Source organism: Pseudomonas sp. CFBP 13719, assembly GCF_014842095.1.
In the GTDB taxonomy this organism is placed as follows: domain Bacteria; phylum Pseudomonadota; class Gammaproteobacteria; order Pseudomonadales; family Pseudomonadaceae; genus Aquipseudomonas.
Genome location: NZ_JACYVB010000003.1, coordinates 343,161 through 399,583 on the forward strand (window position 1 = coordinate 343,161; position 56,423 = coordinate 399,583).

General features: G+C 57.7%; 53 protein-coding genes and 3 pseudogenes (1 of these 56 only partly in view). 32 read left to right on the plus strand and 24 right to left on the minus strand.

The features are described 5' to 3' along the window. A protein-coding gene (locus IFT57_RS11905; RefSeq protein ID WP_192151508.1) for a GlxA family transcriptional regulator crosses the window boundary here: on the minus strand, positions 1–73 show its beginning. It extends 950 nt beyond the left edge of the window; 73 of the gene's 1,023 nt are visible here — the first part of the coding sequence; the start codon lies at positions 71–73; the stop codon falls past the left edge of the window. A 104-nt stretch (positions 74–177) separates the two neighbouring features. Here IFT57_RS11905 and IFT57_RS11910 point away from each other — a divergent pair, with 104 nt between their 5' ends. Together IFT57_RS11910 and IFT57_RS11915 are read left to right on the plus strand one after the other, a co-directional pair. Beyond that, the gene (locus IFT57_RS11910) at positions 178–720 is read left to right on the plus strand and encodes a DUF4946 domain-containing protein (RefSeq protein ID WP_192151509.1); all 543 of its coding nucleotides are present in this window, start codon (positions 178–180) and stop codon (positions 718–720) included. 140 nt (positions 721–860) lie between these two features. Beyond that, positions 861–1,076: a TOBE domain-containing protein gene (locus IFT57_RS11915; RefSeq protein WP_043189662.1), complete on the plus strand. Its 216-nt coding sequence runs from the start codon at positions 861–863 to the stop codon at positions 1,074–1,076. A gap of 134 nt (positions 1,077–1,210) precedes the next feature. Here the strand turns inward: IFT57_RS11915 and copD are convergent, their stop codons facing one another. Both copD and copC read right to left on the minus strand, forming a co-directional pair. Next, positions 1,211–2,062, minus strand: a complete 852-nt coding sequence (gene copD, locus IFT57_RS11920) for a copper homeostasis membrane protein CopD (protein ID WP_192151510.1) — start codon at positions 2,060–2,062, stop codon at positions 1,211–1,213. Positions 2,063–2,064: 2 nt separating this feature from the next. Next, on the minus strand, positions 2,065–2,424 hold the full coding sequence (gene copC, locus IFT57_RS11925) for a copper homeostasis periplasmic binding protein CopC (RefSeq protein ID WP_192151511.1): 360 nt from the start codon (positions 2,422–2,424) through the stop codon (positions 2,065–2,067). A 166-nt stretch (positions 2,425–2,590) separates the two neighbouring features. Here copC and IFT57_RS11930 point away from each other — a divergent pair, with 166 nt between their 5' ends. Beyond that, the gene (locus IFT57_RS11930) at positions 2,591–4,309 is read left to right on the plus strand and encodes a thiamine pyrophosphate-dependent enzyme (RefSeq protein WP_192151512.1); all 1,719 of its coding nucleotides are present in this window, start codon (positions 2,591–2,593) and stop codon (positions 4,307–4,309) included. Positions 4,310–4,547: 238 nt separating this feature from the next. Here the strand turns inward: IFT57_RS11930 and aroQ are convergent, their stop codons facing one another. From aroQ to IFT57_RS11945, 3 genes are all read right to left on the minus strand, one after another. Then, positions 4,548–5,000 carry a type II 3-dehydroquinate dehydratase gene (gene aroQ / locus IFT57_RS11935; RefSeq protein WP_192151513.1) on the minus strand — a complete coding sequence of 151 codons (453 nt, stop codon included), beginning with the start codon at positions 4,998–5,000 and terminating at the stop codon, positions 4,548–4,550. Positions 5,001–5,211: 211 nt separating this feature from the next. Continuing rightward, a complete protein-coding gene (locus tag IFT57_RS11940; RefSeq protein WP_122478087.1) occupies positions 5,212–5,559 on the minus strand; it encodes a hypothetical protein in 348 nt (115 codons plus the stop codon). Positions 5,560–5,818: 259 nt separating this feature from the next. Beyond that, a complete protein-coding gene (locus IFT57_RS11945; protein ID WP_192151514.1) occupies positions 5,819–6,961 on the minus strand; it encodes a cysteine desulfurase family protein in 1,143 nt (380 codons plus the stop codon). Between the two features lie 169 nt (positions 6,962–7,130). Between IFT57_RS11945 and IFT57_RS11950 the strand changes: the two genes are divergently transcribed. Further along, positions 7,131–7,598: an Lrp/AsnC family transcriptional regulator gene (locus tag IFT57_RS11950; protein WP_192151515.1), complete on the plus strand. Its 468-nt coding sequence runs from the start codon at positions 7,131–7,133 to the stop codon at positions 7,596–7,598. A gap of 279 nt (positions 7,599–7,877) precedes the next feature. Here the strand turns inward: IFT57_RS11950 and IFT57_RS11955 are convergent, their stop codons facing one another. Together IFT57_RS11955 and IFT57_RS11960 are read right to left on the minus strand one after the other, a co-directional pair. Further along, the gene (locus IFT57_RS11955; RefSeq protein ID WP_192047051.1) at positions 7,878–8,201 is read right to left on the minus strand and encodes an RcnB family protein; all 324 of its coding nucleotides are present in this window, start codon (positions 8,199–8,201) and stop codon (positions 7,878–7,880) included. A gap of 138 nt (positions 8,202–8,339) precedes the next feature. Continuing rightward, on the minus strand, positions 8,340–9,428 hold the full coding sequence (locus IFT57_RS11960) for a site-specific integrase (RefSeq protein ID WP_244657301.1): 1,089 nt from the start codon (positions 9,426–9,428) through the stop codon (positions 8,340–8,342). Between the two features lie 78 nt (positions 9,429–9,506). On the opposite strand from IFT57_RS11960, the gene IFT57_RS11965 reads away from it, so the two are divergent. The 4 genes from IFT57_RS11965 to IFT57_RS11980 all read left to right on the plus strand — a co-directional run bounded on the left by IFT57_RS11965 (position 9,507) and on the right by IFT57_RS11980 (position 14,254). Continuing rightward, a complete protein-coding gene (locus IFT57_RS11965; RefSeq protein WP_192151517.1) occupies positions 9,507–10,487 on the plus strand; it encodes a DNA-binding protein in 981 nt (326 codons plus the stop codon). A 129-nt stretch (positions 10,488–10,616) separates the two neighbouring features. Next, complete coding sequence (locus IFT57_RS11970) at positions 10,617–12,257, plus strand: AMP-binding protein (RefSeq protein WP_192151518.1); 1,641 nt, start codon at positions 10,617–10,619, stop codon at positions 12,255–12,257. Between the two features lie 15 nt (positions 12,258–12,272). Further along, the gene (locus tag IFT57_RS11975) at positions 12,273–13,034 is read left to right on the plus strand and encodes an SDR family NAD(P)-dependent oxidoreductase (protein WP_192151519.1); all 762 of its coding nucleotides are present in this window, start codon (positions 12,273–12,275) and stop codon (positions 13,032–13,034) included. A 32-nt stretch (positions 13,035–13,066) separates the two neighbouring features. Further along, complete coding sequence (locus tag IFT57_RS11980; protein ID WP_122797616.1) at positions 13,067–14,254, plus strand: acetyl-CoA C-acyltransferase; 1,188 nt, start codon at positions 13,067–13,069, stop codon at positions 14,252–14,254. Positions 14,255–14,293: 39 nt separating this feature from the next. On the opposite strand, the gene IFT57_RS11985 is transcribed toward IFT57_RS11980, so the two are convergent. After that, positions 14,294–15,220 carry a recombinase family protein gene (locus IFT57_RS11985; RefSeq protein WP_192151520.1) on the minus strand — a complete coding sequence of 309 codons (927 nt, stop codon included), beginning with the start codon at positions 15,218–15,220 and terminating at the stop codon, positions 14,294–14,296. 199 nt (positions 15,221–15,419) lie between these two features. Here IFT57_RS11985 and IFT57_RS11990 point away from each other — a divergent pair, with 199 nt between their 5' ends. From IFT57_RS11990 to IFT57_RS12000, 3 genes and pseudogenes are all read left to right on the plus strand, one after another. Further along, positions 15,420–15,659, plus strand: a complete 240-nt coding sequence (locus IFT57_RS11990; RefSeq protein WP_192151521.1) for a ribbon-helix-helix domain-containing protein — start codon at positions 15,420–15,422, stop codon at positions 15,657–15,659. After that, positions 15,659–16,069, plus strand: coding sequence for a putative toxin-antitoxin system toxin component, PIN family (locus tag IFT57_RS11995; protein ID WP_192151522.1), 411 nt, complete (start codon positions 15,659–15,661; stop codon positions 16,067–16,069). The genes IFT57_RS11990 and IFT57_RS11995 overlap by 1 nt, the downstream gene beginning before the upstream one ends. Before the next feature lie 48 nt (positions 16,070–16,117). Next, positions 16,118–17,667, plus strand: a pseudogene (locus IFT57_RS12000) (Tn3 family transposase); the annotation flags it as partial. Between the two features lie 354 nt (positions 17,668–18,021). On the opposite strand, the gene IFT57_RS12005 reads toward IFT57_RS12000, so the two are convergent. After that, a complete protein-coding gene (locus tag IFT57_RS12005; RefSeq protein WP_244657302.1) occupies positions 18,022–18,744 on the minus strand; it encodes a DUF4225 domain-containing protein in 723 nt (240 codons plus the stop codon). Continuing rightward, entirely contained in the window at positions 18,741–19,226 is a 486-nt protein-coding gene (locus IFT57_RS12010; RefSeq protein WP_192151523.1) for an Hcp family type VI secretion system effector, read from the minus strand. The genes IFT57_RS12005 and IFT57_RS12010 overlap by 4 nt, the downstream gene beginning before the upstream one ends. Positions 19,227–19,570: 344 nt before the next feature. Here IFT57_RS12010 and IFT57_RS12015 point away from each other — a divergent pair, with 344 nt between their 5' ends. The 6 genes from IFT57_RS12015 to IFT57_RS12040 all read left to right on the plus strand — a co-directional run bounded on the left by IFT57_RS12015 (position 19,571) and on the right by IFT57_RS12040 (position 25,360). After that, positions 19,571–20,620, plus strand: a complete 1,050-nt coding sequence (locus IFT57_RS12015) for an AraC family transcriptional regulator (RefSeq protein ID WP_342030346.1) — start codon at positions 19,571–19,573, stop codon at positions 20,618–20,620. Between the two features lie 183 nt (positions 20,621–20,803). Continuing rightward, entirely contained in the window at positions 20,804–21,769 is a 966-nt protein-coding gene (locus IFT57_RS12020; protein ID WP_122478073.1) for an amino acid ABC transporter permease, read from the plus strand. Positions 21,770–21,787: 18 nt separating this feature from the next. Further along, positions 21,788–22,558, plus strand: a complete 771-nt coding sequence (locus tag IFT57_RS12025) for an amino acid ABC transporter ATP-binding protein (protein WP_192151524.1) — start codon at positions 21,788–21,790, stop codon at positions 22,556–22,558. A gap of 96 nt (positions 22,559–22,654) precedes the next feature. Further along, a complete protein-coding gene (locus IFT57_RS12030; RefSeq protein ID WP_192151525.1) occupies positions 22,655–23,494 on the plus strand; it encodes a transporter substrate-binding domain-containing protein in 840 nt (279 codons plus the stop codon). A gap of 69 nt (positions 23,495–23,563) precedes the next feature. Next, on the plus strand, positions 23,564–24,862 hold the full coding sequence (locus IFT57_RS12035) for an NAD(P)/FAD-dependent oxidoreductase (RefSeq protein WP_192151526.1): 1,299 nt from the start codon (positions 23,564–23,566) through the stop codon (positions 24,860–24,862). Between the two features lie 27 nt (positions 24,863–24,889). Further along, complete coding sequence (locus tag IFT57_RS12040) at positions 24,890–25,360, plus strand: Lrp/AsnC family transcriptional regulator (protein WP_192151527.1); 471 nt, start codon at positions 24,890–24,892, stop codon at positions 25,358–25,360. A 103-nt stretch (positions 25,361–25,463) separates the two neighbouring features. Here IFT57_RS12040 and IFT57_RS12045 read toward each other — a convergent pair whose 3' ends face one another. From IFT57_RS12045 to IFT57_RS12055, 4 genes and pseudogenes are all read right to left on the minus strand, one after another. Continuing rightward, positions 25,464–25,856 (minus strand): hypothetical protein, encoded by a 393-nt coding sequence (locus IFT57_RS12045; protein WP_192151528.1) that lies wholly within the window; start codon positions 25,854–25,856, stop codon positions 25,464–25,466. Positions 25,857–26,982: 1,126 nt separating this feature from the next. Further along, positions 26,983–27,468: a methyl-accepting chemotaxis protein gene (locus tag IFT57_RS27270; RefSeq protein ID WP_446731197.1), complete on the minus strand. Its 486-nt coding sequence runs from the start codon at positions 27,466–27,468 to the stop codon at positions 26,983–26,985. An 84-nt stretch (positions 27,469–27,552) separates the two neighbouring features. Beyond that, positions 27,553–28,329 (minus strand): annotated as a pseudogene (locus tag IFT57_RS27275) (PAS domain-containing protein); the annotation flags it as partial. A 760-nt stretch (positions 28,330–29,089) separates the two neighbouring features. Then, positions 29,090–29,590 carry a hypothetical protein gene (locus IFT57_RS12055; RefSeq protein ID WP_192151529.1) on the minus strand — a complete coding sequence of 167 codons (501 nt, stop codon included), beginning with the start codon at positions 29,588–29,590 and terminating at the stop codon, positions 29,090–29,092. Positions 29,591–30,178: 588 nt separating this feature from the next. Between IFT57_RS12055 and IFT57_RS12060 the strand changes: the two genes are divergently transcribed. After that, positions 30,179–31,039 carry a hypothetical protein gene (locus IFT57_RS12060; RefSeq protein ID WP_192151530.1) on the plus strand — a complete coding sequence of 287 codons (861 nt, stop codon included), beginning with the start codon at positions 30,179–30,181 and terminating at the stop codon, positions 31,037–31,039. A 375-nt stretch (positions 31,040–31,414) separates the two neighbouring features. On the opposite strand, the gene IFT57_RS12065 is transcribed toward IFT57_RS12060, so the two are convergent. Then, positions 31,415–32,338, minus strand: coding sequence for a LysR family transcriptional regulator (locus IFT57_RS12065; protein WP_192151851.1), 924 nt, complete (start codon positions 32,336–32,338; stop codon positions 31,415–31,417). A 796-nt stretch (positions 32,339–33,134) separates the two neighbouring features. Here IFT57_RS12065 and IFT57_RS12070 point away from each other — a divergent pair. Next, positions 33,135–34,028, plus strand: a complete 894-nt coding sequence (locus IFT57_RS12070; protein ID WP_122800858.1) for a LysR family transcriptional regulator — start codon at positions 33,135–33,137, stop codon at positions 34,026–34,028. Between the two features lie 183 nt (positions 34,029–34,211). Here the strand turns inward: IFT57_RS12070 and IFT57_RS12075 are convergent, their stop codons facing one another. From IFT57_RS12075 to IFT57_RS12085, 3 genes are all read right to left on the minus strand, one after another. Then, positions 34,212–35,180, minus strand: a complete 969-nt coding sequence (locus tag IFT57_RS12075; protein ID WP_192151531.1) for an XdhC family protein — start codon at positions 35,178–35,180, stop codon at positions 34,212–34,214. A gap of 22 nt (positions 35,181–35,202) precedes the next feature. Continuing rightward, positions 35,203–35,478 carry a hypothetical protein gene (locus tag IFT57_RS12080; RefSeq protein ID WP_122800860.1) on the minus strand — a complete coding sequence of 92 codons (276 nt, stop codon included), beginning with the start codon at positions 35,476–35,478 and terminating at the stop codon, positions 35,203–35,205. A gap of 202 nt (positions 35,479–35,680) precedes the next feature. Continuing rightward, positions 35,681–35,992 carry an antibiotic biosynthesis monooxygenase family protein gene (locus IFT57_RS12085; protein WP_122800861.1) on the minus strand — a complete coding sequence of 104 codons (312 nt, stop codon included), beginning with the start codon at positions 35,990–35,992 and terminating at the stop codon, positions 35,681–35,683. 565 nt (positions 35,993–36,557) lie between these two features. Here IFT57_RS12085 and IFT57_RS12090 point away from each other — a divergent pair. The 5 genes and pseudogenes from IFT57_RS12090 to IFT57_RS12110 form a co-directional block, all read left to right on the plus strand. Beyond that, positions 36,558–37,538 carry an aldo/keto reductase gene (locus IFT57_RS12090; RefSeq protein ID WP_192151532.1) on the plus strand — a complete coding sequence of 327 codons (981 nt, stop codon included), beginning with the start codon at positions 36,558–36,560 and terminating at the stop codon, positions 37,536–37,538. 284 nt (positions 37,539–37,822) lie between these two features. Further along, complete coding sequence (gene paoA, locus IFT57_RS12095; RefSeq protein WP_244657329.1) at positions 37,823–38,446, plus strand: aldehyde dehydrogenase iron-sulfur subunit PaoA; 624 nt, start codon at positions 37,823–37,825, stop codon at positions 38,444–38,446. Continuing rightward, positions 38,443–39,399, plus strand: coding sequence for an FAD binding domain-containing protein (locus tag IFT57_RS12100; RefSeq protein ID WP_122800864.1), 957 nt, complete (start codon positions 38,443–38,445; stop codon positions 39,397–39,399). Before paoA (IFT57_RS12095) ends, IFT57_RS12100 begins: the two co-directional genes overlap by 4 nt. Next, positions 39,396–41,594, plus strand: a complete 2,199-nt coding sequence (paoC, locus tag IFT57_RS12105) for an aldehyde oxidoreductase molybdenum-binding subunit PaoC (protein ID WP_192151533.1) — start codon at positions 39,396–39,398, stop codon at positions 41,592–41,594. The genes IFT57_RS12100 and paoC (IFT57_RS12105) overlap by 4 nt, the downstream gene beginning before the upstream one ends. A gap of 98 nt (positions 41,595–41,692) precedes the next feature. Further along, positions 41,693–41,848: pseudogene (locus IFT57_RS12110) on the plus strand (twin-arginine translocase TatA/TatE family subunit); the annotation flags it as partial. 54 nt (positions 41,849–41,902) lie between these two features. Here IFT57_RS12110 and IFT57_RS12115 read toward each other — a convergent pair. From IFT57_RS12115 to IFT57_RS12135, 5 genes are all read right to left on the minus strand, one after another. Further along, complete coding sequence (locus tag IFT57_RS12115) at positions 41,903–42,685, minus strand: isochorismatase family protein (protein WP_192151534.1); 783 nt, start codon at positions 42,683–42,685, stop codon at positions 41,903–41,905. Between the two features lie 114 nt (positions 42,686–42,799). Next, entirely contained in the window at positions 42,800–45,181 is a 2,382-nt protein-coding gene (locus tag IFT57_RS12120; protein ID WP_192151535.1) for a membrane-bound PQQ-dependent dehydrogenase, glucose/quinate/shikimate family, read from the minus strand. Positions 45,182–45,330: 149 nt separating this feature from the next. Then, complete coding sequence (locus IFT57_RS12125; RefSeq protein ID WP_192151536.1) at positions 45,331–45,528, minus strand: SDR family NAD(P)-dependent oxidoreductase; 198 nt, start codon at positions 45,526–45,528, stop codon at positions 45,331–45,333. Positions 45,529–45,543: 15 nt separating this feature from the next. After that, positions 45,544–46,791 carry a multidrug effflux MFS transporter gene (locus tag IFT57_RS12130; protein ID WP_342030347.1) on the minus strand — a complete coding sequence of 416 codons (1,248 nt, stop codon included), beginning with the start codon at positions 46,789–46,791 and terminating at the stop codon, positions 45,544–45,546. Beyond that, a complete protein-coding gene (locus IFT57_RS12135; protein ID WP_342030348.1) occupies positions 46,788–47,285 on the minus strand; it encodes a DUF2255 family protein in 498 nt (165 codons plus the stop codon). The genes IFT57_RS12130 and IFT57_RS12135 overlap by 4 nt, the downstream gene beginning before the upstream one ends. 295 nt (positions 47,286–47,580) lie before the next feature. On the opposite strand from IFT57_RS12135, the gene IFT57_RS12140 reads away from it, so the two are divergent. The 8 genes from IFT57_RS12140 (at position 47,581) to IFT57_RS12175 (ending at position 56,395) form a co-directional block, all read left to right on the plus strand. Next, a complete protein-coding gene (locus IFT57_RS12140; RefSeq protein WP_192151537.1) occupies positions 47,581–48,072 on the plus strand; it encodes a (R)-mandelonitrile lyase in 492 nt (163 codons plus the stop codon). Next, positions 48,069–48,857 carry a carboxymuconolactone decarboxylase family protein gene (locus tag IFT57_RS12145; protein WP_192151538.1) on the plus strand — a complete coding sequence of 263 codons (789 nt, stop codon included), beginning with the start codon at positions 48,069–48,071 and terminating at the stop codon, positions 48,855–48,857. The genes IFT57_RS12140 and IFT57_RS12145 overlap by 4 nt, the downstream gene beginning before the upstream one ends. A gap of 226 nt (positions 48,858–49,083) precedes the next feature. Then, positions 49,084–49,752: an aldehyde dehydrogenase iron-sulfur subunit PaoA gene (gene paoA / locus IFT57_RS12150; RefSeq protein ID WP_192151539.1), complete on the plus strand. Its 669-nt coding sequence runs from the start codon at positions 49,084–49,086 to the stop codon at positions 49,750–49,752. Further along, positions 49,749–50,729 carry an FAD binding domain-containing protein gene (locus IFT57_RS12155; RefSeq protein ID WP_192151540.1) on the plus strand — a complete coding sequence of 327 codons (981 nt, stop codon included), beginning with the start codon at positions 49,749–49,751 and terminating at the stop codon, positions 50,727–50,729. The genes paoA (IFT57_RS12150) and IFT57_RS12155 overlap by 4 nt, the downstream gene beginning before the upstream one ends. 15 nt (positions 50,730–50,744) lie before the next feature. Beyond that, entirely contained in the window at positions 50,745–52,955 is a 2,211-nt protein-coding gene (paoC, locus tag IFT57_RS12160) for an aldehyde oxidoreductase molybdenum-binding subunit PaoC (protein ID WP_192151541.1), read from the plus strand. 28 nt (positions 52,956–52,983) lie between these two features. After that, on the plus strand, positions 52,984–53,898 hold the full coding sequence (locus IFT57_RS12165) for a LysR family transcriptional regulator (protein ID WP_192151542.1): 915 nt from the start codon (positions 52,984–52,986) through the stop codon (positions 53,896–53,898). A gap of 355 nt (positions 53,899–54,253) precedes the next feature. Beyond that, positions 54,254–55,414: an acyltransferase family protein gene (locus IFT57_RS12170; protein ID WP_192151543.1), complete on the plus strand. Its 1,161-nt coding sequence runs from the start codon at positions 54,254–54,256 to the stop codon at positions 55,412–55,414. Positions 55,415–55,495: 81 nt separating this feature from the next. Continuing rightward, the gene (locus IFT57_RS12175) at positions 55,496–56,395 is read left to right on the plus strand and encodes a LysR family transcriptional regulator (protein ID WP_122715405.1); all 900 of its coding nucleotides are present in this window, start codon (positions 55,496–55,498) and stop codon (positions 56,393–56,395) included. Positions 56,396–56,423 lie beyond the last annotated feature (28 nt).

A 56,423-nucleotide genomic window follows, 5' to 3' on the forward strand; every position in this document is an offset into this window, starting at 1 on the left:
AGCGCCTGTTGGCCGAGGCAAGGTACAGCAGGTTCTTGCTTTGCCCGGCGCCGCTGAAAATCCGTTGCGTCATTGCTGCCTGCTCCCTGGATTGCCGCTGATCGCAGCGGATATTAGCGTAGTGCTGCGGCCATGGGTCTGCGAGACTAACGGCCCTTTTGCTGTGGAGGACTTCCCATGCCTTACCTGCGCCACGCCCACTGCCTGCTGCTGTGCTGGCTGATCGGCACATCGGCGTGGGCCGACGACAGCGTGATCGTCTGGCCTGCCGACTGGGACGTGCAGATCCTGCCCGACTCGGCCGATGCGCAGGGCCAGCCCAGTGGCAGCCGTCAGCGTGCCACCAAGACCGATGCCAATGGCGATCCGTTGATGATCGTCGAGATGACCCGTGGCGCGCTGGCCCAGGACCACGCGGTCAACCTGGAGGCGGTGTTGCTGGAGATGCGCAAGGCCATCCAGATCAACTTTTCCCGCTCCGGCTATCAGAGCGTGTGCACCAAGGTCAAAGCGACCCAGCTGGGCAACCTGCCAGCGGCGCAGACCACCTGCAAGGTCACCCGCAACGGAACCCTCGCCATTACCCAAACGCTGGTTGCAGCCGTGCAGCCCGGCATGGCCTACGGGTTCAGCTATGCAGGTTCTGCCGTGGGCTATCCGCAACTGGAAGCCGAGGTCATGGGCATACGGCAGGCGCTGCGCTTCGCGGACCCGCAATAGGTACGCACGTCAGGGGCAGCGTTGCTTATTTCCTTGAGGCATATAAAAAGCATTATTTATTCTTTTTAAATATTCGATTGCGGGTGCAATCTCTACCTCACGCACTGCGGTGCGACCGAATGTCTAACGAGGATGACTGCATGACCATCAAAGCGATCAACGTACGCAACCAGTTCAAAGGCACCGTCAAGGAAATCATCGAAGGGCCGGTGGTGTCTGAAATCGACGTGCAGACTCCCGCCGGTATCGTCACCTCGGTGATCACCACGCGCTCGGTGCACGAGCTGGAATTGCAGATCGGCAGCGAAGTCATCGCTTTCGTGAAATCCACTGAGGTTTCCATCGCCAAACTGTAACAAACACGTCGCATACTGATTACGCATCCACATTGGATACCGTGGTGTCTTGTCAAGTTTGAAGCCGGAAAGATCTTGAGGGTCGTGCTCTTGCAGGGGAGCACGGCCCTTTTTTTATCTGCGCCAGGGAGGGATCAAGTCAGCGGCGTGGGCGCCAGGGTGCCGAGCAGGGCCACTGCGGCCACGGCGCCCAGCCCGCACGCCCATTCGAGCGTGACGGTACGCTTGAACGACTGGATGTCCAGCGGGCCTCGGGCCAATTGACGCCGGTGCCACAGGGCCAGGCCGAGCATGGCCAGCACCAGCGCCAGCTTGATCGCCAGTACTGTGGCGAACCCGGACTGGCCAGGCAGCGGGAGGAAGGTCCCGGTCAGCGCCCGGGTGTTGATGAGTCCGGTTATCAGCATCCCGGCCACCAGCACACACCCCACGCCACTGAAGCGACCGAGCACCACACGCAAGTCCTGGTCACCGGGTCGAGCCAGTACGAACATCAGCAACATCAACCCGCCCAGCCAGGCACCGACGCACAGCAGGTGGATCAGTTGATTGATCACCAGCCAGGTGCCAGCGGCGCCTTCGAACATGGCGGCGTGACCTACCGGCGCGAGCGTTGCCAGCGCCAGTGCACTCAAGGGCCTGGCCACTACTTGCAGTTTCGGATGGGGAAGGCGCAGACACACCAGGACCGCCACGCAGGCAAACAGATGCAGCGTCCAGACCTTGCCGAAAAAGGTTTCCGCCAGTACCCGTCGAACCAGCGCCATGTCCAGCGAGCCGCCCAGCTCATAAGCCACGGCGAACAGCCAGGCCACGCCGCTGATCAGGGCCAGTGCAGCCAGCAGGCACACCAAAGGGTCGATCAGGTTGCGCAAACGGCCCATCTGGCTGGGGTGCACGAGCAGCAACGGGCGAAACATGCAGGCACCGAACACCAGCATCAGGCTGGTGAAATGCAGGAAACGCAGAGCGATCAATACACTCATGGTCACGGACTCACGGTGAAGCTGTATTCACCCGCACTTTTGTGGGTATCCACCGACACGACCTGCCAGTGCACCCTGTACTGACCCGCTGCCAGGGGCGCGGCAGGTTTGATCACAAGGGTCTTGCGATCCTCCGCGGCACTGGCCAAGGGCTGCAAGGCTACCGCGTCGCCGTCCGCCGCAGTCATGCTCACCTGGCTGAAACCCAGTTCGATGGCTTCGGAAAAACCCAGGCTCAATTGCGCCGGGGCAACGACGGTGGTGTCCGCAGCGGGCACTGGGTGGGTCAGATGGGCGTGGGCCATGGCCAGGGGCGATACGAGAACGAGCAGGGCGGTGCTGAGCAACGTGCGGGCAGACATGGCAATGGCCTTGAACACTGAAAAAGGCCGCCAATAAAGCATGATCCTGCTCGCCGGGCAACGTCCTCAACCGGTCATGCCGTTGCGGCTCGGCGGCACCAGCCGGGCTGAACTCCCCGCGCGGGCTCAAGCCTAAGCAGCATGACTCTCTGACCAGGAGGCCTTCATGGCCAGCAAGAAAGTAGCCGACATCGTGATCCAGACCCTGCAGCAGGGAGGGGTTCGCAACTGCTACGGCATCGTCGGCGACACGCTCAACCACGTCACCGATGCGATCAAGCGCAGCGAGATCGAATGGGTTCACGTGCGCCATGAAGAAGCTGCGGCATTCGCCGCAGGCGCCGAGTCGTTCATCAGCGGTCGACTGACGGCCTGCGCCGGTTCCTGCGGCCCCGGTGGCCTGCATTTCATCAACGGTATCTTCGAAGCCCAGCGCAACAAGGCGCCCATGGTGCTGATCGCCAGCCAGATCGTCACCAGCGAGCTGGGCATGGACTTTCCCCAGGAAGTGGACTTCAAGGCCATCTACGGCAGTTGCACGGTGTTCTGCGAGCAGGTGTACACGCCGGAGCAGGCGCGCCGAGTGACCACCCTGGCCGCGCAAACCGCCTTGAACGAAGGGGGAGTGGCGGTGATCATCCTGCCATCGGACATCAGTGCTGCCGAGGTCAAGAATGACCGCCCGTTCAGCGTTCACCAGCCTCGTCCGGTACTGCAACCCAGCCCCGACGAACTGGCTGGGATCGCCGCCATTCTTGCCGAAGGCAAGAAGATCGCGATCTACGCCGGGGTCGGCTGTGAAGGTGCCCACGACGAGCTGATCGAACTGGCTCACCGACTCAAGGCGCCAATTGCCCACACCTCACGGGCCAAGGACTTCGTCGAATACGACAACCCATACAACATGGGCATGACCGGCGTGTTCGGTGTGGAATCCGGCTACCACGCGATGATGGAGTGCGACACCCTGCTGCTGCTGGGCGCCGACTTCGCCTGGGGCCAGTTCTACCCGCAGAATGCACGGATCGTTCAGGTCGACCGCAAAGGCGCTCACCTGGGCCGCCGCCACCCCATCGAACTGGGGGTGGTGGGCGACGTGCTGCCAACCTTGCAGGCGCTTTTGCCACTGCTGGCCGAGCGTAGCGAACACAGCTTCCTGGAAGACTGCTTGAAGGTGCGGCAGAAAACCTTGAAGACCCTGGCCCATGACCAGCGTCATACCGACGGGCATCTGATTCACCCGCAGTACCTGACCCACCTGTTGGACAAACACGCCAGCGAAGACGCGCTGTTCACCGCCGATGGTGGCTCACCCATGGTCTGGGTGCTGCGGCACATCAACACCAACGGTCAGCGTCGCACGCTCACCAGCCTGCGCCACGGCACCATGGCCAACGCCATGCCCCAGGCACTGGGCCTGCAGAAAGCCTACCCGCAACGCCAGGTCATCTCGCTGTCGGGCGACGGCGGACTGGCCATGCTGCTGGGCGATCTGCTCACAGCCGTGCAGGAAAAGCTGCCGATCAAGGTGGTGGTGTTCAACAACAGTTCGCTGAACTTCGTGCAGATCGAGCAGAAGGTCGAAGGCTTGCTGGACAACTTTACCGACCTGCACAACCCGGACTTCGCCAAGTTGGCTGAAGTCATGGGCTTCTACGGCGAGCAGGTGTCCGATGGCGCCAGCCTCGAAGCGGCGGTGCAGCGCTTCCTGAACCATCCTGGCCCGGCGCTGCTGGATGTAAAGGTCAACCCCGAAGAGCTGGTGATGCCGCCGAAGATCGAGTTCTCGCAGGTGTCCAACATGGCCCTGTACTCGGCCAAGGCCATGCTCAGCGGTCGCGCCGACGATGTGGCGCACATGCTGGTCGACAACTTCATCAAATAGGCGCTCGCCTAGCGAGTGTGAACAGGCCGCCCAGTCACACTCGGCGGCCTATTTGTTCTCCTTGCTCTCTTTATGGATCAGGTACATGACGTAACCGAACGAACCCAGGGTCGCGGTTATGATGGTCAACATGATCACACCGTCCATGACACACCTCCAGAAAATGAAATTTCGTTCAGGTGACTATGAGCGTTGAAGGCAAGTAAAAACAGATTCAGAAAGCGCTAAAAAAACCGGATCAGATGCCCGTCTTGCTGCCGAGCAGTTTGCCGAAATGGGCAATGGCCAGCTTGTAACCGTGGGTACCGAAACCGGCAATGACGCCCACCGCTACCTTCGATACGAATGATTGATGGCGGAATTCCTCGCGCCGATGCACGTTGGAAATATGCACTTCCAGCACCGGCACTTCACAGGCAATCAAAGCGTCATGAATCGCGATCGAGGTGTGGGTCCACGCGCCGGGGTTGATGACGATACCGGCTACCCGCTGACGCGCCTGGTGGATCCAGTCGATCATCTGTCCTTCGTGATTGGTTTGTCGGCATTCGACCGCAAAGCCCAGTTCCTCCCCGCTCTGCACGGCCATGGCTTCGACATCGGCCAGGGTTTCATGGCCGTAGACGCCAGGTTCGCGCAAACCCAGCATGTTGAGATTAGGGCCGTTGAGTACGAGGATGATCTGGGACATGAGGCTTCCTGGTCAGATGTGATCGAGCCGTGCGGGCAGGGCGCCGCGCTGGGGCGATGGACCGGAAGAATACCGAAAAAGACGCTGCATGTGAGGCATGTGAAAACGGGTGGCATGTCGTGATGCGGTTGTACGCACCTTCTGACATCCACCCGCTTTCATTTTCGGTAACGCTGTCGGCAGGGGCAGCTCATGCCCGGCTGCCTCAGGATCAGTTACCGCTGGTGCCGCCTGCGCCGCTGCCTGCACCTTTGCCCGAGCTTGCGCCGTTACCGGAACCCGAACCCATCGAGCCACTGTTGGCGCCGCTGCTGTTGCCGGTGCCGTTGCTGAAAGTGCCCTGACCGTTCGGAGTGCCCGACGTGGTGCTGCCGCTGCTGCTGTTGGCATCGTTTGCGCGGCCGTTGCCCATCTGGTTGCCAGTACGGGTGTCGGTGCTGGTGCTTGGAGTCGAAGGGGTAGGTTCCTTGCCTGGAGGCACCGAACCGGCCAACGCATACATACTGGTGGCAGACAGCAGGCCAACAAGGGCAAAGCGAGTGATCGTACGAGTGACCATGGTATTTCTCCGTTATAGGAATCGGTACGAAGATTTGGGCAGCGGATTGCCATCGTCGGTGCCGTGAAGCCGACGAACGGTAGTTTGGAGACTTTCTGGCGCTCCCCGGGCGGGTTCATGGTTACGAACCCGTCATCGTGAGAAGGCAGTCACTGCGCGGCGCCCTTTTCGCGGCCACGGACCGCTCCTACGGGACACTCATGCCGTAGGAGCGGTCTGTGGCCGCGAAAGGGGCGCCGCCGTTAACGCGGCTTCGATTTCACCAGAATGGCGCGGGGGCACGCATGGCGTCGGCTATCACGGCAATGGCCTGGTCGACATCTTCCCGGGTGCTGTAGCGGCCCAGACTCACGCGCAAGCTGTTCAAAGCCTGAGCCTGGCTCAAGCCCAGCGCCAGCAACACGTGGGATGCCGTAGCACTTGCCGAATTGCACGCCGAAGTCGACGACACCGCAATACGGCCAGCAATGGCCTGCATGGAAAAGGACGGGCTGGCGATGCAAACGTTCAGGGTGTGAGGGATCCGTTGCTGGGCGCAGCCATTGAGCGTCACACCGGCCAACGCCAGCAACCCTTCACGCAAGGCCATGGCCAGTTGCGTGATGTGCTCATTATCGGCCTGCATCTGCGCCGAGGCCTGGGCAAATGCCGCACCCATGCCAACGATCTGGTGGGTAGGCAAGGTGCCCGAGCGCAGGCCCTGCTCATGGCCGCCGCCATGCATCTGCGCGCGCAATAGCGGTCGCGCCCGTGGACCGACGTACAAGGCACCGATGCCTTTCGGGCCATAGAGCTTGTGAGCGGACAGGGACAGCAGGTCTATGCCCCCGCTGGACAAGTCGATGGCGACCTTGCCGGCCGCCTGGGCAGCGTCCACATGCAGCAGGGCGCCGTGGTCTTTTACCAACTGCGCGACTCGGGCGATATCGGTCAGGGTTCCCAGCTCGTTGTTGACCCACATCAGCGACACCACCCGGGTGTTGGCTCGCAACGCCTGGCTCACGGCCTCGGGTTGGATCAGTCCCTGGGCGTCCGGGGTGAGCCAGGTAACGTCGCAGCCGGCGGCCTGCTGCTCGCGTACGGTGTCGATGACCGCCTTGTGCTCCAGCACGCTGGTGACGATATGGTCGCCCGAACGGGTGCAGCCCTTGAGCGCCAGGTTGTTGGATTCGGTCGCGCCTGAAGTCCAGACGATGTCTTCGGCGGGAGCATTGAGCAGTTCAGCCACTTGCCGCCTGGCCAGTTCGACCGCCTGGCGCGCCTGGTGGCCATAGGCGTGGGCACTCGACGCAGGATTGCCGAACAATGCTTCGCGCCCCATGCAGGCGAGCATCGCCTTGGTGACGTGATCGTCGATGGGCGTGGTGGCGGCGTAATCCAGGTATACGGGGAGGGTAGGCATAGCGTCTCGACCAGAGCTGATTCGGTGCTGTCTATGCTAACGACGGATAGGAGGAAAAAATTTGACTTCTACGCTAAATTTGCGGCAATAGGAGCAAAGATTTTGCATTCTTTATCGCTTAAAGAGAATATTATTGCAATCTCCGTTTTCCAGGCAGGCCTCAAGCACCATGGACAAGTTCGATATGGCAATCCTGGAGATACTTCAGACCGATTGCACCCGCCCGCTGGCTGACATTGCCGAGCAGATTGGTTTGGGTGGTACCGCTTGCTGGCGCCGCATCCAGAAGATGGAACAGCAGGGCGTGATCACCCGGCGGGTCGCGCTGCTCGATGCGAGCGAGTTGAATGTGGCCGTGACAGTGTTCGCCGAACTGCGCACGCAGCGCCACAATGCCCAGTGGCTGGCTGACTTCCACACCGTTATCGGCGAACTGCCCGAGGTCGTGGAGTGCTATCGAATGGCAGGGGATACGGACTACATGCTGCGCATCGTGGTACCGGATATCGCGGGCTACGATGCCGTTTATAAGCGCTTGATCCAGGTGGAGGGCATCAGCGACATCAGCTCGACCTTCGCCATGGAGCGCATCAAGTCGACCACGCTGCTGCCGTTGCATTATGCCAGGCGCACCTAGCGCGTAAAGCCTGACAGACCGCGTCGCCAGTTTCGCGGCCGATGACCGCTCCTACAGGTGCAGTAGGACCTCCTGTAGGAGCGGTCATCGGCCGCGAAAAGAACACCGCATAATGTCTCATGGACCGCGGCGCCTAGTTCGCAGCCACAGACCGCTCTCACAGGGGCAGCAAAACCCATTGTGGGGACGGTCATTTGTGGGAGCGGTCATTGGCCGCGAATGGGCAACGCGGTATTCCTGACCCACATCGGCAGGAAAACCGAAATTAAAACCCGAATATCACTTCTTGACCGAAGACTTGTCGATCATCTCCACGATGGTACCGTTCGGGATGTTCACCCGCACGTACTTGTCCTTGATCTCGACCCACTGCTCATTCTCTTCAGGCTGCATCAAGCCATGCTTTGCCGGGTCAATCGCCAGCTCTTTGCGCTTGTAGGAATCGGGGACTTTGTCGCCTTCCTTGATTTCATGCATGCCATTGCCCGGACGATCCAGGGTCACGCTCTCTTCCTTGGTGTCGGTCTGGGCTGCGAAGGCAGGCACACTCAGCGCGCACAGGGCAGCAAGAGCGAGGCGAGGCAACAGCTTGGAGGTGGTCATGATAATTGTCCTTGATGGTCGAATAAGGCTCTTGATCAGCCAGAATGTCAGCGTTGACATGCTATTGACCGGCGCCGAAGCCGATGTTTCCACAGAAGTTTCAACATCCGGCTGCAACATCCTTGTCGTGGCCTGGAGCTAGTCGTCAGCTTTGATCAGTTCCGCAGCCTTGCTCCCCAGTAGCGACCCGGCCTGGAAGTAACCCATCACCGTCGCCACGCTGCGGTGCTCGGTCATCGCCATCACTTCCCCCAGCGGCACACCCTGGCGACCGGCCTCGGTGACGAATCCCGAGCGCAGGCTGTGCGCGGCCCAATCCCCCTCCAGGCCCGCGAGCTGGGCCCGACGCTTGACGATCCGCGCCACCTGGTCGCCGCCAAGCCCCTGGCTGGCCACTTTGTTGCCGCGGTACAGACGTCGGAATAGCGGGCCTGCAGTCGCCGGCGCGGCGGCCAGCCATGCGGCCAGCGCATGGGCGGCAGGACCGCGCAAGGGTTTCTCGCGCCGTGCGCCGGCTGTATCGGTCTTGGTCGCGCCCAGGCCATAGACCCAGGTGTCTGCATCCAGCCGACGCACGTCGCCCACCTGCAGCGCGACCACTTCGGAGCGGCGTCTGCCACCGCCACTCCAGGCCAGCAGGAGCAGCGCGCGGTCACGCGTACCGCGCAGGCCGTCCGTGCACGTGGCCAGCATGGCCTGCAGCGGCTCCAGGGCCATGGCGGTTTTCTTGCGCACGCTCACGCCTTGCCGCACCTGGGCCTTCTGTGCGCTGCGCAACAGGGTTTTCAGCGCAGGCGTATCGGTCGGGCTGTCCCAGCCATTGACCCGGTGCCACTTGCCCAGCACCGCCAGCCGATGCTGAACAGTGCTGTAGGCCAGCGGGCCCAGGCGCGACTTGGCCCGGCCGTCGACCAAAGCCCTGTCGATGGCGACCGGAAGCAGGTGGTTCCAGCTGCCGTCGTCGAGCGGGCGTGCCAGATGATCGAGGACGAACTGAATCGCCACCGCCGCAGGCAGCGGGGCATCCCCCAGCACCTGCCCATAGCGCAACTTCAACCATCCCGACCAGTAGCCCAGCGCGCTGCGATAGCTACGTACCGTGTTGGCAGCCGTTCCTGCCGCGATGAACGCTTGAGCGGCAAGGGCGGTGTTTTCGGCCAGAACGTGCTGATCCAAAGGGCTGTTATCGGTCGGCACAAGATCGAATGTATTATTCATTACGTTCAACGTATTATATTCTAGGATTTATAAATTAAGAGTCGGATAATCTTTCTTTATCATACCTAATCCAGCGGAGTGTGTGGCATGGCAGTGGGCGTACCGGAAACCGATGTATTTGCGGCAGCGGACGCCGTGCTGGCCCGCGGCGAGCGGCCGACCGTCGAGCGCGTGCGCCTCGAGCTGGGCCGGGGGAGCCCAGCGCGAGTAGGCGCCTTGCTCGATCAGTGGTGGGAGCAACTGTCGCAACGACTGCGGGGCGAAACCCGCCTGCCGGGGCTGCCTGCCGAGGTGGCGCAGGCATTCGTGGCCGTCTGGCAACAGGCAAACGTGCTCGCCCAAGGGGTGGTCGAACACTCCGTCGCGGCCCAGCGCGATGAGTTGGCGGCCGAATACGAGCGGGTTGCGAGCGTGGAAGAACAAGCTCGTAAGGACATCGCGCTGGCCAGGCGGCAGGTGGCCGAAGCGGAAACGGCACGGGAAAACGCCGAAACCCGGCTGGCCGACCTGGACAAGCTGCTGGCGCAGCGTCAGGTGCAGATCGAAGACCTGCAGCAGCAGCGCATCGAGCTGCAAGGCGCGCGCAGTGAGTTGCAGGCCGATGTCGCGTCCTTGCAACAAGCGCTGCGCGATCAGCAACAGCAAGCCGAGCACAATCGCCTGGCTCAGGAGGCCTATGTGCGCAGCGTCGAGGAGCGCTCGCACCGTGAGGTCGACCGCGCCCGTGAAGACCTGAAAACGCGCAACCTCGAAGCTCGCGAGCAACAGAAACAGCTTGAAGCCTTGCAAAAGCGTCTGGAGGAAACCCGCAGCGCGCTCGGTGACGCGCAACTTCACGCAGCCGCCAGGGAAGCACGGTCGGCGCTGGCCGCCGAGCAGGGGCAACACGCGCTGCAACAGCTCGAAACCCAGCTGCGAAGTGCGCGGGAGGCGCAGGAGGCGGCGTTGCAGGCCGCCGCTGCCCAGCAGGCGCGAGCCGACACCCTGGAACGACAGCTGATCCAGCAGCACGCGCTCAAGCCAAGGCGCAGCAGGGCCAAAAAACCTGATCCGGCCCCTGGTGGCTAAACCGCTCAGTCAGCCTGAGCGCTGACAACATTGTCGCCAAGCCGTCTGCGTATCACTATCGAACGGTGCCCTTCAGGCCGCTTTGAGCCCAGATCAACAAGATCCCATAACAACAAGCAGGGACATGTGATGCGCGATTATTCCAGTACCGCCCAGGCCTTCGATTACCTGGACACCGCCGCGCAGGATCTGCACGGCACCCTCGAGCAGTTCAACGCTTGCGTCGAATGCTGCGACCGCCACCTTGGCCAGCAGGCCGTGGCCCTGTATTGCGAGTCGCAGCACGGCGTTGCCACCCAGTACACCTTCGAACAACTGCAGGCCCATGCAGCGCAGTTCGGCAATTTTCTGCGCAGCCAGGGCGTCAAGCCCGGTGATCGCATTGCCGGGTTGATGCCTCGCACCGTCGAACTGCTGATTGCCATACTGGGCACCTGGCGCATTGGCGCCGTCTATCAGCCCTTGTTCACGGCCTTCGGCCCCAAGGCCATCGAACAGCGCCTGCAGTGCTCGCACGCGCGCTGGGTCGTCACCGACCTGCACAATCGCCCCAAGCTCGATGAGGTCGAATGCCGACCCAGTGTGTTGACCGTCGGCTGCGCTTCGCCAACTGCGGATGAACAGGACTTCTGGACCGCCCTCCGGCAGCAGAGCGACGAGTGCCCGCCAGTGCTGCTCGACGGCAACGCACCGTTCATGCTGATGTGCACCTCGGGTACCACGGGCCCCGCCAAACCCCTGGAAGTGCCGCTGCGGGCGCTGCTGGCCTTCAAGGGTTACCTGCGCGACGCCGTGCACCTGCGCGCCGAGGATCGCTTCTGGAACCTGGCCGACCCGGGCTGGGCCTACGGGCTTTACTATGCGGTCACCGGTCCGCTGGCCTTGGGGCACGCCACGCTGTTCTACGATGGCGGCTTCACTGTGGACAGTACCTGCCGGGTGATCGACAAGTACGCGATCACCAACCTCGCCGGGTCGCCCACCGCCTACCGCATGCTGATCGCTGCCGGTGAACGATTCGCTGCCGGTGTGCGCGGGCGTCTGCGCATCGCCAGCAGTGCCGGCGAGCCGCTCAATCCGCAGGTGATCCGCTGGTTCGCCGAGCAGTTGGGTGTGGTGGTCCACGACCACTACGGCCAGACCGAGCTGGGCATGGTTCTGTGCAACCATCACGGGCTCGAGCATCCGGTACGCGAGGGCTCCGCCGGCTTTGCCGTACCCGGCCACCGCATCGTGGTGCTCGACGCTCAGTTGCAGGAGCTGACGGCCGGACAACCGGGCGTGCTCGCCGTGGATCGCGAGCGTTCGCCGCTGTGCTGGTTCGGCGGCTACCTGGGCATGCCGACCAAGGCGTTCAAAGGCAAGTATTACCTGAGCGGTGACACGGTTGAGCTCAATGCGGACGGCAGCATCAGCTTCGTCGGCCGCAATGACGATGTCATTACCACTTCAGGCTATCGGGTGGGGCCTTTCGACGTGGAAAGCGCGCTGATCGAACACCCTGCCGTGGTCGAGGCTGCAGTGGTCGGCAAACCAGATGCCGAGCGTACCGAAGTGATCAAGGCGTTCGTGGTGTTGCAGGCGGGTTTCGAAGCCGGCGCCGAGTTGGCCGAGACCCTGCGCCTGCACGTCCGCCAGCGGCTGGCAGCCCATGCCTATCCGCGGGAAATCGAATTCGTCGAGCAGCTGCCGAAAACGCCGAGTGGCAAATTGCAGCGCTTCATCCTGCGCAACCAGGAAATCGCCAAGCAGCAGGCGCCCAGCGCCTGAGAGGGAGACAGCTTCATGCACATTCAAGACAAGGTATTCATGGTCAGTGGCGCGGCGTCCGGGCTTGGTGCTGCTACCGCGCGGATGCTTGCCCGGGCAGGCGCCCGTTTGCTGCTGGTGGACCTCAACGCCGAGGCGCTGCAGGCACAGGCGAGCGAACTGGAGGCGGCGTTCGCAGTGGCCGACATCACCCAGGCCGACGCCGCCCAGGCGGCAGTGGACATGGCCCTGCACAGCTTTGGCGAGCTGCACGGGCTGGTCAATTGCGCCGGCGTGGTCGCTGGCGAGAAGATCCTCGGCAAGCAGGGTGCTCATTCGCTGGAGAGCTTCAGCCGCATCATCAATATCAACCTGATCGGTACCTTCAACCTGCTGCGCCTGGCGGCCGAGGCCATCGCCAGGAGCACTCCGAACGCCGAGGGTGAGCGGGGCGTGATCATCAATACCGCCTCGGTGGCCGCCTTCGATGGCCAGGTCGGGCAGGCGGCCTACGCCGCTTCCAAGGGCGCAGTGGCCAGCATGACCTTGCCGGCAGCGCGCGAGCTGGCCCGTTACGGCATTCGTGTGATGACCATCGCGCCAGGCATTTTCGAGACGCCGATGATGGCCGGCATGAGCGACGACGTGCGCGCCGCGCTGAGCGCCGACGTGCCGTTTCCGCCGCGCCTGGGCAAGCCGGACGAATACGCGGCACTGGTGTGCCACATCATTGAAAACAGCATGCTCAATGGCGAGGTGATCCGTCTCGACGGTGCCCTGCGCATGGCGGCCAAGTGAGCCGGGGCAGGGCAGATCAAGGGAGAACACCCATGCATGAAGATCCGATCGTTATCGTCAGTGCCGTACGCACGCCCATGGGCGGGTTCCAAGGCGATTTGCGCAGCCTGACCGCACCGCAATTGGGCGCCGCCGCCATTGCCGCCGCCGTGGAGCGCGCCGGTGTCGATGCCCATGCCGTCGACCAGGTGCTGTTCGGCTGCGTGCTGCCGGCCGGGCTCGGCCAGGCACCGGCACGGCAGGCGGCACTCGGTGCCGGGCTGTCCCACGCAACCACCTGCACCACCTTGAACAAGATGTGCGGGTCAGGCATGCAGGCCATGATCATGGGGCATGACGCATTGTTGGCGGGCAGTGCCTGCGTGGTCGTGGCCGGTGGCATGGAAAGCATGTCCAATGCGCCGTATCTGTTGGACCGCGCGCGCGACGGCTATCGCATGGGGCATGGCCGGGTACTCGACCACATGTTCCTCGATGGCCTGGAAGACGCCTACGAACCCGGACGACTGATGGGCACCTTCGCTGAAGACTGCGCCCAGGCCCACGGTTTCAGTCGCCAGGCGCAGGATGAATTCGCCTTGGCGTCGTTGACGCGCGCGCGCCAGGCCATCGCCGACGGCAGCTTCGCTGCGCAGATCGTGCCGGTGCAGGTGATGCGCAACAAACAGCCGCTGCTGATCAGCGACGACGAGCAACCGCCCAAGGCCAATCCGGAGAAGATCGCCTCGCTCAGGCCTGCGTTTCGCGAGGGCGGAACGGTAACGGCAGCCAATTCCAGTTCCATTTCCGACGGCGCCGCCGCGCTGGTGTTGATGCGTCGCAGCGAGGCGCAGGCACGGGGCCTCGAACCGCTGGCGATCATCCACGGGCACGCGGCGTTCGCCGATGCCCCGCACCTGTTTCCGGTCGCGCCCATCGGCGCCATCCGCAAGCTGGTGGAAAGCACCGGGTGGGCGTTGGAAGAGGTCGATCTGTTCGAAATCAACGAGGCCTTCGCCGTGGTCACCCTGGCCGCCATGCAGGCCCTGGAACTGCCGGCGCACAAGGTCAACGTCAATGGCGGCGCCTGCGCACTCGGTCACCCCATCGGTGCGTCGGGTGCCCGTATCGTCGTCACGCTGCTGGCGGCACTGCGCCAACGCAACCTGCGCCGCGGCATCGCCGCGATCTGTATTGGCGGCGGTGAAGCGACGGCCATTGCCGTCGAATGCGTCTACTAGGGGTTTGGGGAGCAACGGAACAGAAAGTGCACTTAAGCCCTACCAGCGTCGTTCAGTACCTTCCTCCCAGGCATCCGCCTCGATAAAGCAGTTGCGCATCTCGGCTTCCTGGCTGATCTCGCCGAGCAAGTCATGCACCGCCTTATCCAATTCCTCGTCGCTCTGATAGGGAACTGTCAGTTCATAGTTTCCAGACTCCAGGCGCTTCACTCCCAATGGCTCTAGGCAATAGCGCTCAATGTTCTCCTTGGCCCTCTTTCGACCGCGCACGAACTTGCTGTTGTTCTCCACCGCCAAACGCAACGTAATGGTGGCAACCCGTTCAATGGCCGACTCTGCCGGTGACGCGACATTGCGCTGCTGACCCCGCGTTTGTTCGCTCTTCTGATATGTCCCGATATCGACACCACGATGACGCAGGTAGCTGTACAGCGTGCTCTTGGATATGTGCAGCCGCTCACCGATAGCGCTGACGCTCAGGCGTCTTTTGCGGTATAGGATTTCGGCTGCCATGGCTGTGGCCTCGGCCTTGGCAGGCAACCCTTTGGGACGGCCACCGACTCGGCCTCGTGCCCGTGCGGCAGAAAGACCGGCTTGGGTGCGCTCACGGATCAGTTCGCGCTCGAATTCGGCCAGTGAGGCGAACAGGTTGAACACCAGGCGACCCTGAGCGTGAGTGGTATCGATGGGGTAATTCAGGCTCTGCAAGCCGACCTTGCGCGCAGCTAGTTCACCGACCGGTTCGACCAGGTGCTTGAGCGAGCGCCCGAGGCGATCCAGCTTCCAGATCACCAGGGCATCGCCCGCTCGTGCGTTGGCCAGTAACTTGTCGAGTTCCGGTCGAGCACTTTTCGCTCCGCTGGCGATGTCTTGATAGATTCGTTCGCATCCGGCCTTCTGCAGAGCATCGACCTGAAGGTCGGCTTTCTGATCCCGAGTGCTTACCCGCGCGGAACCGATCTTCATGAAAAGTACCGTTTACTCGACTGTGTTAGTAATAGTCGAACATTGATTAAGCATACCAGTTACTTGAACTGTAACGAGGCTGGATTAACGCGCTGAGTCATGTCGCGTTAAAGTTCGACAAACGAGGGTTTTTCCGAACTCTTTCAGAGCGGCATATGGTGGGCGTATCAACACACAAACACCTATCAACGAGGAAATCATGAACACCACTCGCTGGAACGTCGCTGTCTTCACTGACACCGACCAATCGCTTCGCATGTTTCTGGCCAGCCAAGGCGGTGGCCGTAAGGGCGACCTGTCACGCTTCATCGAAGAAGCGGTACGGGCACACATCCTGGAACTGAGCGCCGAACAGGCCAAAGCTTCCAATGCCCATCTGAGTGAGTCAGAACTGACCGAAGCGGTTGAAGAAGCACTCGACTGGGCACGTAAGCGCTGATGCGGGTTGTATTGGATACCAACATTCTGTTCAGTGCGTTGATCTCACCGCGCGGGGCTCCTGATGCGATCTACCGGGCTTGGCGGGCGGCTCGTTTCGAGGTGGTGACTTCACGGGCACAGCTCGATGAGATTCGTCGCGCTAGTCGTTACCCCAAGCTTCAGGCCATCCTTCAGCCTGCCAAAGTGGGGGCCATGAGCAATAACCTGCAACGGGCGATGGTGCTGGAACGCTTGACTATCGAGATTGAAGCCGATGATCCGGATTACTCCTTTCTGCTGACCATGGCTTTGGCGGGTAATGCGGACTACCTGGTCACCGGTGATCGCCGTGCCGGTCTCTTGCAACGCGGGCACATCGAACGCACGCGGATTGTCACCCCCTCCATGTTCTGCGCCGAAGTACTGTGATCGATGCCGGTTGGTTTTCTGACTCAGGAGCAACGCGACGGCTTTGGTCGCTATGCCGACCCGCGTATCGGCCTGCTCGATGGTGCTGAATGGCTGACGGCACGACCGATCATCTGCCGCTCACTAGGCCTGACCATCGATGCCAAAACCACCCTGGACGCCTTGTCTGTCGAGCTGGATGCAACGTGGCAGGCTGTCGCCGCCCGCTTGCCCGAGAACCCTGCCATCCAACTGAGCGAGAGCGCTGATGGCAAAACTGAGCTGTCCCTCGGAGCGCTGGACAAGCTGGAGGAACCTCACTCGCTGCTGCAACTGCGTGCGGCCGTGGCCGACTTGATGCCGCGTGTCGATCTGCCAGAAATCCTATTGGAAATCGCCGCCCGTACCGGGTTCGCGGAGGCCTTCATCCATGTATCCGAACGCAATGCGCGGGCCGATAATCTGGTGACCAGCCTGTGCGCCGTGCTGCTGGGAGTCGCCTGTAACACCGGTCTGGAGCCCTGGATCCGCAATGACAACCAAGCACTGCGTCGTGATCGGTTGTCCTGTGTCACCCAGAACTATCTTCGTGACGACACCTTGTCCGCAGCTAAAGCCATTCTGGTGGCTGCACAAAGTCAGCTGGAACTGGCTCAAGGCTGGGGCGGCGGCGAAGTGGCCTCCGCCGATGGAATGCGTTTTGTTGTGCCCGTGCGCACGGTGCATGCTGCCCCCAACCCGAAGTATTTCGGTACCGGCCGGGGCGTCACCTGGTACAACCTGATCTCCGACCAGTCCTCCGGCCTGAATGCCATCATGGTGCCCGGCACCTTGCGCGACAGCCTGGTACTGCTAGCGGTTGTGCTGGAACAACAGATCGAATTACAGCCAACACAAATCATGACCGATACCGGTGCCTACAGCGATGTGGTATTCGGGTTGTTCCGCCTGCTCGGTTATCACTTCTGCCCGCGCCTGGCCGATGTTGGCGGTACCCGCTTCTGGCGCACGCGCCCAGACGCGGATTACGGCAAACTCAACGGACTGGCTCGTCAGTCGGTCAAACTCGACCTGATCGCCGAGCACTGGGATGACCTGCTGCGTCTGGCAGGTTCACTCAAACTCGGTCGAGTACCTGCTACCGGTATTATGCCCACCTGCAAACGGGTGATCGTCCGACCCGCTTGGCCCAAGCGATGGCAGAGTTTGGGCGGATAGAGAAAACCTTGCACACGCTGACCTACATCGATGACGAATCCAAGCGTCGTGCCACCCTGACCCAGCTGAATCGCGGTGAAGGCCGGCACAGCCTGGCCCGAGCTGTGTTCCATGGCAAACGCGGTGAACTTCGCCAGCGCTACCGCGAAGGCCAGGCGGATCAACTCGGTGCCTTGGGCCTGGTGGTGAACATCATCGTGCTGTGGAACACCCTCTAAATGAGCGCAGCCGTGGAACGGCTAAAGCAGCACGGCTACACAGTGCTGGAAGAGGATCTGGCTCGGCTGTCGCCGCTGATCTTCGAGCACATCAACATGTTAGGACGGTACTCCTTCGCGGTACCGGAAGAGGTCGCCCGGGGTGAGCTGCGGCCACTGCGCAATCCAGACGATGACCTGTGAGGATAACCAGGACGCGTCTTTGAAATACCCTTCTGGATGGGTATTGATTTGGTGTGAGTTTACTTTCGTAAAAACCAGCGTTTTCGTTCCCAATTAGCGGGAAGGGTACACACATGGGCAAATATCATAACAAGGGATAGCCAACCCATTACGGAGTTATCTACGTACCCCATAAACGGTAACATGCTATCTCGCAAAAAAAAACCGTGAATAGAAGCGCACAGTACGTTATAGATCCCAATCCCCCAAAACTTCAAAGCGGAAAAGCGACGACCTGAAAATGCGAAGTATGCCCAATAGGAAGGACAGTACAGAAGTACCGTTATCAACACGAAGACGGGATAATAAATAAAGTTACTCATTAGAAGGGTGGCACACGTCATACATGGTTTTTGCAGTCATACCGTCCATAAATCTATCGAAGAAAAATCCCCCTTGCGTAGCTTGTTGATACCCTCTAACATAGTCCGTATTCACATATCTAAACAAGCGCCAAGCATCGGGTTTTAATACCATTCTACCTATGCCGTAGGCTGATGAACTCAAGTCAACCATTCCATAGGCCACATCGGCTTCACAATTACCTTTTCCCAGCATTCCAGAAACGGCGCGATAACCCGTTCTTAGTGGTCCTACGGTATCGGAACGATTCTCGAAAAGATTGCGCCCGCTTTCATAGGTGTTATTAGCACCGTTGAGCATCATGGGCGCACCCGCGAAAAGGCAAAGTGTGCCCACGGAGGCGTAGCATATCCCAGCGCCCGCAGCAAACTGAAGCGCTCCCGAGATAACGCTTGCTCCTCGCAAGGCAATGTCTCGTGCCTGGCTGAGGAGACTGTTTTGCTCATCCTTTAGTTCTTTTAATCCTTGTTCAGCGCTTTTATTACCCTGAGAAACGTCATTAACGATGCCTCTGGCGTAATAAGAAACCTCTCTGTTGAATTGCAGACGCAGCGCTCCATCATTAATATATCTAGCGCCTAGTGTGCTGGCTTGACTACCCAATTTTGCGGCGGCTTGGCTAACCATCCAATAATCACAGCTACCAGGCATGCAACTTTTGACTGTTGGTTTCATTCGTTATTTCCCCATGTGCTATATCCGCTGGTGCCAGCAGCGTGGTGAGTCCACGTGATATCTCGGTAACGAATAGCAATATGCTCTTGAGGTTCTGCGTCGCTTTGCAAAATGGCATGAGGCATTTCAAGTGTCAGATCAGCAATAATTCCGCCATTGATTGAGACTGAATAAAACTTTTCCTGCATACCAAAAGAAGACACTCGATAAAAGCTTATTGTGCAGTTTATTTCTTCTCTAGTTGAGAGTGCTTGGGCGAGTAGCGGCGAGGCTTTGTCAACGTTTTTGGTGATAATGATTGGGCTATGTGTTGGCTTATTAATATTTCCGATGTTGACCATATTGTGGGTGTAAGACAGCACCATGATTTCGTCGGTATGCCCGGCCTGGCACTTATTGCCAATAGAGTCTTGGGTTGAACAACCCGCTGAAATCAGTCCTTGAGCCTTGCCGGTGATGGTCATATAATCGTGGTTAGCCATTCGTGACACTCCTTTTAGTCAGCCGAACATCCTATTACAAGGGTTTCAGGTGTGCTGTAGGACATTTCTGAAAAGCCATGCGAAATATTTCGAACCCGGACCACCGTCGGCTCCGTGAAAAATCTGGTCTGGTAAGTCTGTGGGTAGGTTGTGAAACCACGGGTATCCGAGCTTAAGTGCACTTTCTGTTCCGTTGCTCCCCAAACCCCTACTAGGCAGGTCTTTGGTCAGGACGCTTGCTCGGCGCCAACGGATGGATTAGAACTGACGACCGCAAGGGTAGGGCAATGAGTGCCCTACAGGCCGTTCGGTCCGTTTCGCCCAGAAGCGGTTAGCGAGGATGAGTGAACCTGACCCGAAACCCGCTCGACGCTCCATCGCTGCGCGATACGATCTCGATCCACCTGGTGCGCGAAGCCGTGCGTGACTGTCATCTGCCCCTGCAGCCCTTGTTGCAGTCGGCGGGCATCGAGCCCACGCTGCTGGGCAATGATCAGGCTCGGATCCCGGTGCACAGCTACGCTCGGCTCTGGCGACAACTGGCCAGGGCGCTCGACGACGAATTCTTCGGCATGGACGCGCGGCCCCTGCGGCGCGGCAGCTTCGCGTTCCTGTGCCGGGCCTGCATGCACCAGCCCACGGTAGGCGCTGCACTGCAGCGCGCCCTGGAGTTCGTCGCACTGATGCTGGCCGACTACGACGGTCGCCTGGCGACCCAGCAATCGCTGGCCGAAATCGTCATTCATGAGCGCAGCACCGAACCCAAACGGGCGTTTTCCTGCTTCACCTATTGGATGATCGTGCATGGCATCGCCTGCTGGCTGGCGGGACGGCGCATTCCGATTCTGGCCATGGAACTGCGCGGCCCGGCGCCTCGCTACGTAGGCGATTATCAGGTGATGTTCTCGCCCAACCTGCGCTTCGAGCGACCCCGCACCCGGCTGATCTTCGCCGCCGAGCACCTAGACATTCCGGTGCGGCGCAGCGCGACCGAGCTGCGGCGTTTTCTCGCCCGCGCGCCGGCCAACATCCTGGTGCGCTACCGCGATCCGCACAGCTTGGGCTGGCGCATCCGCCAGAGGCTGCGCAATCTGCCGGCGGCAGAGTTTCCAGCCATCGAAAGCATGGCCAGCCAGTGCGGCGCTTCGGTGGCCACGCTGCGTCGGCGCCTGGCCGAGGAGGGCGCCGGCTACCAGGCGCTCAAGGACAGCGTGCGCCGGGAGCGCGCGGTGCTCTGGCTGGCCGAGCCACAAGCGACCTTCGAAGACATCGCCGAGCGCCTGGGCTTCGCCGACGCCAGTTCCTTCTACAAGGCCTTTCGCAAGTGGACCGGCGCAAGCCCCGGCCACTATCGCAGCCTCATCCTCGATGGAGTTGGCCCGAACGGCGCCTGACCAGGCCGCCCAAGTGACAGGGAAAACGCCACCGTAGCGGCGAATCGTCCGCGCTTTCCTGCGTTTGTCAGGGGCTGCCCGCCAAATCTGGCGGATTCACTATCGAATCAATGCAAAGCGCAGGGTGCTCGCCAGCGTTTTGCGCGCCCATAATGAAAACACAACAACAAAGGTGTCCATGCCATGTTCAAGGACCACATCGTCAAACCCCGAGCCACCGACAACCTGACGTTCATGGGTACCGTGGCTGCCGTCACCTTTGCCGTCACCCTGTTCGCAGGCCTCGGTGAGAGTGGCCTGGGCCGCCTGATGGCGCCGATCCTGCTGGACCTGCACGCACCGCTGGCCCGTGACGTGGCCGTGGCAGTCACCTTCACCCTGACCCTGGTGCTGAACCTGTTCGTGTTGGGACGGTTCCCCTTGCGGGCGCAGATCATCACGGTGTGGTGCGAACTGTTACTGATGTTCCTGCTGTTCTTCGACACCTTCGACCTTTCCTACGCGTTCATCGCCACCAAAGTCGGTTTCATGATTACCCAAGGGGTGTTCACGACGGTGTACGTGTCGGCGATCTCCATTGCCATCGCGTTCGTACTCGCCTTGCTGGGCGCCACCGCGCGCCTGTCGTCCAACGGTTTCGCCATCGCGATCGCCAGCTTCTACACCTCGTTCTTCCGTGGTGTGCCGCTGCTGATCCAGATCTACCTCATCTACCTGGGCATCCCGCAGCTGGGCTATGTGGTCGGTGCCGTGCCGGCCGGCATCCTGGCACTGTCGCTGTGCTACGGCGCGTACATGACCGAAATCTTCCGCGCCGGCATCAGCAGCATTCCGCGCGGGCAATGGGAAGCGTCGCGGGCCATCGGCCTGTCGCCACTTCAAACCATGTTGCGGGTAATTCTGCCGCAGTCCATGCGACTGATCATCCCGCCGACCGGCAATCAGTTCATCTCCATGCTCAAAGACAGTTCGCTGGTGTCGGTGATCGGCGTCTGGGAGTTGATGTTCCTGGCACGCACCCAGGGCCGCGCGGAGTTTCGCCATCTGGAGATGCTGATCACCGCCGCGGTGCTGTACTGGTTGCTGTCGATCGTTCTGGAAACGGTCCAGGCCCGCCTGGAAAAACACTTCAACCGCGCGCACCGCTGAGCCGTCCAGGAGCTTGAGATGAATCGATCGACCGTTGCCCACGATCTCCCCCAGCAGGCCGGTGTTCGCGTACGCAAGCTGAACAAATGGTATGGCGAGTTCCACGTGCTCAAGGACATCGACCTGCACATCGCCAGCGGCGAGATCGTGGTCATCTGCGGGCCCTCGGGCTCGGGCAAGTCGACGCTGATCCGCTGCCTGAACCTGCTGGAAGACTTTCAGCAGGGCGAGGTGATCATCGGCGACACCCCGCTCACCCGCAGTGCCGCCTGCGTGGCCGGCATACGCCGCCAGGTCGGCATGGTCTTTCAGCAATTCAACCTGTTTCCGCATCTGACCGTGCTCGACAACCTGATGCTGGGGCCGCGGCTGGTCAGCCGGTTGAGCGACGCCGACGCCCGTGCCCTGGCCCATGAATACCTGGAACGCGTGCGCATCGGCAACCAGGCCGACAAATACCCGGGCCAGTTGTCCGGTGGCCAGCAACAGCGCGTGGCCATTGCCCGGGCGCTGTGCATGCGCCCGCGCATCATGCTCTTCGACGAACCCACCTCGGCGCTCGATCCGGAGATGGTCAAGGAGGTGCTTGACGTAATGGGCGAGCTGGCTCAGGACGGCATCACCATGCTTTGCGTGACCCATGAAATGGGCTTCGCCCGCCGCGTGGCAGACCGGATCATCTTCATGGACCAGGGCTGCATCATCGAAGAGGCCAAACCGCAGGATTTCTTCGATAACCCAAGGCATGAACGTGCGCGCGAGTTCCTTTCGCAGATTCTCAGCCACTGAGTGCCTGAGCCTCAAACCGACATCAATCACGAATTCACCATGCTGCACACGCCACAAGAACGATAACCGCGTACCGCTGCTCTCTGGAGGTTCACCATGACGTTGCTGACCCGCTTGTTCACCGCCGCCGCACTGGCCGGCGTCTTCACGGCCGGAGCCGGGGTTGCCTGGGCAGGCACCACCCTGGACCGCATCAACTCGACCAAGGTCATGAAAGTGGCCACGGCGGCCAACTGGCCACCGCAATCGTTCCTGGGGCCGGACAATGCCCTGCAGGGCTTCGACATCGACGTGGCCACCGAGATCGGCAAGCGCCTGGGCAGCAAGGTGGCGTTCGTCACGCCCGAGTACGGCATCATCACCGCCGGGCGCTGGTCGAACCGCTGGGACATTTCGGTCGGTTCGATGACGCCGACCCGTGAACGGGGCAGGGTGCTCGACTTCCCGGCGGTCTACTACTACACGCCGTACGTGTTCGCCGTGCACAAGGCCGCCGCCGGCACCAAGACCGCCGACCTCAACGGCAAGATCATCGGCGTCGAGGCCGGCACCACGTCCGAGGATTACATCAACCGCCGGCTGACCATCGATGCGGCCGACGTGCCGTCGTTCACCTACGACGTCGAGCCGGGCGAGGTGAAAACCTACGGCGACAGCATGGGCCCGCTGGACGACCTGCGCATGGGCAACGGGGTGCGCCTCAACGCTACCTTGTCCGCACTGCCGACCATCAGTGCCGCTATCAAAAATGGCTACCCGATCGTCCAGGTCGAGGGCAAGCCGGCCTATTACGAACCCTTGGCCATCGCCGTCGACAAGGGCGACGACGCCTTCAACGGTGCGCTGACCAAGATCGTCGATGAGATGAAAGCCGACGGCACTCTCAAGCAGCTTTCCGAAAAATGGTACGGCGCCGACCTCACCAAAGTGCAGTGACCTGCCGGCGTCCCGTGTGCTCGATTGCGCACACGGGACGCACCCGCCCGATGAAGGATGACGGACCTCATGTTCAGCTATATCGACAACTATTACACCGCGACCATGCGCGAGGCACCCGTGCGGCCGCCCCTCGCCGGCAAGGTCTGCGTCGACGTGTGCGTCGTGGGCGGTGGCCTGGCGGGGCTGAGCACCGCCTGGGAACTGGTTTCGCGGGGCAAATCGGTGGTGGTGCTGGAGGCGGCGCGGGTGGCCTGGGGCGCTTCCGGGCGCAACGGCGGGTTCGTCCTGCAAGGCTGGTCCGAGGGCCTCTCGGCCATCGAGCAGCGCTGCGGCAAGGACACCGCCGCAGCCTTGTTCAAGCTGTCACTGGAAGGCGTGGACAGCGTGCGCGAGACCATAGAGCGGCATTCACTGCCGGGTTGCGCACCCAGCCGGGGCAAGCTGAGTGTCAGCCGCTTCGACAACGCCGACAGCCTCAAGCGGTTCAGCGAGCGCATGGACCGTGATTTCGGTTTCAACTTGGAGTACCTCGACCGCGACACTCTGCGCACCCTGCTCGACACCGAGCGTTACCACCAGGGGCTGCGTGACACCCACGGTTTCCATTTCCACCCATTGAACTATTGCCTGGGCCTGGCCGACCTGATCGAGCAAAAAGGGGGCGTGATCCATGAGCAGTGCGCCATGCTCCAGGTCGACAGCCGAGCCGGCCGTTCCCAGGTGTCAACGGCTCACGGCAGCGTCGATTGTGTCGATGTGGTGTACTGCTGCGGCGGCTATGGCGGTCCGGAATTCGGTAAATTGCACCGTGCCTTTCTGCCCATCGCCACCTACGTGGTGCTCACCGAGCCGTTGGGTGCGCGCCTGCAACAGGCCGTCCGCACCTCTGAAGCCGTCGGCGATTCCCGGCGGGCCTCGGACTATTACCGTATCGTGGATGGCGATCGGCTGCTGTGGGGCGGCCACATCACCACCCACAATCTGCAGGACGAGCAACGTCTGGCGCAACTGCTCAGCGCCGATATCCTCGATGTCTACCCACAGCTGCAAGGCCTGAAAATCGACAAGGCCTGGTCTGGACTGATGGGCTACGCGCGGCACAAAATGCCCCACATCGGCCCGCTGGGCCCTGGGCTGTGGTCCTGCGCATCGTTCGGCGGGCATGGCATGAACACCGCGCCGGCCGGGGGGAGGGTGATTGCCGAGGCCATCTGCGGCGAATCGGACCGCTACCGTTTGTTCGACCGCTACGGGCTGCAGTGGAACGGGGGCCCATTCGGCCCTCCGGCGGCGCAATTGGTGTATACCGGGTTGAAGATGATGGACAGGTTCCAGGAACGACACGCCGGCGTAGGGCCGCGTTAACTCTTTTACAGGCAAGGTCTACACGGCATGGATGCGCACCTACCCGGCACATTGTTCAACCTCACCGAGAACGATCGGCAATTGCTGGCGTTGCTGCAGGCCAACGCCCGCGAGCCGACCGCGTCACTGGCGCGCAAGCTTGGAGTGTCGCGCTCTTCGGTACAGGAGCGCATCCAGCGGCTGGAGAAAGCCGGCGTCATCACCGGCTACAGCGTGCGTATCGACCACGACCGGATACAGCCCACCATCAACTGCTTCACCATGACCTCTTGCACCAACAAGAGCTACACCGACGTCATGACCACCTTGCGCAAGATCGAGGCAGTGCAGGCCGTATACGCCGTGTCCGGGGAGTCGGACTTCATCATTCACCTGGCCACCGGGACGCTGGGCGAACTCAACGCCGAGCTGACCCGCATCAACATGATCAAGGGCGTGGCGCACACGGCGTCGCATATCGTGATGGAGACCAAGTTCAGTCGTAAATTGAGCGTGTAGGAGGGCAGATGCCCGGTGGCAGGACGCACCAGGCAGGATGGATAACGTAAGCGCCCATTCGCACTTGGCCTTTTTTCACACAGCTAGCTAGTTTTCGGCATTATCAGTGAGCAAAACGATTATTCGTTGTCCCTTTGACACTGTCGACAAACCAAAACCATCGTTCATCAGCTTTGACAATGTTGCATTCCTCGCCATACGCCGAATAGGTCACGCAAATCACATCGCCCGTGATCTTCCAACTCCCTTTAGCTTCAGGCATTCCAGTTATATTGATTTTGGCTGCTCCATCGGCTGTAAGAATCTCGGAAAAAGATCGCCCACTTGACGTTACGCTTTGATGTGAGCGTCCTACGAATTGGCTTGCAACGTCGTCACCGCTGAGTTTTGCAGCGCCGGGCGGCGCCGGCGAGTGCGCGTCCATTGCGGGATTGCTTCCGCTGGTGGCGCAGCCCAGCAATAAAGCAGTGAATGCAGCGGTGCAGATTGTTTTCATGAGTCATTCCTCTCTTCGAAAAAGGTATGAGCCATTTGCAGTGGAGACAACATTATCAACAACGCACTACTGATATGCTCAGAGAATCGGCTGAGCGGATACCCAAACAACTGACTCGCGTTGAGTCTAGCACCCCATGTCGCACCTGCATTTTGGAGGTAGGAGCAGACCAAGAGGCCGTTGGGTAAATCCAACCAGGCCGCATAACTATACTAAATGCTTATTTAGTATAGTTATCGTATTTTAGGCGACGTTCGCGAATAAGTAGGGCTGCTTTCGGTATTAGGGTTACGCTGCCTACGACTATAGATCTTGTAGCTTGCAGACAAGCACTCAAGGGAGTTTTCCAGCCAAACAGTGCCCATCGGGACCCATCGCGGACCTGACAATCAGATGAAGAACGGCACACGCTTACTCGTGCGCGATGCATTTCTACAGCGCGGTCTTCATTCGGCAACTGCCGAGTCACGCCATACAGGCTAACGCAGCTCCGTTGATCGCCAACAGGCACGCTTGTCACCCCAACAAGGCTGATTTTGTGGATGACTACGCGATCATGCCGGTCTGGTGTGGTGGAACGTCGAGCTCTGGATGACGGATCGCGATGCGGTTTGGTTTGGTTTGGTTTGGTTTGGTTTGGTAGTGATCGAGCCAATCATGCTAATGAACGTCGTAGACGTGAACACTAGCGTTTCGGACATTCAGGTCTTCGTCGAGGAATTCGAGCCGAGCACCAGTGAGGAGGAAAAGCTGACGCGGCGCGAGTCCAAGTGCTGAGGTGGCAAGGTTCTGATGTACCTAGCCGAAGGATTACCAGTCCAAGGCTGAATCCCCAGCTCGCAGCACCAACCCTGGCACCCGACTCGCGAAACAGGACGTTACGCATAATGTATATTATGTTAAATTGCGTATTTCTCCTAAGCTGCACTCACCTGTCCAACGTCAAATCGGCGAACTTCGCCTGATCCTGGTGTAGCGCCAACCGCCAGCTGTTGCCAACCGGCAGCAGCTTTGGCGTACAAATCGTAAGCAGACATCGAAGCGAGAGCTCCACTTTCTACGCGAATGCGCTTAGGGACTAACGGTATCGCTGTCCGCTGCGTAATCGACACTGACCTTTAATCAGCTACTTTTTCCCGTGCCTTGAAATAAAGTCAGCCTCATCCATGCGGTTGGCAAACATGCTGACCGCTTCCACGGCATCACTTGCACCGTCTCGGATCTGGACAATCACTTGCCCAGCTTGATCAGCTAGGGTAACGCCTCGGTTGGCACCTTCTTGAGTGGCGTTCATGCTAGCAACTGCCTCGCGCGTCTCCGCGAGAATCTTGCCAATCATCTCCGCGATTTCCTTGGTGGAGCCGCTAGTACGTCCGGCGAGTTGCCTTACCTCATCGGCCACGACTGCAAATCCCCGCCCTTGATCGCCCGCCCGAGCCGCTTCTATAGCCGCATTTAGCGCCAGAAGGTTAGTCTGATCAGCAATACCGCGAATAGTATTAACGATCGCCGTGATCTGCTCCGACCGATCCCCCAGTTGCCCTACTAATTTAGCGGAAGAGCCAATTTTTTCCGCAATCTGGCGCATCTCTCGCGCAGTTTCCTGGATCACAAGCGTGCCCTGCTCAGCGACTTTTTCGGTCTCGGCTGAAATGTGATAGGCTTTTGAAGCTCCGTGCGCGTCCGCTTCTTGCGTCTCTACCTTTGACGTAATGTCGCTCGCGAATTTGACAACTTTGTAGACTTTGCCATCCGTATCGAAAACAGGGTTGTAAGTCGCTTCTAACCAAACGACGTGGCCATTTTTGCCAATTCTTTTGAACTGACCGCCCACAAATTCCCCTCGGTTTAGCTTACGCCAAAACTCAGCGTATTCGGCACTGTTGACCAGAGATGGTTCGCAGAAAGTCCTATGATGTTTGCCGCTAATATCTGCCAACGAATAATTCATGACTTGCAGAAAATTACCATTGGCTACCAACACCTGCCCGGATGGGTCAAATTCACAAATCGCCATGGCGCGATCCACTGCGTTGAGCTTGCTGCGGGTTTCATTTTCCAGAAGGACTTTTTGAGTGACATCCAAAGCGTATTTGACTACTTTGACAACACGGCCTTGGGCGTCGGTCACAGGATTGTAACTTGCCTCCAGCCATACGCTTCTGCCCGACTTGTCAATTCGCACAAAAGTGCCGGATATAAATTTACCTGCACGCAGAGACGCCCAGAGGTCTGCGTACTCAGTGCTACTTAGCATTTCCGAATCGCAGAAATCACGATGCTTTTTACCCGTCAGTTCCTCTGCGTGGTACCCCATAATGGTGAGAAATTTATCGTTAGCGCGGATGATCTTTCCGTCTGGCTCCAGCTCGACAACAGCCATCGATTTTTCCAACGCGCCCATCAATCCTTTGAGTCCCGCTACTTCGGCCTTCATGGCTGCCAGTTCAGTTCTATCTTTACGTCCGAACATAACGTGCCTCTTTTTGGTTCATAGGAAACTCGTTGTTGTGAAGGTATCGGCTTAACACAATAAAGCTGGAGCGACTACTCGCCTGGTCAGACGAACGGTGCGCTATAAGCCGGTAGTAATATTTATCGATTGGCTACGAAGCCGCGACAGATCTTGCGAAATGGATAGCCTAGCCACACCTTGTGGCGATATGAAATCTATCTCGAATCGACAACGTGCTAGTGTTTGGCACCTCGCTCATCATATATTAGATATCCAGCTGCAGTGCACTACGCTCTTGAACACTTAACGTGACTGGAACTGCTTTATTCCATCGGACGTCACGAATCCCATAGCGACTTGCGATGTGTTCAAGAGAGGTCAGATCTACGACTACGCCGACATGTACGCCATGCCGTACCAAAACACTCAGCCATGCCCTTTCCGACCACATCGAATCCCGACTGACTATCAATAGCTTCTTGGTTTCAAAGAACATGTAGTGCACTTCGTAGACTGCGTCCAATCGAGCTGGCTCCTCTTGAGTACCTACTCCAAACAACATGCGTGATGCCATATCTTCCAGCTTTCAGCTCATCCGATAGCATTTTCTCATCGTGCTCGCTGTTTATCAGAACTCTACGCCCGAATTAAACGCTGCCACCGCAAAGCGCGCTCTTCATCCATCACATCGCATTGGACGAGAATTACTGTCTCGCGGGCATCGAAATTAATAGCCAGCCAATATAATCTTAATCTCTGCAGTTACCGAAAATACTCACTACAGCGTTAATTTTGACTTGAACATCAATACATTTGCTTTAGCTTTCGGCACCTTTATTGAGCTGCAATGAACGCCCTCTGCAAAGAGATTAATCTTTATACCCTTGAAGATACGTCTATATTTCTCTAATTCAAGCTTCGCAGCGGTCTCTTGAAAATCACTCTCCTCACCCGCTCTATTGAGCAAAACGCTGAGCATCGTCTCGGTGGATACAGCTATGCAGATCAGACCATTTATGAATTCTAGAAGTTTACACCTAAGTAAAACTAAGTTTTCTATGTTGAGGTCTACGAGGACGGAATAGGAGGCACTGTCTGTTCGGTAAATATCCGCGGGTATTTTGTGCACAGGGGCCGGCCTACCTATATTCTGCTTAAGAGCCCCGGCGAGATCATGAGTAGCCGCATCCAAAATGAGGTTGTATCGAGCGGCAATTGCTTGTAACGATTCTAGATCCTCAACACACTGTTTTAGCATTGGGGTGCTTAGCTTTCCCATGGAGTCTCCGCTTTTGAGATGCCTACTCGGGATTGGGTTCTTACCAGAACGTGACCCTATCTGTTAACAGACTGCAACCCGAAGGAGCAGCCTCTACACTGAATGATCCAACATTGGATCAATCGGCCAGCCAAGTCTCGACTTCACGGCGAAACTCGCTTTTCCATATCTTGAGCAGCTATGGTTTCCACCCTTTTTTGACAACCTCATCAGATGCGGGATGCCTGTGACCCTTGGTTTTCCTAGGCTTACGCGTTTTTCCGAAGTTGCACCGGAAAAGTCGCGGTTAGGTTATTAAACTAGCCATCCGCGGATAACTAGGCACACGTTTGCAATATTAGCCATTGCGCTATAGACGCCAACGTCACAGCTACCGGTATTGAATACGCTTGCCCACTTGCTGTGTCCGATTGACTAATCAGCACAACCATTGGCGATAGCGGGTACTTTGCCCGACAAGCGCTAGATGATGCAAGGAACCAAAAGAAACATTTTTGGGTCAAATTTCAAAGCCGCCTAATCGGCTCTATACTGTATGCTAGCCCACAATCAAATATTAATTCTGACCCCAAACGATTTCTCAAGACCATGAATAAAAATGACGTGATGAGTTACGTGGATGATGTCAGGTGTAAAATTGTGAGCGGCGACATTAATAAAGCCATCCTTATGCATTTCGACCTAATGATGACCACCTATCAGCAAAAACCCTTGTTTTATAAGCACATCTTAAAACACGATAGATTTATGGTTGCCGTGACTTTGCTAAGCTTTAGCTTCAAGAACCCGAAGATGCCGCTTTCAAGGGTCAAAGAATTCTGCCGAGATCGTGATTACATGTCGGGCAACAGTCTAGACTCTTTGTTCTCACTGTTTGAGATTACCGGCTTCATGGACGTTATTGCAGACGAGGAAGATGGACGACAGCGACTGTATAAACCTACAGCAGCAGCGTTAAGCACAGCGAAGAATTTAATCAACGCTTATACGAAGCCGTCCGAGGGGATGATACCCAACGAAGATAGACTCAATCGAGTAACGTTACCGCATGACCTCGTACCGCATTATTACAAAGGTTTTGCTAAAGTACTTGATGCCAATATAATGCTCGGTCAGCAGCGAACTGACGAGATATGGATTATGAACAAGGACGGCGGCCATTTGCCAATGCTCGCCCTATATGTCGACAACCTAAGGAATTCCTGTTCAAAAGCAGATCAGAAAGTTTCAACTTACAGCGATCTGTCTTCTCGACTTGGCGTATCACACACCCACATTATAAGAATAATAAAGGAAGGCGAATCGCGTGGATATTTCAAATGCAACAAACACCAAGTCCAGCTGCAACCTGAGTTTACAGAATTAGTGCACAGAGTGATGGCGAGCCATTTCGCGATCGCAAGGGTCAGCCTAGAATTAGGCATAGCGTGCTCGGATAGCTCAACCTAATATACTGCGGACCATCGAGCACTTTGAGGTGACTTGGGTCGGCTACCTGCCCACCACTGGCGGTGGCATCGTTTGCTAATTGGCCCAGTGCGCTAATAAGCACGCGATCAGCACGCAAGCAGCGGTTGCCGGCACTGAACCAGTGGCACAGTATCCAAGGCTCTCAAGATCCAACCAAAACGCCCAACGTGCGCCAGATGATCATGGGATATCAAGGGGGCTGATGAGTTATGTGGGCTGGAAGAACAGGAAGTCTGCTCCTTGGTACGGAGACGCCACTACGTCTTTTGGAGGGATAGCGTTACGTGATGCCCTAGCTCAGGGGAGCGGCTGACCAGCAGGGTTTGCATCCTTGAGGGGTACCCTGCCAATCATTCAGCTCGGGCTGGGTTGGTTGCATTCTAGGTCGCGGGCCCACTCACGTACTGCCTCGGCGAACATTCGCAGTGCCATCGGCGGGTGCCGGTTTGCAGGGTAATACAGGCAGGCTCCTGGATAGCACGGCCCCCAATCTGGCAAAAGATGCACCAAACTACCTGCTTGCAGATGCTCCCCAACTTGATGCTCGGGCAGCCAAGCGATGCCAATGCCTGCTAGTGCAGCCTCAGTCATCAGGTTGATGTTATCCATCGTCATTGGCCCATTGACATCAATGCTGGCCGTTCTGCCCAGATGACCTAGATCCCAGCGAAACAAGGTGCCGCTTGTAAACCGAAAACGGATGCAGCGATGATCCTTAAGGTCATGCGGCGCAAGGGGCGCAGGGTGACGGCTTAGATATTCAGGCGATGCTACAGCGGCAAAGCGAACGTCCGGGCCAAAGCGGATAGCTATCATGTCGCGAGGAACATCATCGAACAGCCGGATACCAGCATCGAACCCATCAGCGACGATATCGACCAGCCTGCTATCGACAATGCATTCGATGTGGATCTGTGGGTTATCACGCAAAAAACCAGGCATTACGTGGCGTATCAAAAGCCTGAACGAGGACTCCGTAGCGCTAATTCGTATCAACCCTGAAGGGGTGTTTCGTTCTGAGGTCACGTCGTTTACGGCGCATTCTAGATCACCCAAAAGAGGTTGAACACGATTAAATAATTGCTTTCCCGCCTCAGTCAGGGCTACCGAACGGGTCGTGCGGTTGAACAATCGCAGCTCCAACCGGGACTCAAGGCCTCGCATGGAGTGACTAAGCGCCGAAGCCGACACACCAAGAATCTTGGCGGCACCGCTGAAGCTGCGTCGTTCAGCGATGGCTACAAAGGCAGTCAGCTCAGGAAGTGCAGCCCGAATCATTTGTGAATCCCCTTCAAGTGCGCATGAAACAATGTGACAATTGTTGAGATAGGTACAAGAATCCGTAGTGTATCTATCAGTCACTCGCTTGCGAAGAAGAAGAAACATGCAGAAACTCCATTTAGGCAAAAGACCGTTTGAAAGTCTGGGGCTGGGGCCCGGGCTGCACGTGCATGAGCTTTGGCTAAAGCCTAGCTTCAAACTCCGAGAGGATGATAAAGCAGATACGCGCAATGCATGATCAACGCACCACTCTGTTTTGCCCCGGCAGAAGCATAAGGCCCATTCGTAAATGAAAAATTGCTAGGTTCCGCATTGGCACCGATCAGAGGCAAGGTCGTCATCGCCACCAGATTCGGCTTCAAAATCGACCTGGTTACGGAAAAACGACGCGGTGGTACTAACAATCGTCCCGCGCATATCAGGGCTATCGTGCAGGTTGATTGATCGTCTCAGGCGGCCAGGGAAATGGCCGGGCATTACCGCGATTTAGGACGCTGTTCTCATGATTCACCTGCACGCCTGCACACGTATAACTGCTACGTTTCACGCCACCCCATGCGTCGGTATAGGCTTAGGTGGTCGAGGTGCAATTTAATCACTCATACCGAACCGACACTTGTTTCTTGACGCCAACGGTAGGTAGGTGAACTCGCTGCAAAGTTTCAGTGCGATGCCCTGCTGTGGTAAACATCTGCGCCCCGGGCAGCAAAGGTAGCCCAGCTATGACTGTGATCTTACTAATAAAGCTGATTAGTGGGTATAATCCAAACCACCTCATGAACTGGACTCACCAATGCTTCGGGAAAATGCCAACGACCTGATTGCCTTTCTTGCGGTAGCCCGAGAACGTAGTTTCACCAAGGCGGCCGCTAAATTAGGCGTCTCACAATCTGCCCTAAGTCACACAGTCAGGGCGTTGGAGGCACGATTAGGATTGCGCCTGTTGATACGCACCACCCGCAGTGTATCGCCCACCGAAGCAGGCGAACGCTTGCTAAATAGAGTCGGCCCTCATTTCGAAGGAATCGAGCAAGAATTGGTGCTGCTCAGCGATCTGAGAGATACCCCCACTGGCAAAATCCGTATCAATGCCATGGAGTTTTCACTGGATTTGATACTGCGCCCCGCACTTAAGAAATTCTTATCTGAGTATCCGAATATCTCGGTCGAGGTTTGCTGCGACTACAACTTCGTAGACATCGCAGCGCAGGGATTTGATGCAGGCATCAGGCTCGGCGAAGACGTCGCTGAGGGTATGATTGCCACTCGGATTGGCCCGGATATCAGCATATCGGTAGTAGGGTCTCCTACCTATTTCACCAATCGTGAGTTACCGCATACGCCTCGCGATCTTGTACAGCATCAGTGTAATAATCTGCGCTTACCCACAAATGGTGGCCTGTACGCTTGGGAATTCGAAAAAGACGACGAGGTTCTCAATGTTCGTGTTTCAGGACAAATCACCTACAATAGTGTTTATCATTTACTGGACGCGGCACTGGACGGCTTTGGGCTGAGTTACGTGCCAACTGACCTCGTGGCCACTCACATTGCGAACGGTCGATTGATTAGCGTGCTCGATGACTGGAGCCGCAAATTTTCGGGTTTTCACCTTTACTATCCAAACCGACGCCAGCCATCTTCGGCATTTGCGCTCTTGGTAGACGCATTGCGCTACCGCGGCTAGTGATGTGCGTTATCGCTTTGTGATCGGGCATCATTGCCAGCCCCCCCCAGCCAGACTGACCCAAGCTCAGACCGCCGCGGCGGCCACCATTCTGGCGTTTTACGTGGGTTGGCCGAAAGTGATCGTTGCTATCCCTGTACCTAAGGAAGTCTTTGCTTCACCTAAGCACCGCTGATACGCCTGCTAGAGCGCGTGACGCTGTATACCGTTGGAGACTCGGAGGATATCAGCCATGACTGCCAAGGCGATTTCCGCTGGGGTCTTGCTACCTAATTGCAAGCCGATGGGCGCGTGGATCCTTTGCATACTGGCTTCATCAATGCCGCCAATCCTCGCCAGACGTTCAAATCGCTTGTTGCTGGTGCGCTGCGACCCCATGGCGCCGATGTAGAACGCCTGAGTGCGTACCGCTTCAAGCAGCGTGAGGTCGTCAAGGCGCGGATCATGTGTCAGCGCCACGACCGCGGTTGATGCATGGCAACCACCGTTGGCGATGTAGACCGCTGGCAGCACCTCATGGACCGCAACGCCCTGAAGGGTAAATGCACCCAATATTTCTTCCCTGGGCTCGCACAGGATCACCTCGTAACCCAATGCCAAGGCAAAGCTGGCGCAGTACTCTGCGACAGGCGAAAGCCCAGCCAGCAGCAAGCGCTGCACTGCGCCAATACGGATCGTGACCTGTTCTACTCCAACGTTGACTCTTGCTGTATCCATGCGACCAGAGTCAATGTCGCGGCGCTCAGTACCCAACAGCACTCGACGCGTGATCAGCCCTGCCCCGGCGAACGCCGCCTCGACGGCGGCAAGATGCGTGTCAGTTTCATCGTCCGGCGAAAAGTATTCGACAAGCACATCCAGAATGCCGCCGCATGGCAAGGCCAGGGTGGGCGCCAACCCTCCTTCGCCATAACGAACAACCTGGCTCACTGGGTTGAAGAAGTCGCCGCTGACGCGGTCGAGAAAATCATCCTCAACACAACCGCCAGACAGCGACCCGCGATGTTCACCGGAGCTCAGACAGACAAGCATCGCCCCAGGCCCACGCGGAGCCGAGCCGTAAGTAGCCAGCACAGTGCTAAGCCACACTGGCTTGCCCTGTGCGACCCATGCTCGGGCCTGCTGGATGACCTGCAGATCAAGCTGTTTCATGGCATCTATCCTTAACCGTCATCTACTTTTCCTTAGTGATCGGCAAGCTGCGAATGCGTTTCCCTGTGGCGTGGTGAACCGCATTCGCAATCGCTGCTGCCAGACCGATTTCACCGATATCCTGCTGACCGCATTGCACCATCCAGCCCGCACCAATCTCCGCGATGCGCAAAGGCTCGGCCGCTGCACTACCACCAGAGCCACCTCCGGCTCCAAAATCCAGGCCTGGGACAGCTGCAAAGGCAGTCATTGCGACCAAGGGGGTGCGTCTTGTCATCGCCATGTGGATCTTATCCACTTTAATGAATGCTCATGCTCGCAGATCAAACTCTGCGAACAAGAGGATATTCGTAAATGCCTTGATGAGCGGATTTCACAAACGCGCTAGTTCGCAGCGGTGGCGTCTGTCACCGCGATTCGCATCTGGTCACCCGAACTAAGTCCGTCGGGTCAACAAGGTCAGCCAACGGTTTAGATCTATGCCGTGTAGCAACTGCCCATTAATCGCTAAGAACGACGACCGACTGAGATGCAAGGCTTGCAAAGCAAAGGCTTGCGCCAGCCCCGATGAGATAATTAATCATCTGCAGCATAGGTGGACTTTTAAACGAGTCAGTCATCTGAGATTCACTTTCCCAATAGCCGGTGAGCCACCAAAGGTCGGACTCTTGCGTGCTTCGGGTCAGCGTGTAATCACGACACCCTGAAGCGTCTTGAAGACCTGCGACGTAAATCTGAGCGGTTTCTGCGAAACTCGAATTAGGTGCTTCGATGAGACGTATTTCCATGGTATTGATACATTCGATAGCCATTGGCTGATCCTGCTTGGTTGGCTCCACGCGAATCTAACGTCGACCCGACAACGCGACTATATCGCTAAGCCAACATATGCATATGAGCCGAACTCATGAATAGGACTAAGCTCTTAGAGTACGGGCCATTGGCGCTAGAGTCCCTGGTGTACGGATACAATTTGAAATCATTGCCAGCCGCCTGTCGTTGCTCGGTGAGCAGCCTTTAATGCCTTGCCACTTGATGCTGCCAACGTCTTAGTAAAAGTGAAATCCTGTGAGCGGTAGACACCAGGTTTGCGTCGCTCGAATCCAGACTGGGAGCGGATTCATGAGCAGAAGAGATAAGTGTTATGCCACATAAACACTTCTAAGGCCCGACCAGTTTGATTAGAATGATTTCTATTGATTTGTCTGTGCACAGTCTTACCAAGATTGCGCATCATTACTGAGCCCTGTTTAGTATTTCATGCTGGATGACCTGGTCACTCCCTAGAGCGCTAGGTATGAGTAGGAATATGAACGTCCTGGGGTAAAAACAATCCCGGCAAAGATGAATTCATTTAATCCATATAAGGAGACGCAAGTGGAAATCCGAAGAATTGGAAGTAGTGGGCTGGAAGTGTCGGCAATCGGCCTTGGCTGCATGGGACTGACTTTTGGGTACGGCCAAACCACTAATAAATCAGATGCAGTAAAGCTCATCCGCGCAGCTGTCGAGCAGGGCGTGACGCTATTCGACTCTGCCGAAGCCTATGGCCAAGCAAATGAGGAGATCGTTGGCGAAGCACTTCAGCCTTTTCGTGACCGTGTCGTTATCGCAACCAAATTTGGCTTCAAAGACGGAGTTGCTGGAGGTGGGTTGGACAGCAGACCTGAGCGCATTCGTTTAGTGGCAGAGAAGTCGCTCAAGCAATTGAAAACTGACCGCATTGACCTTTTCTATCAACATCGCGTGGATCCTAACGTACCAATTGAAGAGGTAGCCGGTGCCGTTCGTGACCTCATAAAAGAAGGCAAAGTCAAGTATTTTGGCATGTGCGAGGCCGGTGTGGATGCCATACGCCGCGCTCATGCTGTGCAACCGCTGTCTGCGCTTCAAAGCGAATACTCGATGTTTACCCGCGATCCGGAGGACGCGATCCTGCCCTTACTAGAGGAACTGGGCATCGGGTTCATCCCTTTCAGCCCGCTAGGCAAAGGATTTTTAACTGGGAAAATTGATGCTGGCACCACGTTTGGTGAAGGCGACGTACGCAGGAAGCTCCCGCGTTTTGCTGACGGCGCACGAGAAGCCAATCACAATTTGGTAAGTTTGATTGGTGAAATCGCCAAGCGAAAAGAGGCTACCCCGTCACAGGTTGCGTTGGCTTGGTTGCTCGCACAAAAGCCTTGGATAGCACCTATTCCAGGAACAACGAAATTGCATCGACTAGAAGAGAATATCGGCGGTGCCTCTTTAATCCTAAATCGAGCTGACATGGATGAACTCAATTCGGTTCTGGCCAACGTTCCGGTTCAGGGCGAACGCTACAACGTAGAAATGATGAAGTCCATTAATCGCTGAGCTTCAACTAGCGGCTGCGCGCCCTCCTCCCAAGCTAGCTGGAGAAAATCCTGGCGCGGGGCAAGATTCATTTGGTTTGAAGCAGATCAACAGGCTTCAGAACTCGTGCCCCGCGGCGATTCATGAATACCACACACAAGGCCATGTCGTTATTTGGCCAAGTCAAAGACGTCTGAAGTGGGTCATCCTAGAGATCGTGATTTCAAGCACCGTAGACGCCACTCACCTCTGCAGAGTGGCCTTTCCAATAGCGCAGGATGAGCTCAATGACCGACCATGACCTGATGTCGATCACACGACGCAAGTTTCTAATCATCGGCAGCGTAACCGCTGCCGCAATCGCCCTCCCCCCCTTCATTTCGCTCAAGGCCTTCGCGGCCAATAATAACCGTACCGTAACTGCTGACGTATCGTTGTTAGTCAACGGTACCCAGCATCAGCTGAACATGGATACTCGCACTTCTCTGCTCGACGCGCTGAGGGAACACCTCATGCTGACGGGCACCAAGAAGGGGTGTGACCATGGCCAATGCGGTGCCTGCACTGTTCTCGTAGACGGCCGACGCGTCAATTCATGCCTGAGCTTGGCGGTCATGCATGAGGGCTCCAAAGTCACCACCGTAGAGGGTCTCGGTTCACCAGAAAGTCTTCACCCTATGCAGGCGGCTTTTATCAAACATGACGGTTACCAATGCGGGTATTGCACCCCAGGCCAGATTTGCTCTGCGGTCGCTGTCCTCGATGAAATCCGTAGCGGCGTACCGAGCCACGTGACAGCGAACCTGATGGAAACGCCACAACTGATCGCGCGTGAGTTCCAGGAGCGCATGAGCGGCAACATCTGCCGCTGCGGTGCCTATTCCAACATCATCGAAGCCATGACAGAAGTTGCGGAGATGCCTGCATGATGCCTTTCAATTATGTACGCGCGCAGTCGCCAGCTCACGCTGCTGCCCAAGCTGCCAATACAAGTGGCGCCATGTTCATTGCAGGAGGCACTAACCTGCTAGATCTGATGAAGTTGGAGATTGAGACGCCATTTAGTCTTATTGATCTCAGTGGGCTGAGCCTGGATCGAATCGAGCCCACGCCAGAGGGCGGATTAAAGATTGGAGCGTTGGTTAGAAACACCGAATTAGCCACCGATCCACGAGTTCGAAAGGACTACGGCGTGCTGTCGAGAGCTTTGCTGGCCGGCGCTTCGGGGCAGCTTCGCAACATGGCAACGACCGCTGGCAACCTGCTCCAACGTACACGCTGCCCCTATTTCTACGACACCAATCAAGCCTGCAACAAACGAAAGCCTGGCAGCGGTTGTTCCGCTATTGGCGGGGTGACGCGTCAGTTGGGCATCATCGGCGTCAGCCAGGCCTGTATTGCTACTCACCCTAGCGATATGGCCGTAGCGATGCGTTTGCTGGACGCCAAAGTGGAGACCGTTCGCCCTGACGGTACGACCCGAACCATCGCTATTGCAGACCTCCATCGCCTTCCCGGAAACACACCGAATATCGAAACGACTCTTTCCCCCGGTGAGCTTATTACCGCGGTCACACTGCCAACACCGCTGGGAGGCAGCCATATTTATCAGAAGGTGCGTGACCGAGCGTCCTACGCCTTCGCATTGGTTTCGGTTGCTGCGGTGATACAAAAAGACGGTAGCGGACGAGTCGCTCTTGGCGGCGTAGCTCATAAACCTTGGCGTTTAGAAAGCGCAGAATCGCTTATGGCCAAGGGCGCAAGCGCGGTGACTGAAGTACTACTGTCCGGCGCTACACCGACTCACGAAAACGCATTCAAAATCACGCTGGTCGAGCGCACGCTGGCCTCGGTGATGGCACAGGCGAGGGAACAAGCATGAAGTTTGATACCCCAGCAGGCACCAACCCGATCGACCAACTGAAGGTCATTGGCAAGCCAACTGACAGGATTGACGGCCCCCTCAAGACAACCGGTCGTGCGCCCTACGCGTACGAATATCATCAGGCTGTACCCAATCAGGCCTATGGCGTCGTGGTTGGATCCGCAATCGCCAAGGGCCGGATCTCGTCCATGTCTGTGGGTGACGCAGAATCCGCGCCGGGGGTTATTTGCGTAGTCACTGCAGCTAATGCCGGGAAGCTCGGCAAAGGGCAATACAATACGGCAGTCCTGCTTGGCGGCCCGGACATTCAGCACTATCACCAAGCCGTTGCGTTGGTGGTTGCCGAAACGTTCGAGCAAGCCCGCGCAGCGGCCCAGTTGGTGAGGATTGATTACGCTCGTACCAACGGCGTGTTCGACCTCGCTGGCTCATACCGCTCAGGGGTGGAAGAGAAAGAACAGATGCCAGATGTGGTACATGGCGATTTCGAAGGCGCATTTGCCGCGGCAGCCGTTCAGCTGGACGAGACCTATACAACCCCGGATCAATCCCACGCTATGATGGAGCCATTCTCCTCCATGGCATCGTGGAAAGGCGACGAGCTCACCATTTGGACGTCCAATCAAATGATTGATTGGGCTGTCAGCGACGTGGCGACAACGCTCGGTGTTCCAAAGAATAAAGTACGTTTGATTTCGCCGTATGTAGGCGGAGGTTTTGGCGGCAAGCTTTTTGTAAGATCAGATGCAGTGCTTGCAGCGCTTGGCTCACTTATAGCTGGCAGACCGGTAAAGGTCGCCCTGCAAAGACCGTTGATCATCAACAACACTACGCATCGCCCAGCCACGATCCAACGTATACGCATCGGTGCTGGCCGCGACGGAAGGATTTCGGCAATTGCTCACGAAGGCTGGTCAGGTAATCTGCCTGACGGTAGGGTCGAGCGCGCTGCGCAGCCAAGCAAACTTCTATATGCAAGTGAAAACCGACTTGTATCGATGCGCTTGTCCACTCTCGACCTTCCTGAAGGCAACGCCATGCGTGCCCCAGGTGAAGCGCCTGGTCTTATGGCTCTGGAAATCGCAATGGACGAAATGGCGGAAAAACTGGCCATGGATCCCGTGGAGTTTCGTATCGCCAACGACACACAAGTTGATCCCACTGACCCTCGGCGGCCGTTTTCCCAACGTCACTTGGTCGAATGCCTGCGCACCGGAGCCGAGCGCTTTGGCTGGAACAAACGTCATTCAACGCCGGGCTCCCTGCGTGAGGGCCGTTGGCTGATCGGTATGGGGGTGGGCGTCGCATTCCGAAACAACAACCTGGTGAAGTCCGGGGCCAGGGTCAGACTTAATGGTCAGGGCATCGTCACAGTTGAAACGGACATGACGGACATTGGCACTGGAAGCTATACGATCATTGGTCAAACCGCCGCAGAGATGCTTGGCATTTCTTTGGACAAAGTTGTTGTGCGGCTGGGGGATTCCGCCTTTCCCGTATCAGCGGGCTCAGGCGGTCAGTTCGGTGCCAACTGCTCTACGGCAGGTGTGTACGCGGCGTGTATGAAATTACGTGAGGCGGTTGCTCAACGGTTGGGGTTGAGCAACGAGGATGCCGTTTTCAGCGATGGCTCAGTCCACTCGAACGGAAAAAGCATTCCATTGCGCGATGCCGCTCGTGGCGGAGAATTGGTGGCGGAGGACACTATCGAGTTTGCTGAGCTGAGCAAAAAGTATCAGCAGTCCACTTTTGGGGCTCACTTCGTTGAGGTAGCAGTTGATATTGCAACCGGTGAAACGCGCGTGCGTCGTATGCTCGCTGTCTGCGCTGCCGGGAGGATACTCAATCCAAAGTCAGCGCGCAGCCAAGTAATCGGCGCAATGACCATGGGTGTTGGGGCGGCCCTAATGGAAGAGCTCGCTGTAGACAAGCGGCTGGGCTTTTTTGTGAACCACGACCTTGCTGGGTACGAAGTCCCTGTTCATGCCGACATTCCTCACCAAGAGGTGATCTTCCTGGATGAGACCGATCCGGTCTCATCACCGATGAAAGCTAAAGGCGTTGGGGAGTTAGGTCTATGCGGCGTCAGCGCGGCGATAGCCAACGCGATCTACAACGCTAGCGGCGTAAGGCTGCGCGACTACCCAATGACTCTCGACAAAATAGTGGGCTCATTACCAAAAATGGCGTAGGTCGCCTACGAAAAGGCCCGCTCCCGACGGGGGCGGCAGAGATGTGAAACTTGTCTTCAGCAACAGACCTGCAGCAGCGAGCTCCTGAGGATTACGTAATGGGTGTTTTTGATTGGAAACATTGGATTGTAATACTGATCGTTGTGGTACTGGTGTTTGGCACCAAAAAACTTAAAGGCTTAGGCTCTGACGTGGGCGAATCGATCAAGGGATTCCGCGAAGCCATGAGTGATGACGAGACCGACTCTAAAACGCGTACTAAACATCGATGCCGACGCGTTCGGAAGGCTCGAAACTGGCCTTCCGATTTAATTAGTGTTTTGAATTTCTGAAAAGGCAGCCAGCACCGACGCCCCGGGCTCCTCAGAAAAGTTGGGCGACCACTTCGCGGCCAGGCTGATGATCGATGTGGTTACAGCACCCGCCAGCTCCATCTGGCGCAATACAGCAGACTCCGTGCGCGAGGAGGCGCTGCTAATGACGTCCACCGGGATATGCACTGTGTATCCCCCATCAATAGCCCCCAATGCTGACTCCAACACAGCGACCTCGCTCGCAAATCCGCAAATGATGAGCGTACTGCGCTTATTGTTGGCCAAGTTCGCAACCATCGCCTTGTCGGTGAAGCTTGGAGCTAGCAGGCGTTGGGAAGTGTTATGCGCATTGGAGTAGGCCCGCAGCTCCGGTATGAGTTCGCCGGGCTTCCCTTTAACGGGAACAAGCGAAAAAGTCATCGGAATGTGCAGCAGCTGTGCGATTTTTGCCAGGACGCCCGCGTTGGTTCGCAGGGCTGTTGGCGCGACTGACCGGCTTCCTTGCGTCAGTGCGTCTTGTAGATCAACAAATAGAATTTGCACCTCCTCAATCCGAGCCTCAAACCGGCTCATTGATGGACTAGTTTGACCAGTCGCCCCCAATGCGCCGGTGTTCTTAAGGTTATTGGGCTGGGCCATTGCGCGACTTGAGAAACCCGGTATCAAGGAAGCACCGAGCAATGCAGCGGTTATCTTGAGCAGCGATCGCCTTTCGCTGAGCTGGCCACCGAGGGCCTCTTTAGATCGATCAACATTGTTGCCGTGTGCATCACTCATCTACCAGACTCCGCACTGCCGGCTGCAACTTCAGCCGGGGTTTAGGTAAGTATTTGCCTGCGCTGCCAACTGAGCGTGTGGCTCACTCAGTTCATGTAGCGCAGGGTTCGCGCATCATCGAGGCAGTGCGTAGGCCACCACGTAATCCCCCTTTGAAGTCGTGGCAGAGTTTCCGCCCGCGCTGATAACCAGAAATTGCCTGCCGCTTTTCGGAGAGATGTAAGTCATCGGCGTTGCTTCCGCGCCAACAGGCAGGCGCCCTTTCCACAACTCCTTGCCGGTGCGCACGTCAAACGCGCGGATATAAAAGTCTTGCGACGCTGCAATGAACACCAGACCTGTAGAGGTTGTTATCGGCCCTCCACGTGTGGGCATGCCGATAGGCATGGGCAAGTGTGTGGCGATCCCCAGAGGACCAGTGTCTTCAGTTGTTCCTAGCGGCGTTGACCAAGCGACTTTGCGCGTTGCCAAATCGATAGCGCTGATTGTCCCATAGGGTGGCTCCTGGCAAGGAATGCCCAAGGGCGACAGGAAACGCCCCATCTCGATACCCCAGGGCGTGCCTGCCTGTGGAGCGTTACCCTCGTGGCCACCATTTTTTACGCTTGCTTCGTCGTAGGCTTTGCGGGGGATCATGCGATTCCAGATGGCAACCCGAGTGTCATTCACAATCAGATAGCCGAGGTTCTCAGCGATTGAAACCGAACCCCAATTCATACCACCCAGCCAGCTCGGGTATTGAATCGTCAGGCGCTCACTGGGCGGCGTGAACTCGCCCTCATAGCGTGCTTTACGAAACTCGATTCGGCAGATGAGTTGATCTATCGGCGTAAGGCCCCACATGCGCTTTTCACTGAGCGGCTCAGTGCCGATTGCTGGCATGCCTACTGAATAGGGCTGGGTCGGTGAACTGCGATCATCCGGTACACCCCCCTGAGGAACAGGGCGCTCCTCAACGCTGGCTATCGGAGTACCGGTGCGCCGGTCAAGCATGAAGATCTGCCCGCGCTTGGTCGTCTGGATCAACGCCGGCACCATAGCTCCATGGCCGTCCGGAACATCATAAAGGGCTGGCTGGGAGGGCACGTCATAGTCCCATAGATCGTGATGCACGGTCTGAAAGTGCCAGCGCTCACGGCCTGTAGCGATGTCAAGTGCGACGATGGACGACGAATACTGGTCATCGGCGGGAGATCTATGGCCGCCCCAGAAATCAGGCGTCGCGTTCCCCGTTGGCAGATAGATCAACCCCAACTCATCGTCAAACGCTGGTATCGACCACACGTTCGGAGTACCTGCCGTATAGCTCTGCCCTTCTGGAGGCTCGCGGGTAATTGCGGGGTTACCCAAGTCCCATGCCCAGACCAACGCACCGGATCGAACATCGAAAGCACGCACGACACCGGACGGCTCGCCCGTTTTCTGGTTGTCCCACACAAGCCCACCGACTACGACCAGGTCTCGGACAACGGTGGGTGCTGCGGTCGGAAAATAGAGCTCCTTGTCCGGGCTCCCCATGCCAATCCGCAAGCTGACGCTGCCATTGTCACCAAAACCTTTACAGGCTTCACCCGTTTGAGAGTCCACCGCGATTAAGCGGGCATCCACCGTGGTGGCGATGATCCGACGCGCGCAAGCTGCCACAGGCACTTGGGTGTCCGTCGCTGCTGCATCAGCGGTGTCCTCGTGATAACCCACACCACGACAGCGTGGGTACACGTTGTTGGCCTCAACCTTGGGATCATGGCGCCAGATCTCCTTCCCCGTCTCATCATCGAGGGCGAATAACTGGCTGGACTGAGTGCAGCCGTACAGCATGCCGTTGACGTGCAATGGCGTCACGACATGGGCCTCTTTAGCCCCCTTAGGAATCTCGCCCGTTCGGTATGTCCAGGCAACCTTGAGGTCAGCGACGTTCAGCGGGTTGAGCGTATCCAAAACAGCGTGCCGGGTGCCGGAAGGTGTACGCCCAAAGTGCCGCCAGTCGGCGGCAGGTTCGACGGTGCCAACCGCTTTACCGGGGACTGGACTCGGTGCAGCGTCAGCAGTCTGAATAGGCTGCGGCTGCAGTGCTGCATAGAATGTTCCCGCGAGCGCGACAGCAACAACAAACGCGCCAGCGTATGAAAGCCTGTCCACAAAAGGCGTGCCACCAGAAAGTAGCTTCGGTGTGCCTAGCAGTATCAGGAAAGCCAAGGCAGCTAGCGCCATCAACCTTGAAAACAGCGGCCAAAATGCGAAACCTACGTCCCATACCGACCATGCTATAGACGCAACGAACACGGCAAGATAAAGAGACGCTCCTGACAGACGCCCACGTAAAAGAAGTCCCCCGGATGCGGTCATTCCCAAGCCTGCCACGGCAAAGTACCAGGAGCCTCCCAACGTAATCAGATAGATGCCAGCAATGAGCATGAACACCCCTGGGAGCAAGGTAATTACGCCCAGTGCGATAAGCAGTGCACGGGGTGTCCTGGACAGCTTCATTTCTGGCATAGATCATTTCCTTGATACTGGGGAGAGCGTTGGCACTCGTGGCATTGAATTGCTACAAGTGGGCGTGGCGAAGCTCGGAGGTCAACGCATGATGAAACCGCCGTCCACAGAAATGGATTGCCCGTTCACATAGCTTGAGGAAACGCTGCTCAACCATCGCAGCAGAGGCCAATAGCCTTATGGCCGGCGGCAACAAGCGCTTCAGCTTTGGCCTGTGCGGCTTCGCCATTGACGTCTACAACGGCAACAGCCGCTCCCGCCTCAGCGAACGCGTTGGCAGTTGCCCAACCAATTCCAGAGGCAGCACCTGTGACCAGTGCAACTTGGTTTTCAAATGAAAAACTCATCGAAGATCCTCAACTTTAAAGGTGATCAGATACAGGACGTGCCCACAGCACGCAGGCTGCGGCGAGCAGACAGCCAAAGCCACACATGCCCACGACCGAGCCCATGGGCCAGGGAGTGCCATCGGCAAACCGTGCCACCAGTGCTGAGCCCAAAATGCCGGCTCCGTACTGCATAGCGCCGGCGAGTGCTGATGCAGTGCCAGAAAACTGGGGAAGGCAGTTCAGTGCCCCCGTAATGGCGTTGGCGAGAACAAAGCCTGTGGCGGTGACGAACACGAAACAGCCACAGATGAGCAGCGGCAGTCCGCCCCAATCGGCCCAGGTGGTGAATGCGATCAAGGCTCCGGAACTGGCCGAGATGATCCCGCCCACAAACAGCACTGCGTCGGCGTCATAGCGATTGAGCAATCGAGCATTGAGTTGATTGGTGACCATAAGCCCAACGATGCCGGCGCCGAACAGCGCGCCGTACCACTGCGGATCAACATGGTGGTAAGCGATGTACGCAAAGGGCGAGCCCGCGATGTAGGCGAAAGTACCCGCGTAGAAAAACCCGCCAGTGGCAACGTAGGCCAGAAACCTGGGCGTGCGCAGCAGCAATCCATAGCGCTGGATGATGGTTTGTAGCGAAGTGTGGCTGCGCCGGGTGGCGGGTAAGGTTTCGGGTAAAAGTACCAGGCTAGCTAGCGTGGCCACCCCCAGCACTACCAGTGTCCAGAAGATGGCTTGCCAGGAAAACAGCTGCAAAATCTGCCCGCCGACCGTAGGGCCCGCCAGTGGCGCGACCGCCATGATGGTCATCAAAGTGGACATTTTCTGGCCGGCTTGGCGGCCTTCATAAAGGTCACGCACCATGGCGCGGGCAAGAACCACGTTGGCGCAAGCTCCCAATGCCTGCACCACACGCCAGACGACCAGGGTGGTGCCATCACCGGCCAGCGCACAGCCGGCGGATCCGGCGATGAAGAGCAAGCAGCCAAGCGCTACAGGCAGCCTTCGGCCATAGCGGTCACTGAACGGCCCCCAGAACAGTTGCCCTGCGCTGAACCCAGCCAGGTAGCCGCTCACGGTCAGCGCCATCGTGCCGCCGTCTGTGTGTAAAGAGGTCGCCATAATTGGCATTGCTGGCAAATAGAGGTCGGTAGAAATCGACGCGAAGGCCAACAAGGCGCTAAGGATCAACAGAATACGGATGCCGTGCCGCGGTTCATCTCCCGTTTGAGTTTCTCGGGAGCGAGGGTCAGCCAATGCGATATCTCTCACTGAGCACCACCTGCAGGCAAAATTCGAACAGTGGCCGCTCGCGAGCGCTCGCTAATCATAGGAGCGAGATAGCTGCTGGTGCTGTACTTGGCTCGGTAGGCGTCGTCGATACGATCATTTAAGGCACCGCTAACCGGTTCAAACTTGACGTCGATCGTCTTACCGGCTGTGTTAATCCTACCGGCCCTTTGTTTAATTGCCGCCTGGTACCAACGAGATTGAACACCATTGTAAGCACGCACATAGAGGTCACCTTCCACTGCAACGCACCACATAAAGGTGGGCGTTCCGTAGTTCACCATGTCCTCTCTAAATACTGAGATATGCAAATCGTCTGCTTTGACGATACTGCCAAGCTCGCGCTGATCCCACCTCATAGATACCTCCTTTTGCTGCGAGCTGCCGACCGTTTCCGCGCTCTTGGCGTCAGTGCTGATGCCACTGCAGATAAATAATGTGCTCAATGCCATGCCTGGAAGTAGTCGTGTACTCACACTTGAATCCTCCCCAGCTTCGGTCAGCGGTGGCTGATATACGTCAAAAATTCGAGTGTGTTAAAGCTAATCACTGAGACAGCCCTCGAATACTGGGCATAGGCGGGATGTGCTGATGAGTAGAGCTCATGAATTTCTGAGGAAGGCGAGATAGAGCGGCTGTCCCGAACGCCGTCCCTATGAAGAAGGATTGCTGAGTTCAGCTCATTGGATCATGTTGGTTTTGGCCAGTAGTGCAGAAGCGGATCCTGATCTAGTTTGTGTACCTGACCGCCGACTCAGCAGGAGCTTGTCCATGAGAGGAATCATCAAAACGTCTTTGCTGGCCGTAATGTTAGCTACGGCAGTGTCTGCTCATAGCGCCGATATCTCGAAAGACCAGATCATGGCTGTCACCCGAAATGGTGAACAATCTTCGATGATGGGAGCGCCAACCAACTTCGTTGGAAACGCGCGCATCGATCCACTCTTTGCGGCGCGCGCACCATCGACTGTCTCCGCAGGCGCAGTCACCTTTCAGCATGGAGCACGATCCGCCTGGCATACCCACCCGAAAGGACAAACGCTGATCGTCACGGCAGGTACCGGTTGGGTACAGCAAGTAGGCGGTGAGAAGATCGTTATCAAATCGGGCGACGTTATCTGGACGCCGCCCGGCATCAAACATTGGCATGGGGCTACCGCGACTACGGGGATGACTCATATGGCCATTCAGGAAGCCGTCGAAGGGAAAAACGTGGAGTGGATGGAGTTGGTCAGCGATGCGCAATACGAGGCATCCCGATGAGCTGGGCAAAAGCAGGCGTCGCCTGCCTCACCCTGCTACTGGCCGCGTGCTCGACCACAGACTCCATGTCCACACATCGCTCTCCAGCAGTGCCGACACTGGATGACATGCGTGCGGTATCTCCCGCACTGGCTCACAACACCGAGACCACCCTGCTGGGTGAGGTGTGGAAACGCCCGGGCTTATCGCCCCGTGATCGCAGCCTCGTCACGATTGCGGTGCTGATTTCCAAGCAGCAGACGGTCGAGTTGGCGTATCACCTGAATCTGGCACTGGACAATGGCGTCAAGCCTTCGGAGATTTCCGAAGTCATCAACCACCTGGCGTTCTACACCGGCTGGGGTAACGCGACCGCTACGATTCTTGTCACCAAAGAGGTGTTCATCAGGCGCGGGATCACGCCAGATCAATTGCCGCCTGTCTCACCTCCTCTGCTGCCTATCGACCCGGCTTCCGAAAAGGTTCGTACGGCGTATGTCGATAAGAACGTAGGGCCTGTGTCCGCGGGTCTTGTCCACTACACCAGTGCCTCTCTGTTTCACGACTTGTGGTTACGCCCAGGCCTGGCGCCACGTGATCGAAGCATGGTTACCGTGAGCGCCCTGATCGCCACGGGACAAGTGGCTCAGCTGGCCGCTCACCTTAATCGTGCGATGGATAACGGACTAACGCAGGCTCAAGCCTCGGAAATGTTGACTCAGCTGGCGTTCTACGCCGGGTGGCCGAACGTGTTCACGGCTGTCCCGGTGGTCAGTGATGTATTCGTTAGCCGAGAAAAAACTTGAGAGTGCTGAGTGCTGAGTGCTGAGTGCTGAGTGCTGAGTGCTGAGCGCGACTCATGGTTTTATTCTTGAAATCGCAGTTATCAGCCAGAACGCAGTGCCATAGGCTCCCATACTGAAAAAATTTACGGCACTGCATCCAGACATTGCTCCCACATTAGACGTGCACCCGTGGATCGCCATTAACAGCCACCCGCTCCAGCCACACATATTGCGAATGGAGACGTTCATGAACTCTGAAAATCCCACCGCATCCAGAGCGGGAATAGAAATGTCCCGCCGACAAGTGCTCATTGGCACCGCAGGCACCGCCGTCACTGCTGTCTTAGCAAAGGTCGAGAGTGCCCAAGCCACTGCCGACATCAAATCAATAGCGCAAACTCCGCCAGTCACCCATGTCACGTTTACCCTGAATGGGCGACGAGTCGCCCTGGATGTCGACAACCGCACCACGCTTCTGGATGCCCTTCGAGAAAGGCTGCATCTGACGGGCAGCAAGAAAGGCTGTGACCACGGCCAGTGCGGCGCCTGTACGGTGATCGTCGAGGGCCGACGAATCAACGCGTGCCTGACACTTGCGGTCATGCACGAAGGCGACAGCATCACCACCATTGAAGGCCTAGGTACTTCGGACAACCTGCACCCATTGCAATCAGCGTTCATCAAGCATGACGGATACCAGTGCGGGTACTGCACGCCTGGCCAGATCTGCTCGGCAGTCGCGATGCTTGAAGAAATAAAAGCCGGCATACCCAGTCACGTCAGCAGTGATTTGATCGCCGGGAGCACCGTCAGCGCCGTCGAGATCCGGGAGCGCATGAGTGGGAATATTTGCCGCTGCGGTGCGTACTCCAACATCGTCGATGCCATCCTGGAATCAGCAGGAGGCGAGGCATGAAGTCCTTCACGTACGAACGCGCCGCATCTATGCAGCAAGCGGTTAACGCTTGCGTAAGCCACGAGGGAGCCCGATTCATCGCCGGTGGTACCAATTTGCTCGATCTGATGAAACTGGAGATCGAGACCCCGCAGCACCTGATTGATGTGAACGGCTTGGCGCTCGACAAGATTACCGCCACGAAGGAAGGCGGGCTAAGGATTGGCGCCATGGTGCGCAACACCGATCTGGCGGCTGCGCCTGAGGTGCGTCGAGACTATGCCGTCCTGTCGAGGGCGCTGCTAGCGGGCGCGTCAGGACAATTACGCAACAAAGCCACGACGGCAGGCAATCTGTTGCAACGTACTCGATGTGCGTATTTCTACGACACTAATCAACCTTGCAACAAGCGTCGCCCGGGAACTGGCTGCTCTGCAATGGGCGGTGCCAGTCGGCAACAAGCGGTCATAGGTGTCAGCGATGCCTGCATTGCCAGCCATCCCAGCGACATGGCGGTGGCGATGCGCGCATTGGGCGCCAAGGTAGAAACACTCAATTCAGACGGCCACGTCAGAACGATTGAGATCGAGCACCTCTACAGTGCTCCCGGGAGCACTCCTCATATCGAAAACATCCTCGGGCCAGGCGAGCTGATTACCGCTGTGACCTTGCCTAAGCCTGTTGGCGGCGAGCACATCTACTACAAGGTTCGTGACCGTGCGTCTTATGCGTTTGCGCTGGTTTCAGTCGCTGCGATCGTGCTGCCCGATGGGACGGGGCAACTAGCCCTTGGGGGTGTCTCATACAAGCCCTGGCGAAGTGAAGCGGCCGACGCTTTTCTGCCTAACGGCGCTAAAGCCGTAGCAGCACAGTTGCTGGCTGGCGCTAACCCAACTGCGCAGAACGCTTTCAAAATCAAACTGGCAGAACGGACGATTGGTCTGGCCTTGTCCAGCTCGCCTTCTTCACAACGGCCTCGCACGGCTGCGGTCGATTGACCAGGAGTATGCCTAATGAAGTTTGATACGCCCGCGAGCACAAACCCGATAGATCAGATGAAGGTGATCGGTCAGCCAAAAGATCGTGTTGAAGGCAAACTGAAGACGACCGGCACAGCCACCTATGCTTACGAACAACGAGCCGCACTAAGCCCTCCCGCCTACGGCTATGTTGTCGGCTCGGCAATCGGCAAAGGTCGGATATCGTCTATCGATTCAAGCGAGGCACGGCAAGCCAGCGGTGTCATCGCCATCGTTACCCACGAAAATGCAGGTCAATTGGACAGGGGTGAATTTTACGTTGATCGAGCACTTGCCGGGCCGAAAGTCGATCACTATCACCAAGCCGTAGCAATCGTCGTGGCAGAGACGTTCGAACAAGCCAGGGCGGCTTCGGCGTTGCTGAGGGTCTACTACGTCAGAGAGCCTGGCGCCTACCACCTCTTAGCACAGCGAGCGTCTGCCGCTACGCCCGCAGCTGGCGGGTTCGGCCCTCCCCCACATACTGAGATCGGGGATTTTGAAAGCGCATTTGCGCACGCCGCTGTCACACTCGACGGCCATTACACCACTCCGGATCAAGCGCACGCGATGATGGAACCTCACGCCACCATTGCTCAATGGCAGGGTGACAAACTGACGCTTTGGACGTCGATCCAACAGATGAATTGGGGCGTCAGAGACCTGGCTAAAACACTGGGGATTCCCAAAGGCAACATTCACCTCATTTCGCCCTACATCGGCGGCGGCTTTGGCGGCAAAGGCACTATCTTGTGCGACGCGGTATTGGCGTCTCTTGCCTCGAAAAAGGCTGGACGCCCGGTGAAGGTCGCACTTCCCCGACCGCTTATGTTTAACAACCTGACCCATAGGCCTGCGACGATTCAAAGAATCAGGCTCGGTGCCAACTCCGACGGCAAGCTCACTGCCGTTGGTCATGAGAGCTGGTCGGGCAATCTGCGAGGTGGGCGCACTGAAGCCGCTACCGCATCGACCCGAACATTGTATGCGGGTGCTAACCGCATGACCCGCCTCTATCTTGCCCAACTCGACCTTGCTGAAGGGAGCGCCATGCGTGCGCCCGGTGAAGCGCCGGGCATGATGGCTCTGGAGATTGCCATGGACGAGATGGCAGAGAAACTGGGGATGGATCCCGTAAGATTTCGTGTTATCAACGACACCCAAGTAGATCCCGAGCAGCCGGATCGCCGGTTCTCTCAACGCCAGTTAGTAGAGTGCCTGAATAAGGGGGCTGATCATTTCGGCTGGGCGCGACGTAACACCCATCCGGCCAAAGAACTCCGTGACGGATGGTGGGTTGGCTTGGGAATGGCCTCCGCGATCCGAGGTGCACCTACGACAAAGTCCGCTGCTCGAGTCCGGCTTGATCGCGAAGGCATAGTCACCGTCGAAACTGACATGACCGACATCGGCACCGGCTCTTACACCATTATTGCCCAGACTGCTGCGGAAATGATGGGCGTGGATATGGACAAGGTAAAGGTGAACTTGGGCGACTCACACTTCCCGGAATCATCCGGTTCAGGCGGTCAATGGGGCGCTGCCTCATCTACGGCAGGCGTCTACGCTGCTTGTGTGAAGCTCAGGGAAGCCGTTTCGATGAAGCTGGGCCTTGATCCGACCCTCACCGAATTTGTCGCTGGCCACGTTTGTCAAGGGTCGATAAGTCTGCCATTGACCACTGTGACAAAGGACGGCGAGCTGGTGTCCGAAGATTTCATGGAGTTCGGCGACCTAGCCAAACAGTACGCTCAGCAAACTTTTGGCGCCCACTTCGTTGAGGTTGGAGTAAATGCTGCCACTGGCGAGATCCGTATCCGTCGTCAACTGGCAGTGTGCGCAGCGGGCAGGATACTCAATCCAAAAACAGCACGAAGTCAGATCATCGGGGGAATGACCATGGGCGCCGGTGCTGCGCTCATGGAGGAAATGGTCGTGGATCATCGCCTAGGGTTTTTTGTTAATCACGATCTGGCCAGCTATGAAGTGCCGGTACATGCCGACATCCCCCATCAGGAGGTTATTTTCCTGGATGAGGTTGATCCCTATGCCACGCCGCTGAAGGCTAAAGGCGTCGGCGAGCTAGGTATTTCTGGCGCCGCTGCGGCGATTGCCAACGCTATCTATAACGCGACCGGCATTAGAGTCCGTGACTATCCCATTACGCTCGATAAGCTGATTGACCACTTGCCGGAAGTCGGCTGACCTTAACGTTTTACCATCGGAGTCATCAATGCAGCTGAGCCGCACGAACCTGGCAGATATCATTTATTTCCTTGCCATCGCTCGGCACCAGAGCTTCAGGAAAGCTGGGCTGGACGTGGGGATCAGCGCGTCTGCGCTAAGCCATGCCATGAAAGGGCTAGAGACACGGTTGGGCGTTCGACTGCTTAACCGCACAACACGAAGCGTGACGCTTACGGCAGCTGGCGAAGAGCTGCAGGGCCTCATCAGCGCGCCGGTAAATGATATCGGTCAGGCGCTGGAGGCCCTGAACCGGCTACGCGACGAGCCTGCCGGACGCATCAGACTAAACGTCTTGAGCGACGGCGCGAAACTCATCCTCGGCCCCGTCCTCCCAGTCTTCGTTGATCGCTATCCGGATATAGAGGTTGACCTCACCGTGACGAATCGAATGGTAGATGTCATTGGTGACGGCCATGATGCGGGGATACGTTACGGCGGGACGGTGCCCGAAGACATGATCGCCCAGCGACTCTCTCCCGATGTCGCTTGGGCCATCGTTGGCGCGCCGGGTTACCTGCAGCGTTTCGGAATTCCGATGCATCCGGACGACCTGCACCATCATCGGTGTCTGCGTGTGCGCCTGGGCAATGCACGCATCTACCACTGGCAGTTCTCGAAAGGCGGTCAGCAGATGGAGATAGATGTGCCGGGGCCCATCACTATTGATGAGGGTCGCGTCGGTGTGGCGATGGCTATGCGCGGCGTAGGCTTGATGTACGTCCCGCAGAAGGTAGTCGAACGGCAGATTGCGGAGGGATCTCTGCAGCGAGTCCTTGTGGATTGGACTCACTATGACCCAGGCTTTCACATTTACTACTCAAGTTTCAGACAGATACCTGTTGGTCTGCGCCTCCTCATTGACCTCATACGTGAGCTTGAGCCGATGGGGCCACTCCCCTAGCTGCTACTCGTTGATCCATAGAGAATAAGTCGTGCTTGATACTCGACGAAAGCTCTTTGAGGTCACTGACTGCTTGCACCGACTCTTAAGCTATACAGGGATCTACTTCTCCACAAAATGACTGACACAGGGTGGGCGAAGCATTGATTCAGAAGCATCCAGAAGAACGGCGGCCTGCTCAATCCCAAGAAGGCGCTGTTGGTCAGATTCATACTTTTTACCTAGCCTATCGAATCGACCAAATTGCGCTTGTGCCTACCGATGACTTGCTTTAGCTTAGCTCGTGTGATGGCTACGGGCCATGCCTCTTCGGCATGACACCGGGTAGCAATACTTACAACGCCCTGGACTACCCATGAAAAGATTTGTCGTACTCGACAGTTTCCGCGGCCTCTGCGCGGTTGCCGTCGTGCTGTTCCACACTTACGTGGTGCAAAGCATTGCCGAACTCGAGTTTTTCAAGAACGCCTTCCTGCTCGTGGAGTTCTTTTTTATCCTCAGCGGTTTCGTGTTGTTTCACACCTACGGCCAGCGTTTGAACAACGCGACCGATTATAAAAATTTCTTCATCAGTCGCACGGCTCGCCTGTATCCCCTGCATCTGACGATGTTGGGCGTTTACCTGGTACTGGAAATGGGTCGTTCGCTGGCTGAGAGGAAAGGCTTCAGTTTCAACGAACCGGCGTTCAGTGGCGCCACTTCGATGGACGAATTTCTGCCCAACCTGCTCCTGCTGCAATCCTGGCTGAACAGCGCCATGACCGGCTCGTTCAATTACCCCTCCTGGAGCATCAGCATCGAGTACTACCTGTACTTGATATTTGGCGTCATGGCAGTGCTGGCGCGCACCAGCAAGGTCAAGGTCTTCGCAATGGTGTCCCTGGCTGCCTTCATCACCTTGTGGAACGGTGAATCCTGGCTGAAGCTGGAAATCTTCCGCGGCGCCTCATGCTTCTTCGCCGGTGCCTGCCTGTATGTGCTCTACGATCGCATCAAGGACCTGGACCTGGACGCCGTGGACTTCAATCTGCTGGAGATTGCCCTGGTGCTGGGCGGCTACCGTCTGCTGGTGTCGAACATCGATCACAAGGGCGTGTATGCCAGCCTGCTATTCTGTGTCTTGATCCTGGTATTCGCGTTCGAGCGCGGCGTGATCTCGCGACTGCTGCACCAGCGATTTTTCGTCTGGCTGGGCGCCCTGTCGTTCTCCATCTACTTGACGCACGCGGCCATTCTCTTTGTGTTCAAGAGCGCCGTCATCGTCCTGTCGAAAGTGCTGCACACAGACCTGACAGAGACCCTGCAGGGCCATGACATGCCCAACATGGTCAAGTACATCTCGACCCACAGCATATGGCTCGACAACGGCATCGTTGTCTTGCAGTTGGCGACGGTACTGCTGGTCTCAACCTTGACCTACAAGTACGTCGAGATGCCGGGCGTGCAGTTGGGCAAGCGACTGACTCGCCGCAAAGCCGCAACGCCGGGCCCTACCCTGCAAGGCACCGCGCAGTAACTTTTAAAGCAGCCTAACGCCATCCCTTTTGGGGTGGCGTGTTGCAGCCCGCGGTCGCTCTTGACGCCATGAGGAGCATCGATGCAACTGGAATGGCTGGAAGACTTCATCGAACTGGCGCGCACTCGCAGCCTGTCGCGGGCCGCGGAGATACGCTGTGTGACCCATCCCGCTTTCGGTCGACGCATCCGAGCTTTGGAAGATTGGGTTGGTGTCCCCCTGATCGAACGCAAACAGCCATTGTCCCTCACCCCCGCCGGCCTATTGTTTCTGGACGCGGCGAGCCAATCGATGGAGCTGCTGCTGGCAGCCCGTGCGCAGTTCCAGACCATCGGTCTCAACCGTGACCAGCCACTGCGCATCGCTACCGGACGTACCCTGGCACGTGTGTTTTTTCCCGACTGGTACCAGTCGCTGCACCAGCGCTTCGGCGCGTTCCCCGTATCACTGGTTACCGGCGGCGCGCAAGAAGCCATCCTCAAGCTGACCGCCGGCGAGGTCGACTTGCAACTCATCTACTCCAGCCCCCTGACGCGAATTCTGGTGGACGCCGAACGCTTCGATTCCAAGGTGCTCGCGCAGGAGCAACTCGTACCGGTAAGCGCTCCCGATGACAGCGGCCAGCCGCGATTCGCCATCGGTCCGGACAGCGACGACTCCAGCATTGCATGGTTGGGCTTATCGCCCTCGTTGTCACTGCGTGGCGTGCTGGCTCAGCACCTGGCCAAGCTGCCGCAGCGCCTGGCATTGCGCATGATCTACCAGGCCGACTCCTACGAGGCGATTCTGGAAATGGCCAAGCGCGGTTCCGGACTCGCCTGGCTGCCTGGCATGGTGGTCAAGGATGCATTGGCTACTGGCGAGCTAGTGCTCGCGGGGGGCAGCGAACTGCACATCCCGTTCGATGTTTCGTTGCATCGACTGCGCGCCAATCGAAGCGAGCAGGTGATGCGCATCTGGGAAGGCCTGGATCCGGTTTGAGTCGGCCATTGCGCGCACTGTTACGGCG

What these genes read in the sequence shown, in the direction of transcription:
- IFT57_RS12035 (WP_192151526.1), top strand. Translation starts at nt 23,564, where the DNA reads ATGTTCAGCTATATCGACAACTATTACACCGCGACCATGCGCGAGGCA.
- IFT57_RS12025 (WP_192151524.1), top strand. Translation starts at nt 21,788, where the DNA reads ATGAATCGATCGACCGTTGCCCACGATCTCCCCCAGCAGGCCGGTGTT.
- IFT57_RS11930 (WP_192151512.1), top strand. Translation starts at nt 2,591, where the DNA reads ATGGCCAGCAAGAAAGTAGCCGACATCGTGATCCAGACCCTGCAGCAG.
- IFT57_RS12125 (WP_192151536.1), bottom strand. Translation starts at nt 45,528, where the DNA reads ATGAGTTTTTCATTTGAAAACCAAGTTGCACTGGTCACAGGTGCTGCC.
- paoA (WP_192151539.1), top strand. Translation starts at nt 49,084, where the DNA reads ATGAACTCTGAAAATCCCACCGCATCCAGAGCGGGAATAGAAATGTCC.
- IFT57_RS12120 (WP_192151535.1), bottom strand. Translation starts at nt 45,181, where the DNA reads ATGCCAGAAATGAAGCTGTCCAGGACACCCCGTGCACTGCTTATCGCA.
- IFT57_RS12175 (WP_122715405.1), top strand. Translation starts at nt 55,496, where the DNA reads ATGCAACTGGAATGGCTGGAAGACTTCATCGAACTGGCGCGCACTCGC.
- IFT57_RS11950 (WP_192151515.1), top strand. Translation starts at nt 7,131, where the DNA reads ATGGACAAGTTCGATATGGCAATCCTGGAGATACTTCAGACCGATTGC.
- IFT57_RS12100 (WP_122800864.1), top strand. Translation starts at nt 38,443, where the DNA reads ATGATGCCTTTCAATTATGTACGCGCGCAGTCGCCAGCTCACGCTGCT.
- aroQ (WP_192151513.1), bottom strand. Translation starts at nt 5,000, where the DNA reads ATGTCCCAGATCATCCTCGTACTCAACGGCCCTAATCTCAACATGCTG.
- IFT57_RS11965 (WP_192151517.1), top strand. Translation starts at nt 9,507, where the DNA reads ATGGCAGTGGGCGTACCGGAAACCGATGTATTTGCGGCAGCGGACGCC.
- paoC (WP_192151541.1), top strand. Translation starts at nt 50,745, where the DNA reads ATGAAGTTTGATACGCCCGCGAGCACAAACCCGATAGATCAGATGAAG.
- IFT57_RS12170 (WP_192151543.1), top strand. Translation starts at nt 54,254, where the DNA reads ATGAAAAGATTTGTCGTACTCGACAGTTTCCGCGGCCTCTGCGCGGTT.
- IFT57_RS11970 (WP_192151518.1), top strand. Translation starts at nt 10,617, where the DNA reads ATGCGCGATTATTCCAGTACCGCCCAGGCCTTCGATTACCTGGACACC.
- paoA (WP_244657329.1), top strand. Translation starts at nt 37,823, where the DNA reads ATGTCGATCACACGACGCAAGTTTCTAATCATCGGCAGCGTAACCGCT.
- IFT57_RS12030 (WP_192151525.1), top strand. Translation starts at nt 22,655, where the DNA reads ATGACGTTGCTGACCCGCTTGTTCACCGCCGCCGCACTGGCCGGCGTC.
- IFT57_RS11915 (WP_043189662.1), top strand. Translation starts at nt 861, where the DNA reads ATGACCATCAAAGCGATCAACGTACGCAACCAGTTCAAAGGCACCGTC.
- copD (WP_192151510.1), bottom strand. Translation starts at nt 2,062, where the DNA reads ATGAGTGTATTGATCGCTCTGCGTTTCCTGCATTTCACCAGCCTGATG.
- IFT57_RS11945 (WP_192151514.1), bottom strand. Translation starts at nt 6,961, where the DNA reads ATGCCTACCCTCCCCGTATACCTGGATTACGCCGCCACCACGCCCATC.
- IFT57_RS12020 (WP_122478073.1), top strand. Translation starts at nt 20,804, where the DNA reads ATGTTCAAGGACCACATCGTCAAACCCCGAGCCACCGACAACCTGACG.
- IFT57_RS12155 (WP_192151540.1), top strand. Translation starts at nt 49,749, where the DNA reads ATGAAGTCCTTCACGTACGAACGCGCCGCATCTATGCAGCAAGCGGTT.
- IFT57_RS12065 (WP_192151851.1), bottom strand. Translation starts at nt 32,338, where the DNA reads ATGATTCGGGCTGCACTTCCTGAGCTGACTGCCTTTGTAGCCATCGCT.
- IFT57_RS11955 (WP_192047051.1), bottom strand. Translation starts at nt 8,201, where the DNA reads ATGACCACCTCCAAGCTGTTGCCTCGCCTCGCTCTTGCTGCCCTGTGC.
- IFT57_RS11995 (WP_192151522.1), top strand. Translation starts at nt 15,659, where the DNA reads ATGCGGGTTGTATTGGATACCAACATTCTGTTCAGTGCGTTGATCTCA.
- IFT57_RS12085 (WP_122800861.1), bottom strand. Translation starts at nt 35,992, where the DNA reads ATGGCTATCGAATGTATCAATACCATGGAAATACGTCTCATCGAAGCA.
- paoC (WP_192151533.1), top strand. Translation starts at nt 39,396, where the DNA reads ATGAAGTTTGATACCCCAGCAGGCACCAACCCGATCGACCAACTGAAG.
- IFT57_RS12140 (WP_192151537.1), top strand. Translation starts at nt 47,581, where the DNA reads ATGAGAGGAATCATCAAAACGTCTTTGCTGGCCGTAATGTTAGCTACG.
- IFT57_RS12075 (WP_192151531.1), bottom strand. Translation starts at nt 35,180, where the DNA reads ATGAAACAGCTTGATCTGCAGGTCATCCAGCAGGCCCGAGCATGGGTC.
- IFT57_RS12145 (WP_192151538.1), top strand. Translation starts at nt 48,069, where the DNA reads ATGAGCTGGGCAAAAGCAGGCGTCGCCTGCCTCACCCTGCTACTGGCC.
- IFT57_RS12005 (WP_244657302.1), bottom strand. Translation starts at nt 18,744, where the DNA reads ATGAAACCAACAGTCAAAAGTTGCATGCCTGGTAGCTGTGATTATTGG.
- IFT57_RS12165 (WP_192151542.1), top strand. Translation starts at nt 52,984, where the DNA reads ATGCAGCTGAGCCGCACGAACCTGGCAGATATCATTTATTTCCTTGCC.
- IFT57_RS12045 (WP_192151528.1), bottom strand. Translation starts at nt 25,856, where the DNA reads ATGAAAACAATCTGCACCGCTGCATTCACTGCTTTATTGCTGGGCTGC.
- IFT57_RS12010 (WP_192151523.1), bottom strand. Translation starts at nt 19,226, where the DNA reads ATGGCTAACCACGATTATATGACCATCACCGGCAAGGCTCAAGGACTG.
- IFT57_RS12070 (WP_122800858.1), top strand. Translation starts at nt 33,135, where the DNA reads ATGCTTCGGGAAAATGCCAACGACCTGATTGCCTTTCTTGCGGTAGCC.
- IFT57_RS11975 (WP_192151519.1), top strand. Translation starts at nt 12,273, where the DNA reads ATGCACATTCAAGACAAGGTATTCATGGTCAGTGGCGCGGCGTCCGGG.
- IFT57_RS12040 (WP_192151527.1), top strand. Translation starts at nt 24,890, where the DNA reads ATGGATGCGCACCTACCCGGCACATTGTTCAACCTCACCGAGAACGAT.
- IFT57_RS11910 (WP_192151509.1), top strand. Translation starts at nt 178, where the DNA reads ATGCCTTACCTGCGCCACGCCCACTGCCTGCTGCTGTGCTGGCTGATC.
- copC (WP_192151511.1), bottom strand. Translation starts at nt 2,424, where the DNA reads ATGTCTGCCCGCACGTTGCTCAGCACCGCCCTGCTCGTTCTCGTATCG.
- IFT57_RS12060 (WP_192151530.1), top strand. Translation starts at nt 30,179, where the DNA reads ATGAATAAAAATGACGTGATGAGTTACGTGGATGATGTCAGGTGTAAA.
- IFT57_RS11980 (WP_122797616.1), top strand. Translation starts at nt 13,067, where the DNA reads ATGCATGAAGATCCGATCGTTATCGTCAGTGCCGTACGCACGCCCATG.
- IFT57_RS12115 (WP_192151534.1), bottom strand. Translation starts at nt 42,685, where the DNA reads ATGAGTGATGCACACGGCAACAATGTTGATCGATCTAAAGAGGCCCTC.
- IFT57_RS11985 (WP_192151520.1), bottom strand. Translation starts at nt 15,220, where the DNA reads ATGAAGATCGGTTCCGCGCGGGTAAGCACTCGGGATCAGAAAGCCGAC.
- IFT57_RS11990 (WP_192151521.1), top strand. Translation starts at nt 15,420, where the DNA reads ATGAACACCACTCGCTGGAACGTCGCTGTCTTCACTGACACCGACCAA.
- IFT57_RS12055 (WP_192151529.1), bottom strand. Translation starts at nt 29,590, where the DNA reads ATGGGAAAGCTAAGCACCCCAATGCTAAAACAGTGTGTTGAGGATCTA.
- IFT57_RS11940 (WP_122478087.1), bottom strand. Translation starts at nt 5,559, where the DNA reads ATGGTCACTCGTACGATCACTCGCTTTGCCCTTGTTGGCCTGCTGTCT.